This is a genomic window from Deltaproteobacteria bacterium (genome assembly GCA_040223695.1).
GTDB lineage: Bacteria > Desulfobacterota_D > UBA1144 > Nemesobacterales > UBA2774 > JAVKFU01.
On record JAVKFU010000012.1, the window covers coordinates 1 to 57,671 of the forward strand.

A 57,671-nucleotide genomic window follows, 5' to 3' on the forward strand; every position below is an offset into this window, starting at 1 on the left:
CTTCTCTATCAGTACGTTCCTCCCTCTTGGCCCCAACGTCGCCTTCACCGCGTTCGCAAGAGTGTTTACTCCCTTTAGTACGGCGTCCTGCGCCGCCCTGCTGAATTTTATTTCCTTCGCTGCCATGCTTCTGTTACCTCCTCAATATTTTCTGTATTTGCTCTCTACTCAGTCAATTACGGCTAAGATTTCTTCTTCTCTAAGAATGAGGTAATCCTCACCTTCTATATTTATCTCCGTTCCCCCGTATTTGCTGAATAAAATTTTATTACCCTTTTTGACGTCAAGCGGTTTCACCTTACCGTCCGGAAGAATTATGCCGTTTCCAGTCGCAACGACTTTCCCTTCCTGTGGTTTCTCTTTAGCGGTTTCGGGAATGATGATTCCGCCCTTTGTGGTTTCTTCCGTATTGAGTCTCTGGACTAAAACTCTGTCGTATAGTGGCCTTACCTTCATTACAAACGTCCTCCTTATAATTTAATTGTCTGTATTATATTACTGGCTGGAGTTTCGGTGCTGATTGTATAAGTCAAATTTTCTGCATTAACATAACCATCAAGGTCGCCTTGTCAAGTTTAACTGAGTTATTGTACCAAAATAAATCAGTCTGCGAAAGGAGTATTAAAAATAATTGAAAAATCTATACTATGGAATATACGCTTTGTCTCCTGGCCAAAAACAGGAATAATTGTAGTTATAACCCTGATCTCGGAAATGGGGCAGAGGAGCGAAAAGTCTTCATGACGAGTGTTGCGTCGATTTGCTGATAGCTTGAAAATGCTCATACCATCGGGTGTTCCGGTTGCCACCGGGACAAACTGAAGGGGTTGACGGAGAAGCAGAGCATTGTGCGTCAGCTTGATTCTCGCAATACTAATGACTTGATATTAAAGAGCAATATGTAAAAGAATTCTGCTAGCAACTGACATAAAGATAGGATATTAGGGAAAAAGTGGTAAAGACAAAGGGTATTGGTATTAGGGGCAAAACTTCGGCAAAAATAATAAAAGCGTGCGATCCCGAATCCCCGGAGACAGCGGCCTCCATACTGAACGGCGGCGGGGTTATCGTTTATCCAACGGAAACTCTTTACGGAATAGGCGCGCTTGCTTCATTCAGGGAGTCCGTTGAAAAAATATTTGAAATCAAGGGAAGGCCCCACGGAAAAGCAATACCTTTACTCCTAAAAGATACCGATATGCTGGAAAGAATCGCGGAGATGAATGACAGGATATCATCCCTTTCGGACAGGTTTTGGCCGGGACCGCTTACGCTTGTGGTTAAGGAAATATCTGGGCTGCCCGAACTTATTACATCAGGGGCGGGGAAGGTTGCGGTGAGAGTCTCCGACGGTGAATTTGTGAAACGTTTGTTTAAATATATAGATCAACCGCTTTGCTCGACCAGCGCGAACTTAAGCGGGGCTGAAAACATTCTCGAATGTGACTACATTGTCGAGACATTCGAAGACAAAGTTGACCTTATAGTAGACTCTGGTAATCTTCCGCCCTCGAAAGGATCGACTATCCTGGATATCACGGTCAGTCCCCCCGAAATACTGAGAGAGGGAGACGTAAGTGCCCAAGATTTAAAGGAGTTTTTTTGATGCCTGCTATAAAAGGATTTAAGGGTATTAGATACAATCCCGAGAAGATAGATGATTTCAGCAAGGTGCTGGCACCCCCCTACGATGTGATTAACCCCGAGGAGCAGGAAGAGCTGCTTGAAAGACACCCCCATAACGTCGTTCGCCTGATACTTCCCAGCGGCGAAAGCGACATAAAATACGAGAGGGCGGCCAAGACCTTCAGGGACTGGTACGTAGAGGACATTCTGCTTCAGGACCCCGAGCCTTCCATCTACCCATACTATCAGGAATTCGAGGAGCAGGGGAAAAAACTGACACGTAAAGGGTTCATAGCCACGGTGAAGATAGAAGACTTCTCTTCGAAAAAAATTCTCCCCCACGAGAGAACCTTCCCGAAGCACAAACAAGACAGAATGAAGCTCAATACCGCGTGCAAAGCAAATATGAGTCCGGTATTTTCGGTATATTCCGACCCCGAAGGGACTATTGAAAAAGCGGTAGATGATACATTGAACGAAAAACCTCTATTCGATATAACAAATAAGGACGGCGTCAGAAACATCCTGTGGAGGATTTCAAACCCCTGGCTTCTTTCCTTTATCAAAGACAGATTGATGGACAAGAGCTTTCTTATCGCAGACGGCCACCACCGTTACGAAACGGCGCTTGAGATGAGAAATATTCAACGTGAAAAGACGAAAGACAGCTCCGGGAATAAGCCATTCGATTACGTGATGATGTACCTCTCAAGGGCTGAATGCGAAGGGCTCATAATAAATCCCACTCACAGGATAATAAAAAATCTGGGCCAATACGAGATCGAGAGTTTTATGGAAAAACTGAGAACAGACTTCAAAGTCGAGAAAATGCCTTATAAAGAAGGCATCACCGATATAGGTCATGAAGAATTCACCGTAATCACGAAAGACCCGGATTACGTATACAGGGTGTCATCTATTAATAACTTTCCAGAGTCCTATGCCAATCAGGGGGTAATGCTTCTCCATAATGTCGTGTTCAAAAAAATCCTGGATGAAGGGCAATCGGGCATTCTTTATACGAAATTTCTCGACGAGGCGGTTGAGCTGGTAAGAGGGGGTGAATACGAGCTCGGTTTCATTCTCCCCGAACTGAGGGCAAATGATATTTTCGAAGTCGTCCTGGCCGGCGAAAGAATGCCCCATAAAACAACCTACTTTTACCCCAAGATACTGTCCGGCCTGACATTCAATCCACTCTGGTAGAAATGCGGTCACAGGAAGTCTTGCCCGGTTTTCAAGTCCTCCCGCAAAAATTCTCTTATACGTCATAATGTTATTATAAAACCCTTCTTATCGGGCGGCTGATTGATTTATAATCTATTTTGCATTATTAATTTACACATATTATCTGCAAACAAAACACGCGAATTAAAGGGAGAACGTTATGTCGGCATTCTTGATATTAATCGTCATTCTGGCGGTGCTGATTTTCGTATCGGTCGGGATCTACAACGGACTTGTGAAACTCAGAAACTCGTCAGAGCAGGCCTGGTCCGATGTCGATGTACAGCTTAAAAGAAGATACGATCTCGTGCCGAATCTCGTCGAGACAGTTAAAGGCTACGCCTCGCACGAAAAAGAGACATTTGAAAAAGTAGTACAGGCACGAAATCAGGCCATGAATGCCACATCCCCGGAGGACAAAGCCCAGGCGGAGAATTTTCTTCAATCGACCCTCAAGAGTCTCTTCGCTCTCGCCGAGGCTTATCCCGAGCTCAAAGCCAATCAGAACTTCATCGAGCTACAGACTGAGCTCTCGAATATTGAAGAGCAGATACAGCTCGCGCGCCGCTACTACAATGCCGTCGTGAGGGATTTAAACACCCGGATAGAATCCGTGCCGAGCAATATTGTCGCGAACATCTTCAATTTTCAAAAAAGAGAGTACTTCGAACTTGATTCCGCAGAGGAGAGAAAGGCTCCTCAAGTAAGCTTCAACTAGGATTACCGGAGTCCGAGTGAAACTTTTCTCCTCATGATGTCAAAAAACTCAATAAAAATAATATTCTTTTTTATATGCTTCTTAAGCATTTTCTATCCCTTTAACGTGAATTCCGAGGAGATAAAAAGCTTTTTCTCGGAGATACATGTAAATAGAGACAGTACGATTTTTGTCCGGGAAGACATCCAGTACGATTTTCAGTATGCCCACAGACACGGAATATTCAGGGACATACCCTACAAGTACGATTACGGATATAAGCAGTACGGTATCAAAATTGATGTAGAGGATGTAACCGACTCGGAAGGACAATCCTATAATTACAGCGTCAGCCGTTCAGGCAACAGGGTAAATATTAAGATAGGCGATCCCGATAAAACAATCACCGGGACCCATGATTACAGAATCGATTACTCCGTCAGGGGAGCTATAGCCTTTTTCGAAGACCATGACGAACTTTACTGGAATGTGACCGGCACAGAGTGGAGAGTCCCGATTAAAAAAGCGGGCGCCAAGGTTTATCTTGAGGGAGAAACAATAGACGGTGTCAAAGCAAAATGCTTTACAGGGGCGGCGGGCTCCCAAGCCCGGGATTGTGATTACAGTATGACACACGGCACCGTTGAGTTCACGGTCTCAGACGCCCTCCGGGCAGGTCAGGGGCTCACAATAGTTATCTGGCTCCCTAAAGGAACGATAGAAGAACCCTCTTCTTCTACTAAAGCAGCCTGGTTTCTCTCGGATAACTGGTACTTCGGATTGCCGTTTTTAACCCTTATCCTGTTTACTTACATCTGGCATACCCGCGGCAGAGACCCCGAAGGCAGGGGCGTAATTGCAGTCAGGTACGAACCCCCTGAGGAGATAACCCCGGCGGAAGCCGGAACGCTTGTGGATGAAAGTATCAATATACTAGACATAACCTCGACTATAATAGACCTTGCTGTGAGGGGTTACTTAAAAATCGAGGAAACCGAGAGCACAAAATTCTTCTTCTTTAATGATAGAGACTACAAGCTTGTTAAAATCAAAGAACCCGGCGCCCATGAGCTGAAACAGCACGAGGAAAAGGTGTTTTCGGGGATATTCAAGGGCGGTGATGACATTATGGTTTCAGACTTAAGGAACAAATTTTATAAAGAGCTGCCTCCGATTAAAAAAGCCCTGTACAAGGAGCTCATCGACAAGAATTACTTTCCGGCGAATCCGGAAAAAATTAAAAGTATTTATAAATGGGTGGGAATTATTATTATAATCCTGTCTTTCTTTCTGTTCAGCAGCTTGCTGCTTAAAATTTCATTAGCTTTGTCGGGACTTATAATTCTCATTTTTTCAAGATTTATGCCCCGAAAGACAAAACGCGGGGCTCTCGTGAACGAAGAGCTGCTGGGTTTCAGGGAATTCATCGAGCGAGCCGAAAAAGACAGGATTGAAAAACTGGCAAAGGACGACCCGACTTTATTCGACAGAGTGCTGCCTTTTGCGCTCGTTTTCGGACTGGAAGACAGGTGGGCGGACTCCTTCAAGGACATGTACAGGGAGCCTCCGTCCTGGTACAGCTCGCCCCATTACACGGGCGGCTTCACTCCCAGAATATTCGTATCGGACATAGGCCGCAGTCTGAGCGTTATGAACAGCACATTATCGTCTACGCCCAAAAGGTCCGGAAGTAGCGGTTTCAGCGGAGGCGGATCAAGCGGGGGAGGCTTCGGAGGAGGCGGGGGAGGGTCGTGGTAATCACTCTTCACCGAGCAGGTCTCTTATCTTTTTCTCGATTGTCAAAAAGGCGAGATTCGCGTCAGAATTATCATCATTCCTGTAGAACTCCCCGCCGTCATGTACAAATCTTATGACCCCTTTCCTGTCGATGAGAAAACTCGATGAGGTAAAGGAGCGCCTTTTATCTCCAAGCCAATAGTCGTTTATCACCTTCCAGTCGCTGTCATGCGCAATGGGGAAATCAAATCCGAATACCTTTGCCGCTTTGATAACCGTATCCGTATTCATAGATCTCGCTGATTTCGGATGATGTATCCCGATGACCAAAAACCCCCGATCTCTGTATCTCTTATATAACTCGACCAGGGATGGGGCCGTGCGTTCGCAATACGGACAGGCGATAAGCCAAAAGCGCACCAGAACTACCTTACCGCGCAAGTCCTCATCCTTAAGCGGTTTGGTATTCAGCCACTCAAGCCCGGACAACGATGGCGCTCTGGTTCCAATAAGCTCCGAGCCCTCTCGGGGCTCCCACGTATTACTCTCCGCCGACTTCACCGGGGCGGATAAACCAAAAAAATTAAGACAAAACAGTAAACCAATCATCAATATCGTAAACATATAATATCTTCCGATTGGGTTTCCGGAAGTTTGAATCATACGAGTAATTAATTGTACATAAAAAAGTGAAAAAACTCATAAATTATGAGAGACGCCTTATCTATGACTGCGTTCTTATTTAATCGTTGATAAAAAAACAAAGTGGTCTTACAATTAAAAATAAGAGACAACTAAAAGTGCGTGATGGAAATTATAAATCGCTTGTTTTAAAGCCCGGAGTCGTTTAATCGGGATTATTCAGAATAATTGCATGTTCCATGACTATTGTTCTTCTTTCTCTGCCGTATGTGAACATTTTATCTAAATAATCCCTTGCGAAATCATAACTTGGGTCGGCGCATTAAATGAAAGATATATATAAAACAAAAAAGCAACTGATTGAAGAAGTAGGGGAATTAAAAAAGCTTAATAAAAAGCTGGAGAATGATAAAAATCATAGAATCACAGATTCCAATCACGCGTCTGAAGAAAATTTCCCTAATAAATCCTTTTATGAATTGAGCCCGTTAATGTACTTTACGGTTGACCGGGAGGGCATTGTAAGAGGAGTCAATCGCCTGGGAGCCCGGCATTTGGGCTATTCACGAAAAGAACTCGAAGGGTCACCCGTGATTAACGTTTTTTACCCCGACGACAGAAAAGATGCTGAAAATCTCCTCAAAAATTGCTTCAAGAATCCGGACAAAGTGCATCGCTGGGAATTGAGAAAGGTAAAAAAAGACGGAAGCGTGATATGGGTTAAAGAGCATATCAGAATCGAATATCTCAATAAGGGAAGTGATTTGGCAATTATCGTATGTGAAGACATAACGGAACATAAACTGGCGCAATTTTTACTTGATACGGACAAAATGATGTTTGAGCTGATGGCCCGTAATGCAACCCTACCCGAAATTCTGAGTTCCCTGTGCCTGGCAATTGAGAAACATTCGAACGGGATGCTGTGTTCTTTCCTTATTCTGGACGAGAATGGAAAGAGGCTGAAACACGGTGCCGCCCCAAGCCTGCCCGAGGATTACGTAAAATCAATAGACGGTGTTGAAATAGGTCCTTTTGTCGGTTCATGCGGTACGGCCGCATATACAAAAAAATCTGTGGTCGTGGCCGACATAGAGACCGACCCTCTCTGGGCCGATTATAAAGACCTTGCTTTAAAATATGATCTTAGAGCCTGCTGGTCAACCCCTATAGTTAACTCCAAAAATAAGGTATTAGGCACATTCGCGATGTACTATGGCCGTGAACGCGCTCCAAGCCCACAGGAAAAAAGACTCATAGATGCCGCTACGCATTTGGCCAGAATCGCTATTGAGCAAATCAACACCCAGGAATTAGCGATGCGCCTCGGTGAAATTTTAGAAGAATCCCCAAACGAGATATATATATTTAACGCTGAAACCTACCGTTTTCTGAACGTAAACAAAGGAGCAAGAATTAACCTTGGATATACCAAGGATGAACTGCTTAACATGACCCCATACGACCTAAAACCGGAGATAAAACCAGGATTTTTCGAGCAATTTAAACCCCTCATTACCGGTGAAAAAGAAAAAATGAGCTTTTCCACAATACATCAACGTAAGGACGGCTCACAGTATCCGGTCGACGTCTATCTTCACGGATCAAGCTTCAACGGGAAAAAGATATTCGTCGCTAATGTGATTGATATTACAGGTCAGAACAAGACAGAGAAAGAATTAAAAGAAAAAGTGGAGCAGTTATCAAAAAAGAACAGGTATGAATCAATAATCCGAGCGGTGACGGAAAGTCTTCATCAATCTCTGGATTTGGAGGAGGTCTTTGATAACGCGGTTGATGCCCTTAACAAGAATGTGGAAGGGGCGGAGAATGTTGTAATTTTCATGGTAGAAGACAACGAAGCCGTCATGAAAGCAAGCAGGGGGCACTCGGCCCGGTACATCAAAAAACTGAAAAGGATACCTTACCCGAAAGGGGCGACCTGGAAAACCATAATAGAGGGGAAAGCCAGGTATGTGCCGGATACGGATACCGACGATGCATTGGGACCCGCCGGAAAAGAGTTCGGCACCAAGAGCTACCTTTCGATGCCTATTCGCTCGGAAGAGAAAACAATCGGCTGCATACACGTCCATTCGCCTGAAAAAAATACATTTTGCGAGGAAGACCTTAACCTGCTTGAGATTGTGGCCAGGCAGCTCGGGTCGGCTATTAAAAATGCCGAGCAGGCAGAGGAATTAAAAAGGTCTCAGGAAAATATAAAACAAAGATTAAACGAACTGTCAAAAAAGAAAAGGTATGAGGAGATTATAAATACGGTCACGAGAAGTGTGCATAGCTCAATTGAACTCCAGCAAGTGCTGGATAATGCCGTAGGGGCTATGGCGAGTAACGTCAGTGGAGCTGACAATGTCTCCATTTACTTTATAGAGGGGAGCGATGCGGTTATTCAAGCCCACCGCGGCTATCCCGGCTGGTTTATCGAAAAAGTAACACGGATCCCCTATCCGAAAGGTTTTACATGGAAGACAATGACCGAGGGAAAACTACAATATTGTCCAGACGTGGAAAAAGACAATGTAATCGGACCCGCGGGTAAAAAAGTCGGAACAAAGAGCTACGCAGCCATGCCTATCAAGTATGAAGGGAATACGATCGGGTGTATTAATATCAATTCTTATTCGAAAAACTTTTTTGACAAAGAAGATATTAATCTGCTTGAATTAATAGTGGCGCAAATAGAAATCGCTGTGAACAACGCGCGCCAGGCAGAAGCCCTGAGGGAATCCGAGGAGAGGTATAGAATACTATTTGAACAGACGCCTATGGGAGTTTTTATCTTCGATCGAAACCTGACAATCACACATACTAACCAGCGTCATGCGGAAATTTTACAATCCTCCATTAAAAAGATAATCGGAATGGAGTTAAGAAAGCTTAAGGACCAGACCTTTACCCCGATAATGGAAAAAGCCCTCGAAGGACACACGAGCCGTCAGGAAGGATGGTACAAAGCTACAACCGGCAAAGCCGATATAAATTTGCTTGTATCGGCGTCGCCGCTCAGGGATGCATCCGGAAAGATTATCGGCGGCATGTCGCTCATCGAGGACATCACCGAGCGAAAAAAAGCGGAAGCGGCTCTCCTGGAGTCTCAAAAGAACTACGAAGTATTGGTGAATACCATCGATGGGATCGTATGGGAGGCAGACCCCGAGACGCTCAGATTTACCTTCGCGAGCCGTCAGGCAGAGAGTATACTAGGCTATCCTGCTGAAGAGTGGACAAAAAAACATGATTTCTGGAAAGAGAAATTACATCCCGAGGACAGGAAAAGGGTATGTGATTTTTGTATGAAAGCGACGTCAGAAAAAAGAGACCACGTTATTGAATACAGAATGATCGCCGCCGACGGAAGAAATGTCTGGGTAAGGGACCTAGTAACAGTCGTAGTTGAAAATGATGAAGTGGTCGGATTAAGGGGCATCATTATAGATATCACCGATCTGAAAAAAGCAGAGGACCTGATTGCGGAAAGCGCCAACAAATACCGCGCGCTCGTCGAGAATATATATGATCTTGTGGCTGAAGCCAGCTTCGACGGCAAGTTTCTTTACCTTAGTCCCAGCTACATAGACGCTCTCGGGTACGAACCCGAGGAGCTTGTGGGAAGAAATATTTTCGAGAATATTCACCCGGACGACCTGAATACTGTAACAGAAGAATTCCAGAGAGTAATTATTTCCAGGACATCGGGAAAAGCGGTATTCAAGTACAGGCATAAAAACGGAAACTGGAGATGGTTCGATAGTACCGGCAGAACCTATGAAACAGCAAAGGGTGAGCTCAGATGCGTCATAGTATCCCGCGACATCACCGAAAGAAAGAGGCTGGAGGATGAATTATTCAAATCACAAAAGCTCGAATCGCTGGGGGTTCTTGCAGGCGGAATCGCACACGATTTCAATAATCTTCTGACAGTTATTTTAGGGAATATATCTATCTCGAAAATGAAAATGAACGAGCAAGATAAGATATACCAAAGGCTAATGGAAGCGGAAAATGCGTCTTTGAGGGCGAGGGATTTAACGTCACAGCTTCTCACCTTTTCCAAAGGCGGCGCGCCTGTAAAGGAATACGTACAATCTCTTGATGAGCACATAATTGACACCGCTAATTTCGCGGTTAGCGGATCAAAAGTAAAATGTAAATTCCATATTGAAGACAGTCTCTGGCCGGTTGAAGTTGATGGAGGACAGATAAGCCAGGTCATACACAACCTGATAATCAACGCGGATCAGGCAATGCCGAACGGGGGAATTATAAGCATCAATGCCTGCAACCTAGCGGTGGAAGAAAGTAGCGAAACCGGTATAAAGGACGGGAAATATGTAAAAATATCAATTGAGGACAAAGGGATCGGAATGACCGAAGAATTAATGGAAAAGATATTCGACCCGTATTTTACAACCAAGCATAAGGGGAGCGGACTCGGTCTCGCAACCGTGTATTCGATAGTTAAAAATCACGACGGGCATATCGATGTAATCTCCGAAATCGGTGTGGGAACGAGGTTCGATGTCTGTCTTCCTGCGGCCAAAAATAAACCTAAGGAAAATATTCATTACCCGAATTTATATGCCGGAGACGGGAATATACTGATCATGGATGATGAACAGGCGGTAAGAGAGGTCGCGGGTGAAATGATAACCCAGCTCGGTTACTGCGTTGAATACGCATCGGACGGCGCCGAGGCGATTGAGAAATATATTAAGGCCAGGGAAAAAGGAAGCCCGTTCGATGCTGTAATGATTGATCTGACTGTGCCGGGCGGTATGGGCGGGAAAGAGGCTCATAAAATACTGCTGGAAATAGACGCCGATGCCAAAGTAATCGTATCGAGCGGATATTCTAACGATCCCGTGATGTCCAGGTACGATGAGTACGGCTTTAAGGGAGTAGTGTCCAAGCCCTATAACGTAGAGGAACTGAGCAAAACGCTTTATTCTGTAATAAACGGAATATCATAAACAATTTTAAACTTATGGTATTGAAAAGCGGGTACGAACAGCATCTCACGGGATTCAAACAAAACGAGACGGTCCGCAAGCCGAATTTGTCCGGCAAGTTGAATTCACTCCCTTTTCCTTTATAATACGTTCTTTCTTAATATCTGGGAAAGTATATAAATTCAGCTCAACTATATGGAATCCAGGCACATCAGGAATTTCTCTATAATTGCTCACGTGGACCATGGCAAATCCACGCTCGCGGACCGTATTCTGGAATTTACCGGAACCCTTACCGAGAGGGAGAAAACCGAGCAGTTTCTGGATCAGATGGAGATAGAGAGAGAAAGGGGAATCACCATTAAAGCCCAGGCCGTGAGACTGTATTATACGGCCGATGACGGTATCAAGTACGAATTCAACCTGATTGACACTCCCGGGCATGTGGACTTCAGCTACGAGGTTTCGAGAAGCCTGATGGCATGCGAAGGTGCTCTTCTGGTTGTAGACGCTTCCCAGGGTGTTGAAGCCCAGACTGTGGCAAACGCCTATCTGGCATCGGATTCGGGCCTCGAACTTATTCCGGTCATTAACAAGATCGACCTCCCGGCGGCAGAGCCCGAAAGGGTCAAGGAAGAAATCGAGGACGTAATCGGCATTAGCGCCGAGGGTGCGATACTCGCAAGCGCCAAAGAGGGTACCGGGACAAAAGAGATACTGGAAGCGGTTGTAAAAAACATACCTCCCCCCGCCGACAAGTCGGAAGCACCGCTCAAAGCGCTAATATTCGACAGCTGGTTCGACTCCTACCAGGGAGTGGTAATGCTGATAAGGGTATTTGAGGGGAAAGTTGAGCTTGGCAAGAATATCAAGTTCATGTCTACCGGCAAATCGTACGAACTAAAAAAACTGGGCGTCTTTTCTCCGAGAGCAATAGAGGTAAAGGAGCTCGGAACCGGGGAAGTAGGGTTCGTATCGGCATCGATCAAGGAGATAAACGAAGCGAAAGTAGGAGATACGATTACCAGCCCGGAAAGACCGACTGAAAAACCGCTTGCCGGATTCAGGGAAATGAAGCCTATGGTCTTCAGCGGTCTTTATCCTATAGAGCCGGGAGATTATGACAAATTAAGGGAAGCCCTTGAAAAACTGAGATTGAATGATTCGTCCCTTGTGTACGAGCCCGAGACATCCGTAGCTCTCGGATTCGGTTTCAGATGCGGATTCCTGGGGCTTCTGCACATGGAAATCGTCAAGGAAAGGCTGGAGAGGGAATTCGAACTCGAGCTCATAACGACAGCTCCGACTGTGGTCTACCGCGCAACCGACAAGAAGGACCAGGTGCTTTACGTAGATAATCCGAGCGAGCTTCCGACCCCTGACCAGATAGAGCTCATTGAAGAGCCGTATGTACTTGTATCCGTCCATACCCCGAGCACCTATCTGGGAGCTATATTCGACCTCTGCATAAAAAAGAGGGGCACACAGCGCGATATAAAATACGTGACAACCGAAAGGGTAATAGTGGAATATGAAATACCGCTCTCGGAAATTGTTTTTGACTTCTATGACAAGCTTAAATCCGTTTCACGCGGATACGCATCGATGGACTATGACCCCATCGGCTACCGGGGCTCCGACCTGATTAAAATGGACGTTCTCGTAAACGGAGAGCCGGTTGACGCGCTTTCGATAATCGTGCATAAGGAAAAGTCGTACGAAAGGGGAAGAGACCTTATCGCCAAGCTCAGGTCCCTGATTCCCCGGCAGCTTTACGAAGTCGTGATACAGGCCTCTATCGGTACCCGGATAATAGCGCGTGAATCCGTGAAGCCTGTAAGAAAGGACGTAACGGCGAAATGTTACGGAGGAGACGTAACCAGAAAGAGAAAACTCCTTGAAAAACAGAAAGAGGGGAAGAAACGCCTGAAACAGATAGGCAAGATAGAAATACCGCAAGAGGCTTTCCTAGCCGTATTAAAAACTTAATATAAAATCAACAAATCTCTCTGCTCAGACATAATCCTACTTTTTATTAACCGACATCATCATCTCGGTAATCGCATAGGTCGCGCCGCTCACAGCGTCCGGGTCCGTCGAAACGTCGATCAAGGCCGGGGCGCCTGAAGAAAAGGCACGCTCGAGCGCCCCCGCAAGCTCTTTGGGGTCGTTCACGGATTCTCCGTACCCTCCCATCACCTTTACGATCTCATGAAAGGAGGTGAGACCGAGATCGACACCCGGCACCTCCCGGTTTTTGCCGTATGTAATCTCCAATTGATGCTTTGTCATACCCCATGACCGGTCGTTGCAGACTATTGCAACAAATGGAATTTTGTGCCTTATGGCAGTATCGAATTCCATAAAGTTCATCCCTATTGCGCCGTCTCCGCTAATGAGCGCGACCCGCTTGTCAGGACAGGCAACCTTTGCCCCTATCGCAAAGGGCACACCCACGCCCATACACCCGAGCGGCCCGCCCTTGACGTAATGACCCGGCTTTCTGACCCTGTAATGCCCGTCGGCCCACGCCTGCGTGTCGCCGCCATCGATGACGAGAATCCCTTCCTCCCCCAGAAATTCTTCTACCGCCCTTGCCACCCTAACCGGATGAATCGGGATTTTATCCGAACCCCTGATCTCCTCGCCTTTCTCCCGTTTTTCCGCCCGCAACGAACCCGCTCTTTCCAGCCAGGGTTTAAAATCGATCTCTATCGAGTTTTCTTCGATGTAATCCGTAACCTGCGACAGAACGCTGCCCAGATCACCCACAATACCCAAATCGGCAGGCCTGTTTCTTCCGATCTCCCCGGGGTCAATGTCAACCTGAATAATCTTCGCCTCCGGGCCAAAAGTCTTCCCGAAGCCTATGTAGATACTGAGTCTTACCCCGAGAAGAAGTATGAGGTCGGCCTCTCCCGTAATTTCCCTGAACCCGTTCGGCGCCGAAGGGCTCGCGGGTCCGAAGCAAAGCGGATGGTCGTCGGATACAATCCCGCGGCCGAAGTTTAACGTAAACACAGGAAGATTAGCACGCTCTATAAATCTCAGTATTTCCCTGTCCGCGGCCGAATACCAGGCTCCGCTTCCGGCGACCGCCACGGGTCTCCTGGCGGCTCTGAGCATTTCCACAGCTTTAATCACAATACTTTCCTCAGCCTTTATCCTGTTAGACGGAACATTAGTGTTATATGGATAGATATCATTTTCACCGAGCTCCGGGTAGAGAACCTCGTAGGACATGCCGAGATAAACAGGCCCGGGCCTTCCCGATATTGCCCTCTTATATGCCGTTGTAACGTATTCAGGTATGCGTCCAGGGTCATAGACAGTCCTGGCCCATTTCGCAACCGGCGCGGCCATACCCTGCTGATCTATCTCCTGAAGTGATAACCTGTCGTTCTCCTCCACCCCCGATCTTCCTGAAATAAGCATGAATGGGGAATTCGCGAGATGCGCTCCGGCCATGCCCGTAATAGCGTTGGTGAAACCCGGCCCTGCCGTCACAATGCATACCCCCGGCTTTCTCTTGAGCCTCCCATAGGCGTCGGCTGCCATTGAAGCTCCCTGCTCGTGATGCGTATCTATAATTCTGATCCCGAAATCGACACAGGCGTTATATATAGGGTTTATGTGACCGCCTCCGAGAGAAAATATCTCTCTCACACCGAGTTCATGGAGCGTCTTTGCAACAAGCCATCCGCCCTCTACCTTTGCCATTTCGGATCCTCCCTTCTCGTTATACCTATTACTTTGACAGTTTTCATATTTCAAATCAACCGGATATTAAAAGAATCCTTAATCGCGGCGGCTTGATACCGGCGTGTCGGCTTTAAATCTATAATGTGTTAGAATAAATCTTTAAATTATAGGAGGTACGAATATGACAGACCAAGAGCAACCTCAAGGTCAGGAAGAACAGTCCGAGCTTGGTAATATCGCCAATTCTATCTTATCGGCATTTAATCTGGGTGTTTCTTACAACCAGCAGTCGGGCGGCGTTAAAAGCATAACGGAAGTTACACAAGAACTGGGGCATACTATATACACAAATCTTTCACAGGCTTACGGTACACGTTTTCAGGAAGATTTTCTCAGGGCTAATACCGAGTATTTTCTGCAGGTGGCATTACTCGGATATATAATTCCCTCGGTTTGCGCTTATGAAGAAGATTTCAAGAACAAGCTTTTAAGTCTGATCGAGCAGAGGGCAGTTAAAACGCAGCAGGAGGCCTCTCAGGAAGGCGGAAGCGGGGGTGGTATAATCACGCCCTGATTTCAAACATACCGAAAATGAGAAAAAAAATACTCGGCGGAAGAGATAAGGTAAAAGTCGCTGTGGTCCAGGCGTCTCCTGTGTTTATGGACAAGGAAAGGACCATAGAAAAGGCGTGTGCGCTCATTAAGGAAGCCGGCAGAAACAATGCGGAGCTTATAGCATTCTCCGAGTCCTTTATTCCGGCTTATCCCGCCTATTACACCCTCGGCTACGAAACTCCGCCGCACGAATGGACGGATTACATGATAGCTCTTCAGGAAAATTCCGTGATCATTCCGAGCGAAGACACAGAGATTTTAGGCGGGGCCGCGAAGGAGGCCGGTGCCTACGTCGTGATAGGCTGCTGCGAGCTGGACGACAGGGCCGGAAGCCAGACTGTCTATAATACGCTTCTCTTCATAGACAAGGACGGCCAGGTACTGGGCCGTCACAGGAAAACCATGCCCACCTACACTGAGAGAATCTATTGGGGCATGGGAGATGCAAGCGACATAAGGGTATTCGACACCGACATAGGACGCATCGGAGGGCTTATATGCTGGGAAAACCATATGACCCTTATAAGGGCCGCAATGATTCACAGGGGTGTCGAGTTTCACGTCGCCGTATGGCCGGGGAACTGGAAAAGGGGAGAGGAAAAACTGCTGGACGCGGATACGAGCCCCGGGGGGGCGCTCTGCAATCTGCAGTCACTCATAAAGGTACACGCTTTTGAGGCGGGCGCATTCGTTTTGAGCGGATGCGGGTATCTGGATTCCGGGGATTTTCCGGAAAAATGGCATTATATCAGGGACGGGAATCATATTAACTACGACTGGGCCTGCGGGGGAAGCTCGATCGTAAACCCGGCGGGCAGATACCTGGCCGAACCCAGCTTCGAGAAAGACGCGGTCCTTTACGCGGAATGCCACGCAAACCAGATAAAGGCCGTAAAAGCGGTATTCGATTCACTTGGTCACTATTCCCGGTGGGATATCGCCCGGCTCGCACTCAGAGAAGAACCCTGGGGGCCGGAAATCTCAACAAATGAAACACATTCCAGCCGTATTCCGGATCTGCCCGAAAGCGAGCTTAAGAGGATTTCCGATCAATACGAGATCAGCATCAAAGATCTGGAATCTATCATTAAAGAAGTCGGACACATAAAAAACTAGCCCTGCGGTTTGAAACGGCTCGAATTACAAATCCAGCAATAACTATATAAACTTATACAGGCATAAAGAGAGCAAAAAAATTGCCGCCCTGGGTATAACTCGAAGAACCGGAAACCGATTAACCACTTGACATAATTACGAGAAAGTTATATAAAGCAAGGGGTGTCAGGGTAAGCTCTTGCGAGGGTTAGTGTTTTAAAGGAGGCACGGACGATGAAGTTCAGGAAGGAGTATGGAGAGTACTCCGCTCAGGAGGCCGTGGACGCCATATTGGTAATCCTGAGGAAAAAAGGAATCGAGATAGACGAAAAGAGCTTCACCTGGACACTTGTCGGTGCCCTGTTCAAGGAAGGTGTAATACCCCGGCCGGAATTCGAGCGTATATACTTTTCACTTAAAAACCACGAAAACAACCCTGACGATATAAGTGACAATATGATATGAACACCGCAATCAGGCGGATAATTCATTCATAGCCGTTCTCAGCTCATTCTCGATAATATTACGTATTTCCTTGAGACGTCCCTCTGTCTGCGCCTCGAACCTGAGAACGAGAGCCGGCTGAGTGTTGGAAGCCCTGATTAGACCCCACCCGTCCGGAAATTCTATTCTCACACCGTCTGTATCCACCACCTTATGATCCTTCATCAGCTCCTCTTTAACCTTCTCAACCACCTCGAACTTTATAGATTCAGGGCAATCGACCCGAATTTCCGGGGTTGAGACTGCCGGGGGTACATCTTCCAAAAGCTCTGATACGCTTTTTCCGGTCTTTGAAATAATTTCCAGCAGGCGAAGCGCGGCATAAAGCGCGTCATCGTAGCCGAAGAATTTATCTGCAAAGAATATATGTCCGCTCATCTCCCCGGCAAGAGAGGCGTTCTCTACTTTCATTTTATCCTTGATCAGGGAATGCCCGGTTTTCCACATTATCGACTCCCCGCCCGCCTCGTTGATAGAGTTAAAAAGCCGGTTGGAACACTTGACGTCTCCTATTATTTTCGCACCGGGAATTCGCGAAATCACGTCCATCGCGTAAATCAGCACCAGCATGTCGCCCCATATTATCCGGCCCTTCTCATCGACGACTCCTATCCTGTCACCGTCGCCGTCAAAACCGATTCCGAGCTCAAGCTCGTTATCTTTCACGGTCCTTATTAACTCATTCAGGTTTTCCACTACTGTCGGGTCAGGGTGATGGTTTGGAAACGTGCCGTCGGGCTTCACATAAAGCTCGGTCAATTCACATCCGAACTCCCTGAACACTCTCGGCCCGATAATACCCACCATGCCGTTTCCGTAATCCACTCCTACCCTTATCCCGGGTTTGATATCCAGATTCTCCTTCAAAAATTCGACGTATTTCTCCTCGACACTCGTATCACTGTATGAGCCCGAGCCTGAAGCGAATTCTCCCCTTTCGGCAATCTCCCTTATCTTCTGTATCTCTTTACCGAACACCGAGTCCCTGCCGCGGGAGAGCTTTATCCCGTTGTACTCACCGGGATTATGGCTTGCCGTGATCATTACCCCTCCGCCGACATCCAAGTTGTAGAGTGAGAAGTACAGCATGGGTGTGCTTACCATGCCAATGTCTATCACGTTTATTCCGGTCGAATTGATGCCCCTTGTCATTGCCTTAGCGTATTCGGGCGAGCTCAGCCTGCAGTCTCTGCCTACGGACACAGTGCTTGCGCCGTAATTTTTTATATAAGTGCCGTAGGCCCTGCCTATCCTTTCCAGCACGTCCTCGTTCAGGTCTTCGTCCACTATCCCCCTTATATCGTATTCCCTGAAAATCTGCGAATTTATATGCGGCATCAGTTTAACCTCCGATCATTTTATAAATTGAGGGCTTGCCAATTAGCCCGGTCCTGACGGAATATCAAAGCTCCGAATGTATCTTGAGAAAATTCCGATATAGAGAATACACTATCGGCGTATCTCTTAAAGGACAAGCTTGACTTTAATTTTACGGCTTTTATTCTTTCTTGCCATGATTTTCCCTTCCCTCGGTGAGTTTAAAAAGAAGTTAAAAAAGGGGAATCTTATCCCTGTCTGGAAAGAGGTTTTAGCGGATTTCGATACCCCTGTATCGGCCTTCAGGAAGATCGAGACAGGGGATTACGCCTTTCTTCTCGAAAGTGTGGAGGGAGGAGAGAAATGGGGAAGATACAGCTTCCTCGGAACCGAGCCGTCCATCATATTCAGGTCGAAGGGTACCGATATTGAAATAATCGAGGACGGGAAATTAACGAATAGGAAGGGAGACCCGTTTGATTGCATGAGAGAGCTTCTCTCGAGGTATAAGCCCGTTACGACCGATGAGCTGCCGAGATTTCACGGAGGCGCCGTAGGATATTTCGGCTACGATATAGTAAGGTTCGTAGAAGACCTGCCCGACGAAAATGAAGATGAGCTCAAGCTCTGGGATTCTCTTTTTATGATTACCGACTCGGTGCTCGTATTCGATAACGTCAACCACAAAATCAAGATTATTTACAACGCTTATGTCTCACACCCCGAAAGGGCCGAGGAAGCCTACGGCTACGCGGTAGAAAAGATAGAGAACATTATTACGAAACTGCGAACGGCGGTTTCCCCCTACCGGAAAGAGAACGAAAATTCAAAGAAAATTAACACGACGGAGCTTGAATCCAATTTCACACCAGAGGACTTCAGAGAGGCGGTTAAGAAGACCAAGGAATATATCAAAGCGGGGGACATAATCCAGGCCGTTATTTCGCAGCGCTGGAAGACCGGGCTCGATGTCGATCAGTTCGACCTCTACAGAGCGCTCAGGGTGCTGAACCCCTCTCCTTATATGTTCTACCTGAAAACGGACACTGAAACGCTCGTAGGCTCCTCACCCGAGGTCATGGTACGGGTGGAGGACGACGAGGTCGTAAGCCGCCCGATTGCCGGAACCAGGCCGAGGGGCGGAACGGAGACCGAAGACAGGAAACTTGAGAAAGAGCTTCTTGCAGACCCTAAAGAACGGGCGGAGCACATCATGCTCGTCGATCTTGCGAGAAACGATCTGGGGAGAATATCGATAACGGGAAGTGTCGAAGTGGATGAGCTCATGACGATTGAGAGATATTCCCACGTTATACATATCGTCTCCAACGTCGTGTCCAGGCTCCGTCCGGACAAGGACGCCTTCGATGTGATTAAAGCTACTTTTCCCGCAGGTACTCTATCAGGCGCTCCCAAGGTAAGGGCAATGGAGATAATAGAGGAACTCGAGCCGAGCAGACGGGGGGCTTACGGAGGGGCCGTCGGTTATTTCAGTTTTTCAGGCAACATGGACACTTGTATAACAATAAGAACCTTCGTAATAAAGGATGGTGTAATCTTTATACAGGCGGGCGCGGGCATAGTAGCGGACTCGGACCCGGAAAGGGAATATCAGGAAACCGTCAACAAGGTGAAAGCCCTCGTAAAGGCGGTCGAAGCGGCAAAGACGGGCTTGTGATACCGGAAGGATTTTCGGAGATAAAAGATGATATTAATGATAGACAATTACGATTCATTTACCTACAACCTCGTTCACTACCTGGCCGAGCTGGGCGAAGAAGTGACGGTGAACCGTAACGACAAAATAAGCCTTGAGGAAGTGGGCGAGCTTAATCCCGATATGATAGTCATCTCTCCCGGACCGTGCACGCCTAAAGAGGCCGGTATTTCGGTTGATGTGATAAGGGAATTCGCGGGTCGCCTGCCCATTCTCGGAGTCTGCCTCGGTCATCAGTCTATCGCCTATGCTTACGGGGCGGAAATTATACGCGCCGGGAGACTCCTTCACGGGAAAACCTCTCAAATACACCATGACGGCAAGGGGATATTCAGAGATATACCCGATCCGTTTGAAGCCACAAGATACCACTCCCTTCTGGTCGGTAAAGACACCATACCAGAGACATTTGAAATTTCCGCATGGACCGAGGAGGGAGAAATTATGGGACTAAGGCACAAGGAGCACCTGCTCGAAGGGGTGCAGTTCCATCCCGAATCCATACTCACGAAGCACGGAAAAGATATACTCCGCAATTTTATTTCGATTGCCGGAGAGAAGAAGCAACAAGGGTAAATTATTAATCCAGACGGATAGGTTATGACGCAATAATCAAGCCTCAACACCGAAGTCCGGGTTGACAAATAATCTTGGCACCCTATATTCCTAAATTCATTCGAGTTAAAGCAAGGGGTGGGAATTTATGCTTTTATTATTCAAGCCGCGTGATAAAAAATATATCGGGGAGGGGACCCTCCCGTTCGGCACTTTCGACGACACTGGCAAATGGAAGCCTATAACCAGGTACCTTGAAAAAGGCGCCGAAATGTTCCCGGACAAAACTATGTTCAGGGTAGCCGACAGGGACGGAAATCTGGTTGAAGACTATACCTATAAAGAGACAAACAACCGGGCCAATCAGGTTGCCAACGGACTGATAAATGATTACCAAATTATCAAAGGCGATAGAGTAGGCATATACATGCTTAATTCCTCCGAGTATATCGTATCTATTATCGCAATACACAAGGCGGGCGCTGTGCAGGTACCCATAAATAAGGACGAAAAAGGGGAAAGGCTCGGATACATAATCAATTACTCCGAGATGAAATCGTTAGTGGTCGATAAGGAGAGCCTCCCGATAGTCGAGCAGATCGCAGGCGATCTGAACCACCTGAAGAACATATTCGTAACAGGAGACGGTAAGGACCTTCCGGAAGAGACTGCCGGCATTGAGGTATTGCCTTTCAACACATTTAGTCAATTTTCCGACGAGAATCCGGGTGTGGACATAAAAACATCCGACGTCGAGCGGTGTATGTTCACCTCTGGCACTACCGGCATGCCCAAAGGCGTTTCCAGAAACCACGGCGGGGTCGTACTCACAGTACGGGGATACCTCCAGCAACAAGGGGTAAGGAGTGAAGACGTATTGATGAGTGTTTTAACCCTGGGCCATGCCAACGCTCAGGTGATGTGTCTCTTCACCGCGATAGGCGCCGGAGCTACTGCGGTTTTCTATCCCCGTTTTTCGGCATCGAATTTCTGGAAGTGGGCGGCCGAGTGCGGGGCCACATGCATTAATATGCTCGGAGCGGTTGCCGAGTACCTATGGGCTGCGGAGCCCACGGAGTGGGACAAGAAGCATAAAATAAGGATGGTGCTGTCAGGGCCCGCGCCGCGAAACTTAAATGAGTTCCAGGAGCGTTTCAACACACGCACCATAGACGGATACGGCTCGACCGAAATGGGAATGGTGCTCTGGAAAGACCCCGAAGACACGCGTCCCGGCTCGTCCGGCTATCCTATGGAAGGGTATTACGTGGAGCTGAGAGACCCGGAAGACACGAGCAAAGTCTTGCGTCCGTTCTGGGACCCGGAGGAACATCCGAAGCCGCCCGATGAAACCAAAGGTCTTCTATTTATAAAACCCTTTATACCGCATACCACGTTAAACGAGTACTTCAAGGATGAAAGGCGCACCAGGGAAGCCTTTGATGACGACGGTTTTTTCAATTCGGATGACCTGTTCGCCAGGGGAATTGACGGCAGGTATTACTTTCAGGGCAGATTCAGCAGAATACGCGTCTCGGGCGAAAACGTTGACCCTATCGCAGTACAGGATGTCGCAAACCAGTACGAGCCGATACAGGAGGCGATTGCTGTCGGTATCAGACTGCCCGACGTATCGGACGACGAAATCAAGCTCAATGTAACGCTTAAAAAGGGAGCGGAATTCGATCCTGTGGAATTCTCCAAATGGATGGCCGAAAGAGCCCCTGTTTTCATGGTTCCTAGATTCATCGAGGTCTACGAGGACGGATTCCCGGTAACTGCGACGCAAAAAATCAGGGTCGCCGAAATTAAAGAAATAACGGAAAAAACCTGGGACAGGAATAAAACCGGCCTCAAATTCCGCGCGCGATGAACTGTGAGCTATCTGAACAGCATAAAAATAAAGGCCGAGTAAAATATCAGAAGCAACGCCCCCTCGATCCTGCTTACTCTATGCCCTGTTCTCATAATAGGGAAGACCAGTATCGTCATAAATATCATTACCGGGAACTCGAATTTTAAGAGCCCGGGACTTACGCTTATCGGATGTATAACCGACACAAGTCCAAGTATTCCCATGTTGAATATATTGCTGCCTATGATATTGCCGACCACGATATCATGCTCCTTCTTCAGAGCGGCAACGATGGATGTAGAAAGTTCGGGGAGGGATGTCCCTATTGCGACAGCGGTTATGCTGATCATTAGTTCGCTCACCCCGAATACCCTCGCCATTGAAATTGCGGAGTCTACAACAAAACGGGCGCCTATGACGAGCCCCGCCAATCCGATAATCAAAAAAAGCACCTGTTTCCCTATGCCGTTTTTTGCCCCCAGAAACTCTTCATACTCACGCTCTACCTTGTATGGTTCCCTAGTGGCATCGTAATAACTATAAACGCCGAAGCCTATCAATGTGATAAAAAGGGCCGCTCCTCCGATTCGTCCGATTCCGAGACTCCACGCCATCCCGTAAAACACGAGAGAAATGACGATCATCACCGGAACCTCGACCTTTACCAGCTTAATCTGAATTAATAAAGGGCTTATTAATGCCGCTAACCCCAGGATAAGACCTATATTCGAAATGTTGCTTCCCACTATATTGCCCAGCACTATATCGCTCGACCCCTTTAAGGCGGCTATCAGACACACAACGAACTCGGGAGCGGAGGTGCCGAACGCGACAATAGTAAGCCCTATGACGACAGGATTAATCCCGAGGATGCGCGCCAGACGAGACGCTCCCCTCACCAAACCCTCGCCCCCCAGAAAAAGGGCCACCAGTCCCACTATGAATAAAGTGACGTCGGTTGTTATATTCAATATGAATCCTTGAGATGTTTCAGGATAAGAAAGCAGCTTAGAATGATAACCTAATACCCGCGCTACTCAAATACATTCTTATATTTTCAGAGATTTAGACCAGTACCGATTTTTAAACAGATTATCCTAAAATACAGATAAAATCCTTTATTATCTTTGATCCCTACTACTCCCCATAGGATTATGAGGTTGACAAATTTATTCTACAATTTTATTGTAATAAATTGAATCTTTTATACTGCTAAAAACCTATTAAAACTCTAAGGAGGCTTTTATGCGTTTATTATTTAAACCTCGCGACGCAAAATACCTGGGTGATGGAAATCTTCCGTTCGGGACATTTGAGGACACAACAGAATGGCAGCCTATTACAAAGTGCCTTGAGATGGGGGCGGAACAATTCCCCGACAAAACCATGTTCAGAGTGGGAAATGGTGATGGGGAAATAGTTGAAAGCTATTCGTACAAGGAAACCAACGAATGGGCAAACAGGGTAGCAAACGGATTAAAAGACGAATTCGGCATCAAGAAGGGCGATAAAGTAGGTATGTACATGCTGAATTGCTCGGAATACGTTGCCTCGATCATTGCCATCCACAAAATAGGAGCCGTGCAGGTCCCTATCAATAAGGACGAAAAAGGTGAAAGGCTGGCATACGTGATCAACTATTCTGAAACGGTCGCGCTCGTTGTGGACCCGGGCAGTGTGCCTTTTCTTGAGGAGATCGCCAAGGATTTAAAAGAGCTTAAGGTGATATTCATGACAGGTGATCCCGGAAGCGTCCCGGCTGATATCGGGGGTATAAAAACTCTCCCATTCTCAACCTTCGATAACTTTTCAAATGCGAATCCCGGAGTCGACGTGTCAACCGACGATATGGAGAGATGCATGTTTACGTCCGGTACCACCGGAATGCCCAAGGGTGTGGCGAGAGACCACGGAGGAGTCGTTATGACCGTGCGTTCATATCTCCAGCAGCAAGGGGTAAGAAGCGAGGACGTATTGATGAGTATACTTTCCCTGGGGCATGCGAACGCTCAGGTTATGTGTCTATTCAGCGCAATGGGAGCGGGTGCGACGGCGGTGTTTTTCCCCAGATTCTCGGCGTCGAGCTTCTGGAAATGGGCCGCCGGGTGCGACGCGACCTGTGTTAACATGCTGGGAGCCGTAGCCGAGTATCTCTGGGCGGCGGAACCCGGTGATTGGGACAAAAAGCACAAGATCAGAATAATGCTGGGCTCGCCTGCGCCGAGAAACCTGCAGGAGTTTCAGGAGAGATTCGGAGTGAGGGTTATAGACGGGTACGGCTCGACCGAGATGGGAATGGTGCTCTGGAAAGACCCGGAGGATCACCGTCCGGGATCGTCCGGTTTCCCGATGGAGGGTTACTATGTGGAATTGAGGGACCCTCAGGACCAGAGCAAGGTGCTGAGGCCGTTCTGGGATCCGTATGAAGACCCCACACCGCCTGAAGAGGCAAAAGGTCTGGTATATATCAAACCTCTTGTACCGCATACGACTCTTAACGAATACTTCAAGGACGAGAGGAGAACGAGAGAGGCCTTTGACGACGACGGATTCTTCAATTCCGACGACCTTTTCGCGCGCGGAATAGACGGCAGATATTACTTTGTCGGAAGGTTCAGCAGAATAAGGGTGTCCGGGGAAAACGTTGACCCCATAGCTGTACAGGACGTGGCGATGCAATATGAAGCCATACAGGAAGCTGTGGCTGTCGGTATAAGGCTCCCCAATGTCTCGGATGACGAAATAAAACTGAACGTTACCTTGAAACAGGGAGCAGAATTCGATCCTGTGGAGTTCAGTAAGTGGATGGCCGAAAAGGTCATGGTAGCTATGGTTCCTAGGTTCATTGAGGTCTACGAAGACGGATTCCCTGTAACCGCCACACAGAAAATCAAGGTTGCGGAGATAAAAGAGATTACCGATAAGACATGGGATAGAAACAAAGCCGGGATCAAGTTCAGCGCTAGGAAGTAACAGTTTTTAATCTCCGGACCGGCATCTTTATTTGATGACACACGCCGATGACGAAAAATACATGCGCCTGGCTATCGAACAAGCCGAGATAGCCGGGCGTATCGGTGAAGTTCCTATCGGCGCCGTCATAGTAGACAAGTCTCAAAGAGTAGTCTCCCGAGCGCATAATTTGCGGGAGAGCACCAACGATCCCACCGCGCATGCTGAAATAATCGCGATAAAGAAGGCTGGAGAAAAGCTCGGCAGCTGGCGGCTCGACGGAACCACAATCTACGTGACAGTCGAGCCCTGCGTAATGTGCATAGGGGCTATAGTGCTCGCCAGGACAAGCCGCCTTGTATTCGGAACGAGGGACCCGAAGGCGGGCGCGGTTGTCTCCGTGTACAAAATAGGCAGCGACGGTAAATTAAATCATAAGATTGAATATACCGAAGGCGTCTCTATGAGCGACTGCTCAAACCTTCTTAAGGATTTTTTTAAATCTCTCAGGTAATAAATTCCCGGTGTTTATTTCTTTCCAGCGAATAAACCTATGATATCCCCGATTACGCTTTTATCCTCTTCTCCGGCCAATTTTTCAAGCTCCCCGTTATCGAGCCACACACCGCTGCACACGCTGCACCGGTCGATGCTTATACCCCTGAAGACAACCTCATTTAGATCCCCGCCGCATTTGGGGCATTTCATATAGCATATCCCTTTAATCCTCTCCCTTTCCTCAAGAGCGGCCTCTTGGCTTACCTTTTCTTTCAGTCTTTTGGCTTTTTCCGCCTCTTCCCTGACGAAATATTCGTCTTCTGTTTTAGTAGGCTTATCCTTGCTCATTTATGTCCTCCCGGTAAAGATTCTTTTCCTGTGACGACTCTAAAACCGCTAAATATCAATCTTGAATCCCGAATTTACTGCCCTTTAGTTACGGGAGTTATAATAATTCTTTTTTGATCCTTATCCATTTTGGTCTCATAGCTTACGCCGCGTTCTCTTTTTAGCGCGATGTACGCTATTCTCCGTTCCGAAGCGGACATAGGCTCTAGCGATACGGGCTTTTTCATCTTTCGTACCTTCTTGGCCGTTTCCTTAACAAGCCTGGTGACCTTATCGTCTCTCCTTCTTTTATAACCGTCCACATCTATCGACACCCTTTTTTCCCTACCGTCACTGCACGACCGAGCCGCAATCTTGCCGACAACGTATTCGAGCGCTTTTATCATGTCGCCCCTTTTCCCTATGAGGAGACCCTTATCATTCGTATCCCTGATATCGAGTTTGATCTTATCAGGATTTTCTCTGATGCTGACTGAATAAGTCGGCACTAAATATTCCAGAATATCTTCGAGCGCTTTTTTCGACCTGAGCCCTTTTTCGCTCAGGTTTTCATTCTTTACAGTAACCCTGACTTTTGCCTTTCTACCCCCTATTCCCAAAACACCTTTGGAACCCTCCTCCAGAACCTCGACATCAATTTCACTTCTGGCTACCCCTAATTCCTCACACGCGCTTATGGTGGCTTCGGAAACCGTTTTCCCTTCTTTTTCTATTGCTAATCCCATGATTATCCTCCTTTTGGAGCAATAACACGACGGTTTACATAGATTTGCTGACCAATCGAAAGTATATTACTCACAGTCCAGTAGAGTATTAAACCCGATGGCAATCCCCAAAACATCACAGTAAAGATTATAGGCATAAATTGCATCAGTTTCATCTGCAGCTGCATATTTTCACCGCCGGCGGCAGGCGTCATAGGGGTCATCTTCTGAGAAATAAACCACGAAACGCCCATAAGTAGCGGCAGTATTCTAAATGGAATGCCGATGCCCGGAATATCAAACAGCGTCTCAGGCTCCGATAGGTCGTTTATCCATAAAAAAGAGCTGTGCCTGAGTTCTATCGAATGCAACAGTACATCGTAAAGGGCAACGAAAACGGGAAGCTGCAACAGAAGCGGAAAGCAGCCGCCCAGACTGCTTAAGGGGTTTATACCGTGACTGCTGTACAGTTTCATAAGCTCTGAATTCTGCTTTGCCTTATCGTCTTTGTATTTCTCTTTCAGCGCTTCCATCTTGGGCTTTACTTTTTCCATCTTTACCTGCATCTGTTTCATGGAAACCATGCTTCTGATTGTAAGAGGAAGGAAAACCAGCCTGATGAGAACCGTTATCACGATGATGGATATGCCGTAATTATGAAAAAATTCGTTTAGCCATTTCAGAAATTCCAGAAGCGGCCTTGCCAAAAACCCGACCCACCCGTAATTGATTGCCTCCTCCAGATTGTAGCCGGCCACATTGACATCTTCGGATTCGAGAGGGCCTAGATAAACCTCCCAGTTCTTTATAGAGGTTTTCCCCGCGGGTATGGTATCTGCGGGATAACTATATAGAGCCCTGACGAGCCCCTCCTGATCGAGAGGGCTAAGGCTGATCGTTGTCTCCGCTCCTGTTTCCGGAAGAAAAGTGGACATGAAATATTTTTCAGAGTATCCGAACCATTCTATTACACCCCTGTAATTGCGAGTTTCATCAGGCTGCTTCTCCACTCTTTCCACATCACTTGAGACAAGGGTAATGAAGCTCTTTGTGTTTCCGCCCCTTCCATGCTGCTCGACTTTGCCGTACCATCTGATATCGAGTTTTTCCTGAACGGGCGTGTCGCCCGGATTGGTGACTTCAAACCTCTGCTTTAAAACGTAGTTTGAAGAATCGATCTCGTAGAACTTCTTTACTGTTATTCCCCCGGGAGAACTCCATTCAAATACAAGCTCCTTGCTGCCGTCTTCTACACTAACATTTCTATCCCCACTGTACTTAAAGGGAATCAGCTCGGGAACCTCGTACCCCTGGAGTCTTAGTAATGTGCTGAAACCGGGAGGTGAATCAAAGAATAGATTGATCGGAGCCGAGCCGTTCGTGTTCTGTTTATATTTTTTAAGCTCCCATTTAAATATCCTTCCGCCCGCCGTATCCAGAACTCCGTGGTAAAGAGGGGTGTCTATACTTACTAGTTCACCTTCGGGAGAAGAATGAATGGTGTTGTTATTCGAGGCCGGGCTTTCATTAAAATCATTTGTGAAGGCGGGAGAGGTTGTTGCCGGGGCCGGTGTGGACTGCTCCGCCGCCTGCCGCCCGTTTTGCTTTTGCTGCTGATTGGCAGGTTTTGAAAAAAAGTATGTATAACCGAAAATTATAGCAAACGATAGTACCAGGAAAATAATGTAATTTAACTTGTTGTTCGACATCCCCTCGACCTTTTAACGCACCGGATCATATCCGCCGGAACTGAGCGGGTGGCACCTTGCGATTCTTTTCACCGCGAGCCATAGACCCTTAACGAATCCGTATTTTTTTAAAGCGTCCAGCGCATACTCCGAACAGCTGGGATAGAATCTGCAAGAAGACGGCAAAATAGGGGAAATCAAATATTTATAGGCCTTTATTAATAAAGCAGCAAGGTATACTAAAGAACTTGATATCATGACAATTCAGACCTGATTATTTCTTCGATCTCTTTCTTTGCCAGACAGTAATCAAGCGTTTCGCTGCCCTTCTTCGCCACAAACAATACATCCAGGGAATCAAAAAGGGATTTGTTTTGTCTGAAAACCTCTCTAAGTACCCTCTTGACACGATTTCGCCCTACTGCACCAGGCACGTTCTTTTTGGCAACCACAAAACCGGCTCTGGAGTATCCCAAAGTGTTGGGCATGTACATAATATTAAAATGCTCTGTATGGAGCTTCTTGCTCTTCCCAAATATCTTTTCGTATTCAGAGCTCTTTCGGATTTTTAATTCTTTTGGGAAAGAAGAACTCACAACAAAGCTCATTTCTTCCAGCGCTGCACCGTGAGACTGTGCCTGCCTTTTGCTATTCGCCTCTTCAACGTCCGTCTTCCGCCCTTGGTGCTCATTCTCTCGCGGAACCCGTGTACCCGTAATCTTTTTTTAACGTGAGGTTGAAATGTTCTTTTCATAATTCGCCCTAAAAACTAACACGAAAAGATTTGACGGTCAAGAAGGCCGTCCCGAAAGTCTCCGCGCTCTTTTAGGACGCCGAGCGCGACTGGAAAACGCTTCCCCGCTTACCTGGCATTTAAATCAGTAAAAATAGAAAATACAGAGATAGAAGCAATCCTGTACATAACGTTTACACAGAGATTAATTTGTAAGCTATTGCGGAAAGTAATAAGTGTTACAATGAGTTTTACTCTGTCAATAGGGGCATCGCGCATATTGCGTTTGCGAACAACACCCCTTGACAAGATTCTCTCACCACTTATAGTATTACCCGAAGAGCTCAAAATCAATAGATATTTGGAAGTATTACGGGAATAATTAAAGTGGGTGGAAAAAAACAACTTTTAGAATATACTGTAAACGATCATACCGACGAACCGGCGAAAATCGTAAAACTTGTAAAAGAAAATTACATATCTGATTTTGAGCGGTTCAAATCGGTAAATAAGAATAGTTATAACTTCAAGAGGTCGGATAACACCCCCAAGTCTAAAGAACATAAATAAACTAATCTAATATCCTCAGCCGAGCTTAGTTTCCCCATACATTCGAATGGAGTAACGAATATGATCAAAACAGCTTATGATTTTGTTATGCTTACCCTCCTGGGTTTTGTTAAATTGTCTCTCTTTTCCTTGTTCTTTTTTTTCTCGATCTTTTTCTTTGTTAAATCAAAAAATCCTGTAATGGAAGAAAAACCCGCTTATGCAGGGCTACTCGCCGAGCCTCATAGACCGGAACATTCCAATTCTCTTAAACCGCATGAAGTGATAATCGCGGAGAATAACGAAGCGGATGAAGCGGATATAGAGGATATGACACCTGAAGAAGCCGAGGTATTTTTATTCATACTCAGGTTTTCAGATAAAATTACATCGGCCAACGCCAGAAAGCTCTCTAAACTGATCGTCGAGGAATGTGATAATTACAAGGATCTCGACCCCTATCTCATACTTGCGGTCATACAAGTCGAGAGCGAATTCGCGCCCCGCGCCGTATCAAACCGAGGGGCTATCGGACTCATGCAGGTAATGCCGACAACAGGAGAATACGTAGCAAAGGAGAACGGGATTTCGTATAACGGGAGGAAATCATTATACGACCCGCTGGTAAATGTAAAACTGGGCATACGGTACCTGTCTTTCCTTGCGGAACGCTACGACAATACCGAGAACGCGCTTGCGGCCTACAATTACGGTCCGTCAAATTTCGAGAAGGCGCTCAGCGCCAACAGGAAAACGTTCGGATATGTGAAAAAGGTGCTCAGCTTTAAAAATTACCTTGAGAAAGAAAGCATATTGCTTGCCAAGAATAGTTAATTTTGAGTCATACCGAAAACCGCACAGCTTTTCGGAGCGCATCAACACCGATAGTTAGTTATAATTCCAGGATGAAATTCGGCATTTCTCTTCCAAATTTCGGGAAGTACGCCTCAAGGGAAAATATCCTTAAAACTGCCGTTTTAGCCGAGGACCTGGGATACGATTCACTCTGGGTGAGCGATCATATCGTAATACCCGATTCCCACGAAGGCTTCGGCCACGTTTTCTTGGACCCCATAACCACGCTCGGTTTCGTTGCCGCGAAAACAAAGAATATATCCCTCGGCACGAGCGTTTTAATACTTCCCTACAGAAACCCCGTCGTGCTCGCAAAGATGATATCCACTCTTGACACGCTTTCCGGGGGGAGAATCATAGTGGGGGCGGGAACAGGCTGGATGAGGGATGAATTCGACGCGCTCGGTATCCCTTTTGAAAAACGCGGCGCTACCACCGATGAGTATATCGAAGTCCTGAAAGAACTCTGGACAAGGGACAGCCCCGTCTATAAGGGGAACTATATTTCGTTCTCGGATATAAAATTTTTACCCAAACCGCTCCAGGAGCCGCACCCGCCGATCTGGATAGGGGGCGGGAGCGAGAGGGCGATTGAGCGTGCAGCGAGGTACGGGGACGGATGGCAGCCTGTGGGACTCACACCCGAAGGGATCAAGGAAAAACTTGGGTATTTGAATAAACTCCTCGATGAAGAGAAAAAAGATAATTTCGTTGTATCTCTCAGAAGAAACCTCGAAATTAACGAGGATAAGCGATTTCCGGAAGAAGAGACTCTCAGGGGAGGGCCCGAGAAAATAATCACCGGAATAAGGGACTATATCGAAGCCAGTGTATCACACTTTATACTTCATATACTGAGCGGCGACTTCAAGGACGTCTTAAAAACAATGGAGACTTTCTCAACAAAGATAAGGCCCGCCATTTAAAACCGCTAAGCCCGTAATATTATACTCGCCACAAAAACCGATCCCCTTCTAAAGATTCCAGTATACTAAAAGAGGAGCCGGGGCTGCACTTAAGTCATTAAGTAGCTTCCGGGGACAATATGTCGCATATACGACGTTGACACAGGCTCAATGTTCATGGGATAATGGCATTACTAAAGTTGATAGATACACAATAGCTTTGCGGGGAGGTACACAAGTTGGAAAATGAAACCGGAAAATTTACGGCAGCAGCCGTACAGACAGCCCCCGTTTTCCTAAACAAGGCAGAGACAGTCGGGAAGATTGTAAGCCTGATCGAGGAGGCGGCCGCTGGAGGCGCGAGCCTGATCGTATTTCCCGAAGCCATCATCCCCGCATACCCGTACTGGCCCAAGGATCTGGGCTCAATAGAGGGAAGGAAGCTCGTTCTGGACGCTTACACCGAGCTTTACAAGAACTCTGTCGAGATACCGGATGAAGACACCGACAAACTCTGTAGGGCAGCGGCAAAGGCGGGCGCTTATGTAGTGCTGGGTGTAAACGAAAGGGAAGGCGGAACTCTGTATAATACGATACTCTATATAGACAAGAACGGCACCATGCTGGGAAAGCACAGGAAGCTCATGTCGATAGACAGCGAGAAGTGCATCTGGGGAATGGGGGGCGAAGAAGATTTGAATGTCTTCGATACCGAAGTAGGTAAAATAGGCGGGTTCTTCTGCTACGAGCACCACATGACTCTCGCGAAATACGCGATGTACCAAAAGGGGGAGCAGATACACGCCGGTCTCTGGGCCGGGCACGGCTTCGTTAAGCCGACGATGGATTTCGCGAGCCGCCAGTACGCCTTTGAAGGACAGGTGTTTGTCATCGCTTCTTCAGGTCACATCACGGATAAAATGATTCCCGACAGCTTCCCTCTCAAGAAGCAGACGCTCTGGGATTACCCCGGCGGAAGCGGGATCATAAATCCGAGAGGGGATTACCTCGCCGGACCCGTATACGGAAAAGAGGAAATAATCTACGCAGATATAGACAGGGATATGATCATCCGGGCAAAGGCCGTCATCGACGGCGCCGGGCATTTCTCGAGACCGGATATTCTGAGGCTGGACATAGGTGGTTATAAAAACGGAAAGGATCAATATACAGACTCTGAACACGAGATACAGGGCCTCAGAAACAAGGTGGAGGAGCTGTCGGCCCGACAGCGGGAGCTTCATGAAAAACTGGACAGCATTGCCGCAAAATTATCCGGCCGGGAAAAATAAAACAAACAATCTGCGACGCCGATTTCTTTACCCGCCCCGATTGGCGATAAATTATATGCCAACAACGTGTTCATGCCCAAAGCCCGGAAGAAAATGACTGCTGTCACTTACTTAATTCGAGTTATTAAAATGCTATTCTAAACGGGGCAAACAAACTCATCCGCTCTTGTTCTCGATAGATTGAATTACATTCTGCTTGAGATTCCAGAGCTTCTCCGAGAGTGAGACATGATAAATATGCGGATTCACTAAACGCCTTACACCCGGGTCGAGATGTTCCGTATCATACTCTCTCTTCTTCCTGAGCTCCTCAATCGATGGGAAATCATAAACTATCTTTCCTCGATCCCTGACCTTCACCAGGAGGGGCTCTGTCTTGCTGACTTCGTCTCTTCCCATTACTCTCTGTTTTGTATGGTCTGAGGGATGCCGCATCTGGATAAGGTTCATCCCTTTCGGGTCTTCTCCGTCGATCGCAAGAAGATCGGCTGTGGCATTCCCCCTTTTATCGTAAATACGCCACGGCTTTTTATTGCCGGGATTCAGGGTTTTCTGCGGAGTCTCGGACAGCTTTATCGCGGGCACCCATCCCCCGCTTTCCATAACCGCCACGAGTTTATAAACACCGTCCAGCGCTGAATCACCTTTAGATGTTATAAGCCTTGTTCCCACTCCATATACGAGCCTCTTGATCAAGCGGTCCGGATCGACTCCGTAGCGGGGCGCTTCGTCTTCAATCTGGGTTATTATCTGCCAGATAACAAGCTCGTCGAGCTGATTCGAAAGCACTATTTTGGCGTCGGAAAAACCTGCGTCATCGAGCATCCTCGCAGACTGAATGGAGAGAAACGCGAGATCACCCGAATCGAGCCTGATTCCGAGCGGTTTATGGCCCTTTCTTCTTAATTCCTCGAAAACCTTTATAGCATTCGGGACGCCGCTCTCCAGAGTGTTAACCGTATCTACAAGGAGAACGCAGTCATCAGGATACACATCTGCATACGCCCTGAAAGCCCCGAGCTCCCCTTCGCCTAGAGCCATAAATACCTGAACCATGCTATGGGCGTGGGTTCCCTTGGGACGGAAGCCTAAAATGTGCGAAATCCCCACGTTCGACGAAAAATCCGCCCCGCCTACGAGCGCGGCCCTGACTCCGGCATTGACCCCTTTATCATGTCCACGGCGCATCCCGAATTCCAGAATGGGCTGTCCGCGCGCCGCTTCTTTTATACGAGCCGCCTTCGTGGCTATCAATATCTGATAATTAATCTTATTCAGGAGGGGGGATTCCAGAATCTGCGACATCGCCAGAGGGCCCTGTATTACCGTCACCGGAACGTTGGGATGAACAACCCTTCCTTCGGGGATCGAATACATGGTAATGTCTCCGAAAGTGCCGTTTTTCCTTAACCAATCGAGAAAATCGTCTCTGAAAATCCTGGATCCGGCCTGGCCGCTTTGTTCTCTCAAATAGCCGATTTCCTCATCGCCGAACCGGGTATTTTCCATCCACTCCGTAAGTGATTCCAAACCCGCGTTTATACAGTACCCTGCTTTATGCGAGCCGTAATCCGGGTAATGCCTGAAAAAATGATCGAACTGTGCATGATTTTCATGCAGCCCGAAGCTGTAATAAAGCTGGGCCATGGTTAGCTGGTATTGATCTGTAAAGAGAGCGCCTTCCGATATGTTATCCATTTTATATTATCGGTTTTATCAAGATCTGAATTTCACATAGAGAAACCGGGAGATATTTACTATATACTTGTTATTATATCTCTATTTTATATACAAAGGAATTGTTGCCGGAGATTCGACAATTATCAATTATATGAAATTACGAGCAGCATTGAGAGATAATAATTAATAAAAAAACTAGGAGCATAATAATACCACCTTTTAAAAGTCGGAAGATTATTTGTGTTGACAAAATATGAAACAGATTGTAAAATTTTGTCAGTATAGACAATTATGGGTATTTGTTTTGAAATATAGTCATTCTCAGAACAAAAGGTTAAATCAACTCCAACGGACCCGCGCGCACCAAAAGGTCTCAACCACAATTTGAAAGATCTCTTTCGACCTATGGCAAGAAAAGGAAAATTGCAATAAGCACAGCAAGTTGCAGACATTCAGGTTGTTAATTATCACTCCTTCGGCTTAGAGCCAAGTCTCCGGGACTCAGCACAAGGAGAAGGTTAAGACAAGATGGAAACCATCGGTAAGATTTTGAGCATAACCCTCTTAACCATTTTCGGATCGGCCGCAGCTACTGTATATGTAGTCGACTCGAGCTACTTTAAGTCGTTTCTCGGAACCTCCACAGTCACGTATACATCGGACGAGGTTATTTACAGCGGCGCTCAGGATTTCAGTGATTCCAGAGAATACAGAGAGAAGCAGGAAAAGAAATATGTAGCGGTGGAAAAAAACAGTGACAGCGCTTCCTACAATCCTGAAAAAAACACTATATGGGGACAAAAATACAGCGCGGGCCCCAATGATATGGAATACGAAAACCGGAGAGCATCCAGCCTGGCCCGGAATAACTCGCTCGAATCGCTGAGGGAGAATATGGAATACTGGAGCGCGCAGTATAAACGGGCTGCGGAAGCCGGAGAATCACGGAGCGCTAATCTCGCCTATAAAAACTATGAAGACTATAGGGAAGCACTTGAGATTAGGCAATCGAAGGGCGACTAACATAAGCCGTGCATACCGCCGCCGTCCATATACCTATCAGGTAATTTGTTTTTCTTAACCCTACGGCAGGCTGCGTCTTTTTGTTCCTTTACAGTATAAGAAAGAGCTTTGTCAGAAGGAAGTCCCCGATAATAATAAGCAGAAGTGATACTACTACCGTGGCGGTAGTAGCTCGTCCTACGCCTTGTGTTCCGCCTTCCGCCTTCATCCCTATAAAACATCCGGTAATGGCGACTATTATTCCGAAGAAAAAGGTTTTCGATATTCCGCTCACAAAGTCATCGATTGTAACCCATTCGAGAATGCTTGAAACGAAGAGCCTGGGCTTAACGTCGAGGTCTATGTTCGACATGATCATGGCGCCTAAAATGCCCGTGAAATCGGCGATGATAGCAAGGAACGGGAAAGAAATTATCGCCGCCACAAGCCTAGGCACAACCAGCTTTCTTATGGGGTCCGCACCAAGTGTCCTGATTGCATCTATCTGCTCGGTTACCTTCATTGACCCTATTTCGGCGGTAATACCCGAACCTACCCTTCCTCCGACCAGCAGCGAGGTTACAACAGGCCCCAGCTCCCGGACAAAGGACAGCGATACAACAGGCCCCACAACCCCCTTGGCACCGAACCACGCGAATCCCCAGGCGAGCTGAACCACCATAACCATACCAATCGCCATCGCAGAAGCTATTACTATCGGAACCGACTTAAAGCCTATTTCATCTATCTGCTCAAGCACGAGACGGAAGTTAAAGGGCCGCGTGACGGAGGCGAATATCGTCCTGTAGAAAAATATTCCTACCTCTCCCAGCTGCTCAATTAACGAAATGCAGTATGATCCGAGCCTGGCGATATAGTTTGCTAACATTGCTAGAGAACCCTGAATTGAGATATAAATTCTTCAAACACAGCTTCACCGTCGTCAAAACTATCAGGGGGAGAAGCGTATGTAAAATCATATATGCATTCACCCTTTCGAAACACGACCGTTTCTATCTTTACGGGCGCACCGTTTATGCTTCCGGTATATATGCTGCTAAGCGCTTTTTGTCCGTCAACCGAAGTCTCTTCTCTTTTTACAGCTTTTTTATCCTTAATACCTATCAGCAGCGATTCGGAAAGGGCTTTCAGGCTGTAGTTTTTCTTTTTCGGATCACAGGTAGAATTAACGGTAATAGTCGAATCGCTCAACAAGCTGTTATAGGCCAGATCCCCTCCCTCGATGTCGAGTCTTTTCCAATCCCCCGGTAGGGCGCCGATCCTGTAGGTGGTGTCATCGGAGGTGTAGACAAGCCCGTCAAGTTTTCCGTCGTTCCCGGAATCGGCGGATCTATAATACCCGATAAACTTGACGACCGAACAGGAATTCAAAAATATAACCGATAAGCAGATAATTATTATTCTTTTTGTCATGCGATGATTAATCTTGATTTAGATTTAAATCCAAAACACCTGAACGTGGCGATCCTGTTGCTTATGAGCTGACGGGATTTGAATAATACTTGAATCTCTACAAAAACCAAGCATATTAAATCCTTAAGCATTATCATCACTCAACAGGAGCAAAGATTGTCCAGGGTAACTATATATACAAATATCTACTGTGTATATTGCAATGCCGCAAAAGCGCTTCTCGGCAAGAAGGGTCTCGAGTACAGGGAGGTTGATTTAAGCTCAGAGCCCGACCTGAGACTGAGACTGGTGGAGAAATACAGGTGGAGGACGATTCCCCTAATACTGATAGGCGATAAAGTGATAGGCGGATTCGCCGAGCTGTACGAACTCGAGAACACCGGTGAGCTTGACCGGCTCCTGGAAAACGAGCTGCTTGATTAGGAACTGTGTTTTTAACGCCTCCTGAATTTGACTCACTCACAACTCTAAATTAACATTTTAGCCCCATGACCGTAAGAACCAGATTCGCGCCTAGCCCCACCGGGTCCCTCCACATAGGAGGGGCCAGGACGGCTATATTTAACTGGCTCTACGCCAGGCACTACGGCGGGAATTTCATTCTTCGTATTGAGGATACGGACCGCTCGCGCTCGACGGAGGAATCGATCGAGGAAATAATTGACGCCATGAAATGGCTCGGGCTCGATTGGGATGAGGGGCCTTTCAGGCAGTCGGACAGACTGGCGGCTTACGGGGATTATGCAGAAAGACTCCTTAACTCGGGGCACGCTTACAAATGCTACGTAACCCCCGAAGAGCTCAATAAAAAAAGAGAAGAGGCTCAGGGGAAAGGAGAGGTTTTCCGTTATAAACGCCAGTGGGCGGAAAAAAATGCCGCTCCCGGAAAGCCCTTCGCCATCAGGCTGCTAACACCTGATGAGGGAATTATCGAGGTGCGGGATCTCCTGAGAGGGACCGTTAGATTCGATGCGAGGGAAATAGACGATTTTGTTATCCTGAAAATGGATGGTTTCCCGACATACAATTTCGCAGTTGTGACGGACGACGCCGCGATGGGTATTACCCATGTAATCAGAGGAGATGACCACCTGATAAATACACCTCGTCAAACCCTAATATACGAAGCCCTCTCATTGGACATACCCCAAATCGCGCATGTTTCGATGATTTTGGGCCCGGACAATAAGAGACTGAGCAAGAGGCACGGCGCGACTTCCGTAGTGGCTTACAGAGAAGAAGGGTATCTGCCCGAAGCTATCGTGAACTATCTGACGCGCCTCGGATGGTCTCACGGAGACCAGGAGATATTCTCGAGGGATGAGCTGATCGAGAAATTCACTCTGGATAACGTCGGAAGATCAGCGGCGGTGTTCAATCCCGAGAAACTGGAGTGGTTAAACGGCTGGTACATCAGAAACAAGCCGGCTGAAGAAATCGCCCGGCTTCTGGCACCTTTTCTAAAGGAAAAGGGTCTGGATATCGAGGCGGACAAAAAACTGGTAATGATTGTAAAGGAGCTCAGCCAGAGGGCGAAGACACTCAGGGATATAGCGAACTCACTCGGCTACTTTTATGCCGAGCAAGTCAATTACGATGAAAAAGCGGCTGATAAATTTTTAAAACCCGAAATACTGGATGTGCTCAGGGACCTCTGCGAGAAACTCTCCTCGCTCGAAGATTTTACAATCGACGATATGCACGGGGTTTTCGAGCAGGTTATGGAGGAGAGAGATTTAAAGCTGGGCAAAATCGCCCAGCCCGTAAGGGTCGCGCTCACGGGCGGAACCGTAAGCCCCGGAATTTTTGAAGTTATGAACATAATAGGGAAGGATATGGTACTCGAAAGGCTTAACAAAGCCGCTCAATATATCGAAACAAAATAGTATTAGCATGTACTGTCCCTCAATCTCGACCGTATCCTTTCATTGAGATTCCCTTAATAAAAATAAATACATACAATCAACCTTGCCTGCGCTGCAAGAAAGCAATTATCAATATCCGTCTGTCTCTCTCAGTATCAATAATCGTAGAAGCCCTTCCCGGATTTCCTTCCAAGCCAGCCGGCGCGGACCATTTGACGCAGAAGCGGCGCGGCGCGGTATTTCGAGTCCTGAAACTCTTTATAAAACACGTCCATTACGTCGATGGTGACGTCGAGTCCGATAAGGTCAATCAGCGCCAGAGGACCTATGGGCTGGTTTGTCCCGAGCTTCATGGCTTTGTCTATATCCTCCGGAGTTCCGACCCCGTCCTGATATGCGAACACAGCTTCGTTCAGCATGGGTATTAAAATCCTGTTCACTATAAAACCTGGCACGTCCTTGGTCCTGACGGGCTCCTTGCCGAGAGCGGTTGCAAAATCGTAAGCGAACTGCGCGGTTTCCTCCGAAGTGGTGAGCGCTTTTATGATCTCCACAAGCTTCATTACCGGGGCGGGATTAAAAAAGTGCATGCCCACTATCTTGTCAGCCCTGCCCGTGTTCACAGCAATCTCCACGATAGGAAGCGACGACGTGTTTGTAGCGAGAACGACATCGGGCGCCGTAGCCTCATCAAGCTTCTTGTATATATCCTTTTTTACTTTCATGTCCTCAAAGACTGCCTCAATTACCAGGTCTACGTCTTTTAAATCCTCAAATTTCGTCGTGGTTTTCACCCTTGATAGTACGGACTTGCTGTCTTCCTCGCTTATGGTCTCTTTTTTAACGAGCCTTCCGAGACTTTTTTCAATTCCCTTTATACCCCTTTCCAAAGCCGCATCCGAAACATCTATAAGAACAACTTCCCTTTCGCTCGAAGCCACAACCTGAGCAATTCCCGACCCCATAGTGCCTGCTCCTACAACTCCGACCTTCTTGACATCCTCTACCTTTCTGGACATGTCTTCCTCCTTTTCTTTTCGCACTTGCGAAGTTTGAGGACTTATTATACCCAAATCACGATTTTATCAAGCCCGCGATTACAGGACTTACAGACCGCATTATCCGCATCAATGATTTGAAACCCAAATCTAAAAGAATTAAAATGAGTCCGATGAGGATTATAGGACTAACCGGAAATATAGCCTGCGGTAAAAGCACTGTCGCCCGTATGCTCAAAGGCCTTGGCGCCCGCGTAATAGACGCGGACGAAATAGCCCGCTCGGTCGTGGAGCCGGGGGAACGCGCCTGGGGTGATATTGTAGAAAAATTCGGGGAAGAAGTCCTCAACGATGACAGAACGCTAAACAGGGAGAAGCTGGGAGAAATCATATTCAACGACGACGCAAAGAGAAATTTGCTCAACGAGATTACTCACCCCAGAATAATCGGAAGGATCAGAGAGCTTGTCAAGTCCTACGGTAGAGAAAACGCCCCGGTAGTCATAATCGAGGCCGCGCTCATCGTTGAAAAAGGCGGCATGAAAGACCTCATCGACAAGCTGATCGTTGTAACTTCCGACGAAAAGTCCCAGATGGAGAGACTTACCGCGCGAAACGGATATTCCAGAGAGGAAGCGCTATCCAGGATAAAAGCTCAGATGCCTCTCTCCGATAAGGTAAAGCACGCAGACTATGTGATAGAGAACTCGGCCACCCTGGAGAATCTGCGGATTCAGGTGGAATCCCTTTGGGAAAGGATAAACGCCGAAGACTAGACACTCAGTATTGCCTGTCAAACTCGAAGTCTCCCGGCAACTCTTTTTGCAAACCAATTATAACAAATCTTAATAATCGGCGGGTAATTCAGTCTATGCGGCCCCGGCTCACCTGACTTGCATAATATATATTTACATAGTAGATTTTTGGATTCTCAAGAACCTTCAAAGGAGCTTATAATGAAGGATAAAATAGCAGTTTTGGAACAAAAGGAAAAGGAGGCCGAGGCAGGGGGTGGTGAAGCAAGGGTAAAGAAGCAGCATGAAACCGGAAAACTCACAGCCCGAGAAAGAATAGACCTTCTTCTCGACAAAAACACATTTGTCGAGCTTGATAAGTTCGTAGTTCACAGATGCACCGACTTCGGCATGGAGAATAAAAAATTCCTGGGAGACGGGGTAGTCACCGGGTACGGGAAAGTGGAGGGACGTCAGGTGTTCGTCTACGCCCAGGACTTCACGGTTTTCGGCGGTTCACTCGGGATGGTGCACGGAAAGAAAATATGCAAGGTTATGGACCTTGCGATGCAGGTGGGCGCTCCGATAATCGGCCTTAATGATTCCGGAGGAGCAAGGATACAGGAGGGTGTTGAGAGTCTCGGCGGATACGGGGAAATATTTTGCAGAAACGTACTCGCTTCAGGGGTTGTCCCTCAAATATCTGCGATTATGGGTCCCTGCGCCGGAGGAGCTGTCTATTCTCCCGCGATAACCGATTTTACTATAATGGTTGAAAATACGAGCTATATGTTTATAACCGGTCCCGACGTGATAAAAGCCGTAACCCATGAAGAGGTGAACTCGGAGGAGCTGGGCGGCGCTATGGTTCATAACTCCAAGAGCGGTGTCGCCCATTTTGCCGTCGAGGACGACAAGGAATGCATATTACTGATCAAGGAGCTACTGAGTTTTCTGCCGTCAAACAACATGGAAGACCCGCCTAAATCAAGCACAGATGACCCGTCGGACAGAAGAGCTTCTTCACTGAGGGCGATAGTGCCGGAGAACCCCAATAAACCCTACGATATCAAGGATGTGATTTGCGAGGTTGTCGACGGAGGATACTTCTTTGAGGTTCAGGAGCACTACGCGCAGAACATCGTCATAGGTTTTGCCAGAATGGGGGGACGCGTAATAGGAATAGTAGGTAACCAGCCAAATGTCCTCGCGGGCTGTCTCGACATAGACGCTTCGGTGAAGGGCGGCAGATTCGTCAGATTCTGCGACTGCTTCAATATACCTATCCTGACCTTTGAGGACGTGCCCGGATTCCTGCCCGGCACTTCACAGGAGTGGGGAGGAATCATCAAGCACGGCGCTAAGCTGTTATATGCCTACAGTGAGGCCACAGTTCCGAGAGTGACTGTTATAACGAGGAAAGCCTACGGAGGCGCCTACGATGTTATGTCGTCCAGGCATGTGAGGGGTGACATCATAATGGCATACCCTACGGCGGAAATCGCCGTTATGGGATCGGACGGAGCCGTCAATATTATCTCCCGGGCGCAGATTCAGCAATCAGATGACCCCGAGGCCAAAAGGGCCAAACTGATCGAAGAGTACAAAGAAAGGTTTGCCAACCCCTACAGGGCGGCGGATCTCGGATTCGTGGATGAGGTAATCAGACCCGAAGATACGAGACCGCGCGTAATCTCCGCCTTTGAAATGCTGGACGGGAAAAGACAGACGAACCCGCCCAAAAAACACGGGAACATACCACTTTAATACCGAAGGAATTATAAAATGTTCAATAAAATTCTTATAGCCAACCGAGGGGAAATAGCGGTAAGAATCATAAGGGCCTGCAGGGAACTGGGCGTGAAAACCGTAGCTGTGTACTCTGATGCGGATCGCCGCTCACTCCATGTAGCGCTGGCGGATGAGGCCTATCACATCGGGGGTTCCGCCCCCGGAGAGAGCTATCTCGTAAAAGAGAAAATACTGGAAGTTGCAAAAAACTCAGGAGCCGAAGCGATACATCCCGGATTCGGGTTTCTCTCCGAAAATGAAGCCTTTGCGGATATGTGCGAGAAGGCGGGGATCGTATTTATCGGCCCCTCCTCCGAAGCAATACGCTTAATGGGAGATAAAATCACGGCCCGGAAGATCGCACAGGATTCCAAAGTCCCCCTCGTACCGGGATCGGAAGGCGCTGTCAGCGATGTCGAAGCTTCGGTTATAGCCGAGGAAATAGGATATCCGGTAATGATTAAAGCCTCGGCGGGCGGGGGCGGAAAAGGCATGAGGCTCGTCAGGAACAAAGAGGATTTTGCAAGCTCACTCCGCATGGCCAGAAGCGAAGCCCGCTCCGCGTTCGGCGATGAATCGGTTTTTGTGGAAAGATTTATAGAACAACCGAGGCATGTAGAAATTCAGATCATAGCGGACTCCAAAGGCAATACCCTTCATCTCTTCGAGCGCGAATGCTCGATACAGAGACGTCATCAAAAAGTAATAGAAGAAGCGCCCTCTTCCGCAATCAGCGCGAGAACGAGAAAGAAAATGGGTGACGTCGCAATAAAAATAGCAAAGGCGGTAAAGTACAGAGGCGCGGGCACTGTAGAATTCATAATGGACCAGAATCAGAATTTTTACTTCCTGGAGATGAACACTCGTGTGCAGGTCGAGCACCCGGTTACCGAAATGATAACCGGCTTCGATATTGTAAAATGGATGATACGAATTGCAGCCGGTGAGGAACTCCCATTTAAGCAAAAGGACATAGTGATGAAAGGCCATGCCCTTGAGTGCAGGGTCTATGCGGAGGACCCGGAGATGAATTTCCTTCCTTCCCCCGGCGTAATAAAATACGTAAAAGCCCCAAGCGGTCCGGGCATAAGGGATGATTCCGCGATTTACTCCGGGTGTGAGATAACCTCATTCTATGATCCGATGCTTTCGAAACTCGTTGTGTGGGCCGACACCCGGGAGGCCGCGATACATAAAATGGCATCGGCTTTGAAGGAATATATCGTGCTCGGCGTGAGAACCAACATAGGATTTCTGAGGCGCGTAATGTCCGACAAGGAGTTTCAGCAGGGAAAAATCGACACCGGTTTTATCGAGCGTCACCCTGAGCTTCTAAAGCCCGGAACGGTTGAGATCGAACCCGCGTTGATAGCCGCGGCACTGGCAATGAATAGCTCCGGAAACTCCGAACAGGCAGCTCAAAAGCCTGTATCCAACTGGAAATCATTCAGCAGAAGATTAGGCGTATCCAGGAGTCCGCTCGCATGACATATACATTCAAGATTCAGGACCAAATCTACAGAATAAACCTGGAAGAGGATGAAAACCAGATTCAGGTTGAAATTGACGGTGAAATAATTCCGGTCGAGTTCGAAAAAATAGAGGAGAACCTTTTCTCTATAATATTAAACGGAGAATCTCGAAGCATCGGGGTCTTTAAGAAAGGCAACAAAGTTCAGGTTTTCCTCGACGGCGACCTCTACGAGCTCGAATCGATTTCGGAAAGGGAGCAGCGAAAAGCTCATCACATAACAAGCGGGGTCCAGGAAATAAAGTCCCCCATGCCGAGCAGAGTTGTTAAGATCCTGAAGGGTGAAGGGGACGCAGTGGAAGCGGATGAGGGTATGATAGTCGTAGAGGCGATGAAGATGGAAAGCGAGTTAAAATCTCCAATCGAAGGTACGGTAAAAACCCTAATGGTTAAAGAAGGGGACGCGGTGGAAGCGGGGACGGTTCTTCTTGTGGTATCCTCCGAGGAACAGAGCTGATTTTCTCCTCGATGCAATTCACCCCCAGTACGCGACAGATATACGTGATACCACCAGCCGATTAATAGGCTAATACGGGCTATCAAATTTGATGACCTCTTCCGTTAAGGCCCCGAATTCCTCGACGCTTAAAGTCTCCGCCCGTCTAGACTTATCTATCCCGGAAGACTGAAGAACACTCTCGACAATCTCCTTTGACAGTATTGAGCGAAGGGAATTTCCCAGCATCTTTCTCCTTGACGAAAATGCGGCGCGAACCACCTTTTCATAAAGCTTGTCGTCGGAAACAGGCACTCTCGGCGCGGGAAGCGGAATTAACTTCAGCACAACGGAATCGACTTTGGGTTTTGGCCAGAAAGCCGAAGGTGAAACTCTGAATTCGAGATTTACATCCATATAGGTCTGGAGAAGAACCGAGATAGAGCCGTATAGCTTGCCTCCGGGTTTTGCCGTAATCCGCTCACCGACCTCACGCTGGAGCATCAATATAAAACATGAAAATATGTCACGATCCTCGAGAAGCTTAAAAAGAACGGGGGAGGATATGCTGTACGGGAGATTTGAAATCACCTTCATCTTACGCCCTCTGTAGAAATCCCTGAAATCTATCTTGAGACCGTCCCCCGGTATTAGTTCCACATTCCTATATTCACTGCATAACCCGCTCAAACGGCTTACAAGCCGTTTGTCTTTCTCGATTGCGATAACCTTTCCCGCTTTTCCGGCCAACGCAAACGTAAGCGCCCCCAGCCCGGGCCCTATCTCGATAACCCGGTCTTCTTCCGACAGCTCCGCGGTCTCGACTATGCGCTCGATTACCCTCAGGTCTTTAATAAAATTCTGTCCCAGCCTTTTACTCGGATAAGCTTTTTCATTAAAGAAAAATTCTCTGGGATTAAATTCTTTTTTGGATTTGCTTGTCATTTTATAATCAGGATATCAAGAGGAGATAAGAATTCCGGATTATTGCGGAATCACCCTGATTAAAAAAGCTAATCGGGTGGAGGAATTACCCCGTCACATGAACGGCCCGCCTCAGGTTCCGAGTTCCTCAAGCGACATGTCGTCGTAATGCGTTATTTTATTCTTTCCCTCACGCTTTGATTCGTAAAGAGCGCGGTCGGCCTTTTCAATCAAAGCGCTTTTCTCGGTCGCACTCTGAGGGTAAGTCGAAATACCCATACTCAAAGAAATCTCTATTAACTCACCATCTGACTTGAAAGGGATACCTTTTAATTTGTTTCGTATTTTTTGAGCCGCTGCTATTGAGCCGTCCTTATTCGTGCTGGGAAGAACTACTGCGAACTCATCCCCGCCGTACCTGGAGGGTATATCGACTTTCCTCAGCGATTCGCTCAATAATTTGCCTATAGAGGATATTACCGCGTCTCCCGCCTGATGGCCGTATGTATCGTTAATAACCTTTAAATCGTCTACATCAACAAGAATAAGGGAGGCCTGCTCTGAAAACCTTTCGGCATGGGCTATTGAGTAGGAGAGCATCTCCTGGAAATGCCTGTGATTATAAAGGCCGGTTAGCCCGTCCCTGATTGCAAGCTCTTTTACCTTTTGGAAATTAAGCGAGGCGGTTATCGATTTTGCGGATTCGTGACAAATAATCTTAGCAAGGCTCACCTCTCCTTCATTGAAAGGATTCTTGGTTTTTCTGCCCATGACCACGCACCCGAACACCTCGTGCTCTTCCTCGTCAACATCGGGAAAAGTTTCGTACAAAGGATGAATCAAGATCGATTTTATATTTTTAATGCCCAGCGCAAAATCAACTTCCTTTCCGAACACGCTCCTGTACTTAGCCCTGGTGGTAAGATCTTCGAAGTGAAAATATTTGCCGCTTTCGGATACAAGCCCCGTCAGGCTATCCTCGTGTGAAATTTCCTTATCCTCCAGATGCTCTTTGATGCCTCCGCTCACTCTCTTCAGATAGCTGAACTCCTTTTCCCTGTCCATGAGGGAAATACCCACAAAATCGGCCTCGAACAATCTTTCCAGCGTATCCAGTATATGATCAAGTATTAACTCTATGTCGCCCGTGGAATTAAGCTTCTGTGTAAACTCGTAAAACGAGTGAAGCTCCTGTGAACTCAAATTTACCTTTTCGGAGAGCTGGAATCTGTCTATAATTTCGACTATCCTGTCGGATATGAGTGAAACTATCAGCTTCTCCCTCTCACCGAAAGCGTCCCTTTCGAGACTGTCCACAACCATCATGCCGAATACGCTCTGCTCGTCTTCCGGTAATTTCTTCTCCCCCTTGAGAAACAGGGGGGTCGCCAGTAATGACTTTACAGGCACATGCTTATTGTAGTACACGAGGTTTTTCCTTACATTCTTAATACTGGTTATCAAAACCTGGGTTTTGGTCTTGAGAACCCATCCGAGATAACCGCCCCGGAAACTAAGCCTCTGGCCCCTGTCAATAAAATCCCTGCTCTCGGATATGAAATCGGTTATCGCATAGAGTCCGTCATCCATCTTCATGTAAAGAACGATGCTGTGGTTGGGAACAAGCTCGTTCAAAATTTTAAGCGAAGTCCTTATGTCATCCTTAAGCGCTTTAACATTCTGAGACTCGTCCTTTTCATTGCTTTCGGCATTTCCCGACAATATATTCGGAAGTATTACTTGCTGTACCTTGTTCCTTCGAAATATATAAGAGCTGAGGCGTTCTTTATTGCCTTTGAGCAAAAATCCGAAAATTCCGGTTGAGAGAATGAGCAGGAAGATCTGAACAGGCAAACCGTCCCCTCTGTATTGAGTCACCTGCAGAATTGCTACAATGAAAAATGCGACGACGCCCCCGAGCCAGCCGAAGTAAAGGGCCAAAAGCGGGACCATAATGTAAGACAGAGGAAAAAGCTCATAGCCGAAAATTTCGACTACTATTTCAAAAATAAGCGTGAACAGGAGAGGGAATTCCAGACTGTCTACTAAAGAGAGGCTCTTCTGCCCGGCGATCGCGAAATTATATGATTTGTAGAAAACCGTGGACAAAAGAAACAAGAGGGCCAGTACGGAGTAAAAATTAAAAGAGTGAAAACTATTCTTGTATATAAGTACGAATATCAGTACGGAGAGTAAAAGGACAAAAACCTTGCCGAGTAAATAATTCGAGTACGTAATTTTATTCTTTAAATCTGTAGATTTTTTCACCTGTTTTGATCATCCCGAGCTCTTCTCTTATTACCTTCTCCATATAATTCTTATCGGTTTTTATCAATTCAATTCTTTCCCTTAGCTCTTCGTTAGCCATTTCCAATTGCTTGCCCTCTAATTTTACTTTTTCATTTTCCTGATGGAGCGCATATACATGGGATATTTCCCTGGCGAAAAGATATACCAGAAAAGAGACTACCGCCAGTATTAACACAACCCTGATTATTAGCTTTTCCATTTCACAGAATAATCAAGTCGCCCGCAATAAAAGGATTGGATCTTCTTTCTATTCCTATCTTGGTCGCGGGTCCGTGGCCCGGGTGTACGTCATACGAGTCAGGCAGGCCCATGAGCTTTGACTTAATAGAGCCCACGAGCTCTCGCATAGAGGTGCCGCCTGTGAGATCAACCCTTCCTACGCTTCCCGCAAACAGCGTGTCGCCCGAAATAACCTGATCTTCGATAACGAGACAGATGCTTCCCCATGTGTGCCCGGGCGTATGCAATACCTTTGCTTTCAGGCGGCCAATCTCAATCTCGTCCCCCTCTTCTATAAACCCGTCAATCTCCGGCACCTCAACTTCACCGAACATGGGGAACCTCATTGCGGATTCGGGTAGAGCCTCGAGGACAGGTTCCTCTTCAGGGTGCAGATAAAACCCCACACCAAGGGCTTTCTTGGCCTTTTCGACCCCCGCCACGTGATCAATGTGTGTATGTGTATTAACGATTTTGGTAATCTTTAGTCCGGATTTTTCGACCTCGCTTAATATCTCGTCTATCTGCTCGCCGGGATCAATAAGAATCCCCTCATTAGTATCCTCGTCTCCGATTATATAACAATTGGTAAGAAAAACCCCGCCCGGTATGCATTTAATTATCATTTTTATTTAACTTCCCCTTATATATACTCAATTGTAAATTCGTCAAATTGATCTGAATAAGACCCCCAATTAATTACTACATGATTAACCGTGGAATGCCTCGGGCCTTGATGACACCAGCCGGTAAACTTTTGGAGATCCGCCCGCTCCCCCTCGGCAATTATCTCGACCGATCCGTCAGAGTTGTTTCTGACCCAGCCTTTGAGTCCTAGTTCATCTGCCTTGTCTCTTGCGGATGCTCTGAAGAATACGCCCTGAACCTTTCCATGGACTATAAGATGTACTCTCTCTTTAGGCATACCACAAGCTCAGATTACCAAAACGGTGTTTTGCTGTCAACAAAAACGAAGTTAAAAGGTAAAAATCTCCAAAGAGTTAGGAGGTAATCATTAAGCATTCCTTTAAAAAACACAGTACCTCATTTTTCAAAAATTTACCAGTTAAAAATCATTCAACCGCTTCATCCGACCGGTTTATTAAGACCGCAATTTGGGGTTGCCCGGAACTCGAAGCCCGAATGTTTGACACTCAAAACCCGAAGGTGTATTTTTTTTACCCATGAGTGAATACAAGGCCTGGTTCAGCTGTATAGACGAAGAATGCGGTGAGACATACGAGCTTGACGAAATAATATACAGGTGCAGAAAATGCGGAAACCTTCTTGAAGTTACTCACGACCTTGAAGAACTTAAAGAAAAATCCCCTCAGGAGTGGAAAGATCTGTTCGATAATCGTTACCGGAGACAGTCCTGGCCCTACGGAAGCTCTGTCTGGGGAAAGAAAGAATGGGTTTGCCCGTACGTGGAAGACGACAACATCGTTTCAATGTATGAGGGAGCGACGAATCTCTTTTGGGCGGAGAGATTCGGAAAGCAGATCGGCATGGGAGACATGTGGCTGAAGATGTGCGGCAACAGCCATACGGGATCGTTCAAGGACCTGGGTATGACCGTTCTAGTGTCGGTTGTAAAACAGATGATTTCCGACGGGAAAGATGTGCCCGCCGTGGCGTGCGCGTCCACAGGTGATACGTCGGCTGCGCTTGCGGCATATTGCGCTTCGGCAGGCATACCGGCAATTGTTTTTCTTCCGAAGGACAAGGTCTCGGTCGCACAGCTCGTGCAGCCTATATCCAACGGAGCACTGGTTTTATCCCTGGACACGGACTTCGACGGCTGTATGGAAATGGTGCAGAAGGTATGCACCGAAAATAATATATATCTCGCGAATTCGATAAATTCTCTCAGGATAGAGGGGCAGAAGACCATAAGCATAGAACTCTGCCAGCAGTTTGATTGGGAGGTTCCGGACTGGATCGTCATTCCCGGAGGTAACTTGGGAAACATCTCCGCCCTCGGAAAAGGTTTTATCATGATGAAGGAGATAGGCTTAATAGACAAATTACCCCGGCTGGTCTGCGCTCAGGCAGAGCACGCGAACCCCTTGTATTTAAGCTATCTGAAGGATTTCGAGGAATTTCATCCCGTAAAGGCTCAAAAAACGCTGGCCAATGCGATTCAAATAGGCAACCCAGTCAGCATTAACAAGGCAATCAGAACTCTCAGGGATTTTGACGGAATCGTCGAGCAGGCGAGCGAAGAGGAGCTTTCCGACGCCGCGGCAATGGTCGATAGAACCGGGACCTTTAACTGCCCTCACACGGGAGTGGCCCTTGCGGCTTTCCTGAAGCTCAAAGAGAAGAACGTCTTTAAACCCAGCGACAGAATCGTGATAATATCTACGGCACACGGCCTGAAGTTCGTAGAGTTCAAGATCGGATACCACAAAGGGGAACTTGAAGGCGTATTCTCAAAATACGCAAACAAGCCGATAGAGCTCCCCGCCGATTACAATGCCGTCACTGACGCTATATTCAAAGCCATACGTAACTAGAGAAAATCCATAACCAATAACCGCATAAAAAAGGACTGTGGCAACCTCCTGCCACAGCCCTTAACCTTGATACTGCAATCGTTTCATCAGATAAAGAATTCTTCAGCTTCCAAATCTTACAATCATATCGACAAGAAAATCAACGTTCCCGAAATCGTTTATTTCGTCGCTTCCGAACGGAACCTGTACGCCCGCTCCTACGCTGAATACCTGCCCTCCGAACCTGACCCCCGGAGTCACATAGGCGCCTGTGACATTCTTGTCGAACGAAGTGGAAGAGGCCAGAAGCAGCTCAAGAAGGAAGGAGGTGGAGAATGGAAGGTTGAAATGAGGGGTAATGCTGCCGGTCGCTCCGTATTTAATTATAAGCTCGGTACCATCGCCGCCCGTATCGAAAGGGCTTTCATCGGCGTCTTCGGCATTCGTCATAATATCGAAATCAAGGTTTGCCTGAAATGCGAATATATCGCCTGTTATAGCGAATACCCCGTAGGGGACAAGGGTGTACGCGTCGTCCGTGAAGTAGGCGAAATCCCTGAAATAAGAGCGCGCTCCGAGCGTCCCGTTATTGTTCCCGGTTGTGGGCAGCAATAATTCAAATCCCAATGTCAAAACTGAATTATTCATATTCAGAAGTGCGTATTTGGTTCCGAGTCCGATATTTCCGAAGTCGTAATCCCCGTTGCCGAATACCCCGTTTGTTACCCCGGCGAATGGAAACTTCGCGTAAACACCGAACAGGTTTTCGGATAGATTCACATCCGCACGGAGCTGATTCATTATTAGCGCCCCGCCGCCGTCAACAGAGACAATCTCGAGGTTCCCCCTGACCCCCGTTATGCTGTAGGGATGCTCGAGGAAAAAGGAGTAAGGTATTTGACCGCCCGCCGCTCGGGCTTCATTCCCGGGCGCAGCCGCAAATGAAAATAAAAAAATCAGCGTCAAGAATAATAGTTTTATGTACTTAACACACTCAGCCGCTCCCTTTTTTAGCATCATCTGGCCTGGACCTCCCTTAAATTTAAAAAGATTGTATCTCATCTGAAAAAATGTTTCAAGTAGTTTCTATTATATTATTCTAACCTCCTGTAATTTATAAATATTATAAGATTTATTCGTAATATAATATGTCTTTCAAGCATATACCAGGGAGTTTCCATAAAGATTGAATATACGCCTTTGAAAAGATATATTTCCACCACTATGAAAGCCGGGCTAAAAGGGTTATACGTGATTACGGATAAAAAACTGATCCCGGGCGATCGGTTCGCGGAAAAGGTCGAACAAGCCATAAAAGGCGGAGCAAGCATCGTACAGTTGAGAGAAAAGGACACGTCCCTAGAACAAATAATAAGTCGCGGAAAAGAGCTTATGAAATTGACCCGAAAGTACGGAGTTCCATTAATTATCAACGATCTGCCGGAGCTGGCAGCGGAAATAGGGGCCGACGGTGTTCACCTCGGTGAAAATGATCTATCCGTTAGTCACGCCCGTACTATCCTGGGCGAGGAATCGATTATAGGTGTATCCTGCTACGGGAATCTCGAAAGAGGGCTCCGCGCAGAGAGGGAAGGGGCGAATTACGCCGCGTTCGGCACTCCGTTCTTCACACCCACCAAACCGGAAAGGGCTCCCACGTCGTTCGACATCCTAAAGGAAGCTGTGAACAGAATACGGCTGCCGATTTTCGCTATCGGGGGTATCACGGCTGATAATGCGGAATCCGTTCTCGACACCGGCGTAGAAGGGATTGCGGTTATAACGAGCGTGTTCGGATCATCCGATCCGGAAAAAGCATCACATGAACTTACCTCAATAATTGAGACTCATTCTCATAAGAGAAGATAAGTTTTATGTCTTAAATATTCCGGAGAATCTCTTCCCTTTTCTTTTCGACTTCACCCTTTCGGCAAGCGCGTGAGAGACAATGGGCAACGCGATAGTGGCGTCACAGTAACACTGTACGAGCTTACCCTCGGGGTCCTCTTTTCCCCAGGACACGGCCTCCTCAAATGTACATCCGGAAAGCCCCCCCCACTGCGGGGAATCGGTCGTTATCTGTATAGCGTATTTATGGGGATAATATGTCTCATCATTTCCCAGGCCCTTGCGGTTTAAACCGCCTTCCCTGTTCGGGACTTCCCTTTCTTCATACATGAGATCGGCAGTCACGGCGAAGAGCTGTATAAAATCCTTCGGGACACCCCCGCCTATGTATATTACGGCGGTATCAGTCACACTCTCGCCCAGCTTCATAAATTCGACGTAATCCTTAATTGCGTCTATCGTGAGGCTGAAGCCCTTTGATTTCGCTATCAGCGCCGCGTCTCCGTAGGGACTGTCCGCTATGGCCGGGCAAAATACCGGAACGTCGTTTTCGGCGGCCACGTTTACAATGCTCCCAATATTTTTCTCTCCCAGCCAATTTCCGCATAACGAGAGAAATTCCCTCGATGAATAAGCGTAGTCTTCATCAAGCGTCATAATAAACTCCGCCAGCAGCTCGGTCATCTTGAGGTAGTCGGACTCCTTGCCGTAAACGTCGTAATACCTGTTCAAGCCGTCTTCAAATAACGCTTCGTTATCGGCCAGATGAGTACCCTGCCAGTAATCGAACCCCATGGCGTCCACTATGTCTTCGGAGATATTAGCGCCGGTGGGAACGAGTATGTCTATATAGTTGTTTTCGATTAGCCAATTGATTATTTTCCACTGCCCTGTTGTGGATAACGAGCCCGTATAACCGAGCAGGATCGTTACGTCCTCATCTCTGATCACTGCTTCGAATACATCGACAACGCGCGCCAGACTCTTACCCTGAAATCCCGTCCGGGCCATTTCGGCGAGAAGCTCGGACACGGTCCTGGGAGCATCCACCTCTATCGCTTTTACTCTTTTGTTCAAATAACTTTCCTTTCTTATTTCAGAAATGTTCTTTGCCATCCGTATTTATACCTCCGTGTTTTGTTACCGGACAAATAGAGAAAACGCATCCCGAAATCGAATGTTATATAGAGCCGGTTCTAAATCGAAATTTTATAATTGATCGGTTGATACCGCTGTTTATTGTAAATCCGTTTTTGAACTTTTACGAATCATAGTCTGAATAGCTCGATCATTCACGGTTAAAGAATTGAAAATACCAGAGAGAAGTCAAAATTCAATGACGCTGGCCGGGAACGACCCGCGCTAAAGAACGATATTGACCAGCTTGCCGGGTACCACTATCACTTTCCTCGGCTCCTTTCCCCCGAGATAACTCTTCACTTTTTCATCCGCGAATGCCGCTTCTTTCATCTGCTCGCTGTCGGGATCGGGATTCATCGTAATCTGGCTCCTTACCTTTCCGTTTACCTGCAGAACTACGGTTATGGAAGCGCTTGAGACAAGCTCCCTGTCCCACTCGATCCAGGGTTTATCGACGAGTGAATCGGTATGGCCCAGCTCATGCCATAGCTCTTCCGTTACATGCGGGGCCATCGGGTAAAGGAGTCTGACCATTGCTTCAATCGCCTGTTTTAAAACTGCTCTGTCAGTCCCGCCCTCAGCCTCAAAACGCGATGTGTCGTTTAGCAGCTCCATTACGGCCGCGATTGCGGTGTTGAACTGAAACCTTTCCAAATCGTCGGTCACCTTTTTGATGGTCTTGTGCACCTTGATGAGGAGTTCCTTTGCTGTGCCCGATAATTTCTTAGGGTCCGCTGCTTTATCCGTTAGACCCTCTATCTCGGAGAGCCTGTCGGATACGAGCCGCCACAGACGGTTTAAAAATCTGTAAGCACCCTCTACCCCCTCGTCGCTCCAGTCTAGATCCTTCTGCATGGGAGCGGCGAAGAGCATAAAAAGCCTCACCGTGTCGGCGCCGTATTTCTTTATCATATCGTCGGGGTCCACGATGTTTCCGATGGATTTGGACATCTTGGCCCCATCCTTTATTACCATCCCCTGCGTCATGAGGTTCATAAAGGGCTCGTCAAGATCGCACATACCTAGATCCCTGAGCGCCTTGGTAAAAAACCTCGCGTAGAGAAGATGAAGTATTGCGTGCTCAATTCCTCCGATGTACTGATCGACCGGGAGCCAGTAGTGGACATCATCCCTATCGAATATCCCGCTCTCGAAGTGAGGTGATGCGTACCTGAGGAAATACCACGAGGACTCGACAAACGTATCCATCGTATCCGTTTCGCGCCTGGCCTCTCCTCCGCATTCGGGACAGACCGTATTCACGAAATCACGGTCGTTTGCGAGCGGTGAGCCTCCCTTGCCGGTGAACTCAATATCGAGCGGGAGCTCTACAGGAAGCTCATCGTCGGGAACCGGAACCGCCCCGCACTTCTCGCAATATACCACGGGTATCGGAGCTCCCCAGTACCTCTGACGCGATATACCCCAGTCCCTCAGCCTGTAATTGATCTGCCTTCTGCCGAAGCCCTCTCTCTCGATGAACTCGATAACCTTATCTTTTCCCTCTTCGGACGGAGTCCCGGAAAATTCTCCCGAGTTCGCCATCACTCCCGCCTCAACGTACGCTTCGCTCATATTCTCCGGTTTTATTTCCTCTCCCTCAGGATGAATTACGGGAACTATCGGCAGACCGTACTCTGTAGCGAATTCAAAATCTCTCTGGTCGTGCGCCGGCACGCACATGATTATTCCGGTTCCGTACTCTATGAGCACGAAGTTCGCTATATAAATCGGAATCCTTTCTCCATTAAAGGGATTTACGCAGTATGCGCCTGTAAAAATCCCCTCTTTGGTTGCCCCTTCGGCTATTCTGTCTATGCTGCTCTGCTTTTCCACTCTTTTTATAAACTCAAGCGCTTCCCTTTCCTCCGGTTTCCCCCTGATTAACTCAACCGCGAGCGGATGCTCGGGAGCGATGCTCATGTACGTGACGCCGAATACTGTATCGGGACGGGTCGTAAATATCTTGAGATGTTTTTCCCCTCCGATCTCAGACTCGAGCGGAAACTCTATTTCAGCTCCCGTGCTCTTTCCTATCCAGTTTTTCTGCATCGACAGCACCCTTTCGGGCCACCCGTCTTTTAGCTTTTCCGCCCATTCCAGGAGCTCGTCCGCGTACTCTGTGGTCTTGAAAAACCATCCTTCCATTTCTTTCAGCACCACCTCCGAGCCGCACCGCCAGCAAAGTCCGTCCTCAACCTGCTCGTTGGCAAGAACCGTCCCGCACGAAGGGCACCAGTTAACCGTGGTTGTTTTTTGATAGGCAAGCCCGCGCTTGAGCATACGCGTAAAAACCATCTGCTCCCACTTGTAATACTCGGGGTCGCAGGTGGCAATTTCCCTCGTCCAGTCGTAACTGAACCCGAGCATTTTGAGCTGCCCTCTCATCTGAGAAATATTCTCATAAGTCCACTTGGCGGGATGCACGCCGCGCTCAATCGCGGCGTTCTCGGCGGGAAGCCCGAAAGCATCCCACCCTATCGGATGCAGCACATTGAACCCTCTCGTTCTCTTATACCGCGCAACGACGTCTCCTATCGTATAGTTTCTTACGTGACCCATATGAATACGTCCCGAAGGATAGGGAAACATCTCGAGTACATAGTATTTCGTTTGTCCCTCTTCCGGGCGCACTTCGTAAACTTTGTTTTCTTCCCAGTACTCCCGCCACCTTTTCTCTATTTCCCTCGGCTTATAGCTCTCTTTCATTCCAGGCCCTTTCACTCCGAATATTTTTATTTAGGATAGAATTATTTACCATAATCACAAGCATAGGACAAAGATTTCGAGCGATTTCCCCGGCTGGGACTTTTATAAAGACAGCGTGTTGTATAATATTACGGGAATTAAAGATATGAACGCGGAAGCAGAGCTAAAAGGGATAATAGAGGATCTGAAAAATTATTTCGAGTTTCAGAAATCCATGGGAATTGAGAGAATACTCGTGGAAAACGGAGCAGAGGAAAAACCCCGGCAAATTCCCGAGAAACAACCGACGAGGGTAGAAAAAAAAGTGGCGGCACGGAAAACAGACAGAGAAGACATAATAAAAATAGAAGACAAGACGGACCTGTTCGATGCGGCTTCCAAAAGTATGACGCTTGAGGAAATAAGGGAAGAGATAGGGGACTGCACGAGGTGCAAGCTTCACGAGGGAAGAACCAAGCTCGTCTACGGCGAGGGTAACCCCGAGGCAAGGCTCGTTTTCGTGGGCGAGGGTCCGGGCAGGGACGAGGACCAGCAGGGAAGGCCGTTTGTCGGAAGGGCGGGCAAACTGCTTACGAAAATCATCGAGGCTATGGGTCTTGGAAGAGAGGACGTCTATATATGCAATGTTGTAAAGTGCCGCCCCCCCGGAAACAGGACTCCCGAGCCCGACGAGATGGCTACCTGCGAACAGTTCCTATTCAAGCAGATAAGGGCGGTAAAGCCCGAAGTGATTGTATGCCTGGGAACGACAGCGGCCCAGTCCATTCTAAAATCAAAGATGAGTCTCGGGAACCTGAGGGGCAGGTTTCATTTATACGGAAACACCAAGCTTATGGTTACGTATCATCCTGCGGCGCTCCTGCGGAATCCGAATTTCAAGAAGCCGCTCTGGGATGATATGCAGGTCGTGATGAAGGAACTCGGTATTTCAAAACCGGGCGGTTAGCTCAGCGGATAGAGCGCAGGCCTCCGAAGCCTGAGGTCGGGGGTTCGAATCCCCCATCGCCCGCCATTATTAGCCAAGAATCATTAATCCTGAAGCTTCTTACGTGCGGCTTTTATGTTGTCAGTATGAGCACTTAGATTGGAAAGTATTTCGTTGTCGTCTGATATCAGTTTTCCAGATTAGCGTCCATCGTGATCTCCGCGTTAAGCACTTTTGATACGGGGCAACCTTTCTTGGCGTTATCCGCAGCCCTCTTGAACGACTCCGTATCCGCCCCCGGCATCTTAACGGTTACGTCCAGATGAACGGAAGTAATAGCGAACCCCTGGTCTGTTTTTTCCAGTTGAACCGACGCCGTCGTCCTGATGCTTTCCGCTGTCATGTCCAGCTTGCCCAATTCAGAAGACAAAGCCATCGAGAAACACCCTGCGTGAGCGGCAGCTATCAACTCTTCAGGATTAGTGCCTTTACCATCTTCGAATCGGGTTTTAAATGAATACTGAGTATCGGATAGGACTCCGCTCTCGGTCGATACCGTACCTTCCCCACTCTTTAAATCTCCTTTCCAGACCGCAGAACCATTACGTTTCATTGCTCCTCCTATTATTAGACTAAATTTATTTAGCTACATGCTAGTTTACATATACACTTTTAAGTGACCTCAGTTTATATTTACAGAAAATACTATCATAAGACTTTCTGCGGTCTAGGAATATTTTTTCAACAGGAAAAAGCCGATGAACAGAACACCGTTCACAAATATCGTAAAGAGATTCACAAAAGAAGTAGATTTATACCGGCGTGTAATCGCGCATCCCCGCTG

52 protein-coding genes and 1 tRNA gene (1 of these 53 running past the window's edge) are annotated in these 57,671 nt (G+C 47.4%); 29 read left to right on the forward strand and 24 right to left on the reverse strand.

Annotated features, from left to right (window positions below; all coding sequences use genetic code 11):
* Nucleotides 1-168: 168 nt before the first annotated feature.
* Nucleotides 169-456: a co-chaperone GroES gene (gene groES / locus RIG61_02705; GenBank protein MEQ9618066.1), complete on the reverse strand. Its 288-nt coding sequence runs from the start codon at nt 454-456 to the stop codon at nt 169-171.
* A gap of 496 nt (nt 457-952) precedes the next feature.
* Between groES and RIG61_02710 the strand changes: the two genes are divergently transcribed.
* The 4 genes from RIG61_02710 (at nt 953) to RIG61_02725 (ending at nt 5,308) form a co-directional block, all read left to right on the forward strand.
* Nucleotides 953-1,606, forward strand: a complete 654-nt coding sequence (locus tag RIG61_02710; protein ID MEQ9618067.1) for an L-threonylcarbamoyladenylate synthase — start codon at nt 953-955, stop codon at nt 1,604-1,606.
* Entirely contained in the window at nt 1,606-2,832 is a 1,227-nt protein-coding gene (locus RIG61_02715; protein MEQ9618068.1) for a DUF1015 domain-containing protein, read from the forward strand. Before RIG61_02710 ends, RIG61_02715 begins: the two co-directional genes overlap by 1 nt.
* A gap of 181 nt (nt 2,833-3,013) precedes the next feature.
* The gene (locus tag RIG61_02720; protein ID MEQ9618069.1) at nt 3,014-3,571 is read left to right on the forward strand and encodes a LemA family protein; all 558 of its coding nucleotides are present in this window, start codon (nt 3,014-3,016) and stop codon (nt 3,569-3,571) included.
* Between the two features lie 33 nt (nt 3,572-3,604).
* A complete protein-coding gene (locus RIG61_02725) occupies nt 3,605-5,308 on the forward strand; it encodes a DUF2207 domain-containing protein (GenBank protein MEQ9618070.1) in 1,704 nt (567 codons plus the stop codon).
* Here RIG61_02725 and RIG61_02730 read toward each other — a convergent pair whose 3' ends face one another.
* Nucleotides 5,309-5,911 (reverse strand): redoxin domain-containing protein, encoded by a 603-nt coding sequence (locus RIG61_02730; protein ID MEQ9618071.1) that lies wholly within the window; start codon nt 5,909-5,911, stop codon nt 5,309-5,311. It lies immediately after the preceding gene.
* A gap of 344 nt (nt 5,912-6,255) precedes the next feature.
* On the opposite strand from RIG61_02730, the gene RIG61_02735 reads away from it, so the two are divergent.
* Together RIG61_02735 and lepA are read left to right on the forward strand one after the other, a co-directional pair.
* Nucleotides 6,256-10,920, forward strand: a complete 4,665-nt coding sequence (locus RIG61_02735) for a PAS domain S-box protein (GenBank protein MEQ9618072.1) — start codon at nt 6,256-6,258, stop codon at nt 10,918-10,920.
* Between the two features lie 174 nt (nt 10,921-11,094).
* Nucleotides 11,095-12,888 carry a translation elongation factor 4 gene (lepA, locus tag RIG61_02740; GenBank protein ID MEQ9618073.1) on the forward strand — a complete coding sequence of 598 codons (1,794 nt, stop codon included), beginning with the start codon at nt 11,095-11,097 and terminating at the stop codon, nt 12,886-12,888.
* Nucleotides 12,889-12,924: 36 nt separating this feature from the next.
* Here the strand turns inward: lepA and RIG61_02745 are convergent, their stop codons facing one another.
* The gene (locus RIG61_02745; protein ID MEQ9618074.1) at nt 12,925-14,619 is read right to left on the reverse strand and encodes a thiamine pyrophosphate-binding protein; all 1,695 of its coding nucleotides are present in this window, start codon (nt 14,617-14,619) and stop codon (nt 12,925-12,927) included.
* A 163-nt stretch (nt 14,620-14,782) separates the two neighbouring features.
* On the opposite strand from RIG61_02745, the gene RIG61_02750 reads away from it, so the two are divergent.
* The 3 genes from RIG61_02750 (at nt 14,783) to RIG61_02760 (ending at nt 16,776) form a co-directional block, all read left to right on the forward strand.
* Nucleotides 14,783-15,175 (forward strand): hypothetical protein, encoded by a 393-nt coding sequence (locus tag RIG61_02750; protein MEQ9618075.1) that lies wholly within the window; start codon nt 14,783-14,785, stop codon nt 15,173-15,175.
* A gap of 17 nt (nt 15,176-15,192) precedes the next feature.
* Nucleotides 15,193-16,332: a carbon-nitrogen hydrolase family protein gene (locus RIG61_02755; protein MEQ9618076.1), complete on the forward strand. Its 1,140-nt coding sequence runs from the start codon at nt 15,193-15,195 to the stop codon at nt 16,330-16,332.
* 213 nt (nt 16,333-16,545) lie between these two features.
* Complete coding sequence (locus RIG61_02760; protein MEQ9618077.1) at nt 16,546-16,776, forward strand: hypothetical protein; 231 nt, start codon at nt 16,546-16,548, stop codon at nt 16,774-16,776.
* Between the two features lie 9 nt (nt 16,777-16,785).
* On the opposite strand, the gene RIG61_02765 is transcribed toward RIG61_02760, so the two are convergent.
* The gene (locus RIG61_02765; protein MEQ9618078.1) at nt 16,786-18,153 is read right to left on the reverse strand and encodes a phosphomannomutase/phosphoglucomutase; all 1,368 of its coding nucleotides are present in this window, start codon (nt 18,151-18,153) and stop codon (nt 16,786-16,788) included.
* Between the two features lie 175 nt (nt 18,154-18,328).
* Here RIG61_02765 and trpE point away from each other — a divergent pair, with 175 nt between their 5' ends.
* The 3 genes from trpE (at nt 18,329) to RIG61_02780 (ending at nt 22,277) form a co-directional block, all read left to right on the forward strand.
* A complete protein-coding gene (trpE, locus tag RIG61_02770) occupies nt 18,329-19,810 on the forward strand; it encodes an anthranilate synthase component I (GenBank protein ID MEQ9618079.1) in 1,482 nt (493 codons plus the stop codon).
* 27 nt (nt 19,811-19,837) lie between these two features.
* On the forward strand, nt 19,838-20,425 hold the full coding sequence (locus RIG61_02775; GenBank protein MEQ9618080.1) for an aminodeoxychorismate/anthranilate synthase component II: 588 nt from the start codon (nt 19,838-19,840) through the stop codon (nt 20,423-20,425).
* A 127-nt stretch (nt 20,426-20,552) separates the two neighbouring features.
* Nucleotides 20,553-22,277 (forward strand): AMP-binding protein, encoded by a 1,725-nt coding sequence (locus tag RIG61_02780; protein MEQ9618081.1) that lies wholly within the window; start codon nt 20,553-20,555, stop codon nt 22,275-22,277.
* A gap of 8 nt (nt 22,278-22,285) precedes the next feature.
* Here RIG61_02780 and RIG61_02785 read toward each other — a convergent pair whose 3' ends face one another.
* Nucleotides 22,286-23,230: a calcium/sodium antiporter gene (locus RIG61_02785; protein ID MEQ9618082.1), complete on the reverse strand. Its 945-nt coding sequence runs from the start codon at nt 23,228-23,230 to the stop codon at nt 22,286-22,288.
* A 274-nt stretch (nt 23,231-23,504) separates the two neighbouring features.
* Between RIG61_02785 and RIG61_02790 the strand changes: the two genes are divergently transcribed.
* Nucleotides 23,505-25,232 carry an AMP-binding protein gene (locus tag RIG61_02790; GenBank protein ID MEQ9618083.1) on the forward strand — a complete coding sequence of 576 codons (1,728 nt, stop codon included), beginning with the start codon at nt 23,505-23,507 and terminating at the stop codon, nt 25,230-25,232.
* A 34-nt stretch (nt 25,233-25,266) separates the two neighbouring features.
* Nucleotides 25,267-25,725, forward strand: a complete 459-nt coding sequence (gene tadA, locus RIG61_02795) for a tRNA adenosine(34) deaminase TadA (GenBank protein ID MEQ9618084.1) — start codon at nt 25,267-25,269, stop codon at nt 25,723-25,725.
* A gap of 14 nt (nt 25,726-25,739) precedes the next feature.
* Here the strand turns inward: tadA and RIG61_02800 are convergent, their stop codons facing one another.
* The 6 genes from RIG61_02800 to rpmH form a co-directional block, all read right to left on the reverse strand.
* A complete protein-coding gene (locus RIG61_02800) occupies nt 25,740-26,057 on the reverse strand; it encodes a zf-TFIIB domain-containing protein (GenBank protein MEQ9618085.1) in 318 nt (105 codons plus the stop codon).
* A gap of 74 nt (nt 26,058-26,131) precedes the next feature.
* A complete protein-coding gene (gene jag, locus RIG61_02805) occupies nt 26,132-26,782 on the reverse strand; it encodes an RNA-binding cell elongation regulator Jag/EloR (GenBank protein MEQ9618086.1) in 651 nt (216 codons plus the stop codon).
* A gap of 2 nt (nt 26,783-26,784) precedes the next feature.
* Nucleotides 26,785-28,470 (reverse strand): membrane protein insertase YidC, encoded by a 1,686-nt coding sequence (gene yidC, locus RIG61_02810; GenBank protein ID MEQ9618087.1) that lies wholly within the window; start codon nt 28,468-28,470, stop codon nt 26,785-26,787.
* Nucleotides 28,471-28,482: 12 nt separating this feature from the next.
* On the reverse strand, nt 28,483-28,707 hold the full coding sequence (gene yidD, locus RIG61_02815) for a membrane protein insertion efficiency factor YidD (GenBank protein MEQ9618088.1): 225 nt from the start codon (nt 28,705-28,707) through the stop codon (nt 28,483-28,485).
* Complete coding sequence (gene rnpA, locus RIG61_02820) at nt 28,704-29,045, reverse strand: ribonuclease P protein component (protein ID MEQ9618089.1); 342 nt, start codon at nt 29,043-29,045, stop codon at nt 28,704-28,706. Before rnpA ends, yidD begins: the two co-directional genes overlap by 4 nt.
* 8 nt (nt 29,046-29,053) lie before the next feature.
* Nucleotides 29,054-29,203, reverse strand: coding sequence for a 50S ribosomal protein L34 (gene rpmH / locus RIG61_02825; GenBank protein MEQ9618090.1), 150 nt, complete (start codon nt 29,201-29,203; stop codon nt 29,054-29,056).
* Between the two features lie 609 nt (nt 29,204-29,812).
* Here rpmH and RIG61_02830 point away from each other — a divergent pair.
* The 3 genes from RIG61_02830 (at nt 29,813) to RIG61_02840 (ending at nt 32,783) form a co-directional block, all read left to right on the forward strand.
* Nucleotides 29,813-30,565, forward strand: coding sequence for a lytic transglycosylase domain-containing protein (locus RIG61_02830; protein MEQ9618091.1), 753 nt, complete (start codon nt 29,813-29,815; stop codon nt 30,563-30,565).
* 71 nt (nt 30,566-30,636) lie between these two features.
* A complete protein-coding gene (locus RIG61_02835; GenBank protein ID MEQ9618092.1) occupies nt 30,637-31,512 on the forward strand; it encodes an LLM class F420-dependent oxidoreductase in 876 nt (291 codons plus the stop codon).
* A gap of 218 nt (nt 31,513-31,730) precedes the next feature.
* Nucleotides 31,731-32,783 carry a carbon-nitrogen hydrolase family protein gene (locus RIG61_02840; protein ID MEQ9618093.1) on the forward strand — a complete coding sequence of 351 codons (1,053 nt, stop codon included), beginning with the start codon at nt 31,731-31,733 and terminating at the stop codon, nt 32,781-32,783.
* A gap of 156 nt (nt 32,784-32,939) precedes the next feature.
* Here RIG61_02840 and RIG61_02845 read toward each other — a convergent pair whose 3' ends face one another.
* Nucleotides 32,940-34,481 carry a nicotinate phosphoribosyltransferase gene (locus RIG61_02845; GenBank protein ID MEQ9618094.1) on the reverse strand — a complete coding sequence of 514 codons (1,542 nt, stop codon included), beginning with the start codon at nt 34,479-34,481 and terminating at the stop codon, nt 32,940-32,942.
* 510 nt (nt 34,482-34,991) lie between these two features.
* On the opposite strand from RIG61_02845, the gene RIG61_02850 reads away from it, so the two are divergent.
* On the forward strand, nt 34,992-35,486 hold the full coding sequence (locus tag RIG61_02850; GenBank protein ID MEQ9618095.1) for a hypothetical protein: 495 nt from the start codon (nt 34,992-34,994) through the stop codon (nt 35,484-35,486).
* A gap of 88 nt (nt 35,487-35,574) precedes the next feature.
* Here the strand turns inward: RIG61_02850 and RIG61_02855 are convergent, their stop codons facing one another.
* Entirely contained in the window at nt 35,575-36,354 is a 780-nt protein-coding gene (locus RIG61_02855) for an ABC transporter permease (GenBank protein MEQ9618096.1), read from the reverse strand.
* A gap of 2 nt (nt 36,355-36,356) precedes the next feature.
* Complete coding sequence (locus RIG61_02860; protein MEQ9618097.1) at nt 36,357-36,857, reverse strand: hypothetical protein; 501 nt, start codon at nt 36,855-36,857, stop codon at nt 36,357-36,359.
* A 198-nt stretch (nt 36,858-37,055) separates the two neighbouring features.
* Here RIG61_02860 and RIG61_02865 point away from each other — a divergent pair, with 198 nt between their 5' ends.
* Together RIG61_02865 and gltX are read left to right on the forward strand one after the other, a co-directional pair.
* Nucleotides 37,056-37,322 carry a glutaredoxin domain-containing protein gene (locus RIG61_02865; protein MEQ9618098.1) on the forward strand — a complete coding sequence of 89 codons (267 nt, stop codon included), beginning with the start codon at nt 37,056-37,058 and terminating at the stop codon, nt 37,320-37,322.
* Between the two features lie 65 nt (nt 37,323-37,387).
* The gene (gene gltX / locus RIG61_02870; protein ID MEQ9618099.1) at nt 37,388-38,785 is read left to right on the forward strand and encodes a glutamate--tRNA ligase; all 1,398 of its coding nucleotides are present in this window, start codon (nt 37,388-37,390) and stop codon (nt 38,783-38,785) included.
* Between the two features lie 134 nt (nt 38,786-38,919).
* Here the strand turns inward: gltX and RIG61_02875 are convergent, their stop codons facing one another.
* Nucleotides 38,920-39,783, reverse strand: coding sequence for a 3-hydroxybutyryl-CoA dehydrogenase (locus RIG61_02875; protein ID MEQ9618100.1), 864 nt, complete (start codon nt 39,781-39,783; stop codon nt 38,920-38,922).
* A 143-nt stretch (nt 39,784-39,926) separates the two neighbouring features.
* On the opposite strand from RIG61_02875, the gene coaE reads away from it, so the two are divergent.
* From coaE to RIG61_02895, 4 genes are all read left to right on the forward strand, one after another.
* Entirely contained in the window at nt 39,927-40,538 is a 612-nt protein-coding gene (gene coaE / locus RIG61_02880) for a dephospho-CoA kinase (GenBank protein MEQ9618101.1), read from the forward strand.
* 180 nt (nt 40,539-40,718) lie between these two features.
* A complete protein-coding gene (locus tag RIG61_02885) occupies nt 40,719-42,263 on the forward strand; it encodes an acyl-CoA carboxylase subunit beta (protein MEQ9618102.1) in 1,545 nt (514 codons plus the stop codon).
* An 18-nt stretch (nt 42,264-42,281) separates the two neighbouring features.
* Nucleotides 42,282-43,775, forward strand: coding sequence for an acetyl-CoA carboxylase biotin carboxylase subunit (accC, locus tag RIG61_02890; protein ID MEQ9618103.1), 1,494 nt, complete (start codon nt 42,282-42,284; stop codon nt 43,773-43,775).
* Nucleotides 43,772-44,275 carry a biotin/lipoyl-containing protein gene (locus RIG61_02895; protein MEQ9618104.1) on the forward strand — a complete coding sequence of 168 codons (504 nt, stop codon included), beginning with the start codon at nt 43,772-43,774 and terminating at the stop codon, nt 44,273-44,275. Before accC ends, RIG61_02895 begins: the two co-directional genes overlap by 4 nt.
* A gap of 69 nt (nt 44,276-44,344) precedes the next feature.
* Here the strand turns inward: RIG61_02895 and rsmA are convergent, their stop codons facing one another.
* From rsmA to RIG61_02920, 5 genes are all read right to left on the reverse strand, one after another.
* Entirely contained in the window at nt 44,345-45,199 is an 855-nt protein-coding gene (gene rsmA, locus RIG61_02900; protein MEQ9618105.1) for a 16S rRNA (adenine(1518)-N(6)/adenine(1519)-N(6))-dimethyltransferase RsmA, read from the reverse strand.
* A gap of 111 nt (nt 45,200-45,310) precedes the next feature.
* A complete protein-coding gene (locus RIG61_02905) occupies nt 45,311-47,446 on the reverse strand; it encodes a diguanylate cyclase (protein ID MEQ9618106.1) in 2,136 nt (711 codons plus the stop codon).
* Nucleotides 47,418-47,687, reverse strand: coding sequence for a septum formation initiator family protein (locus tag RIG61_02910; protein ID MEQ9618107.1), 270 nt, complete (start codon nt 47,685-47,687; stop codon nt 47,418-47,420). Before RIG61_02910 ends, RIG61_02905 begins: the two co-directional genes overlap by 29 nt.
* Before the next feature lies 1 nt (nt 47,688).
* Nucleotides 47,689-48,333, reverse strand: coding sequence for an MBL fold metallo-hydrolase (locus RIG61_02915; protein MEQ9618108.1), 645 nt, complete (start codon nt 48,331-48,333; stop codon nt 47,689-47,691).
* 17 nt (nt 48,334-48,350) lie between these two features.
* Nucleotides 48,351-48,632: an acylphosphatase gene (locus tag RIG61_02920; GenBank protein ID MEQ9618109.1), complete on the reverse strand. Its 282-nt coding sequence runs from the start codon at nt 48,630-48,632 to the stop codon at nt 48,351-48,353.
* Nucleotides 48,633-48,891: 259 nt separating this feature from the next.
* Between RIG61_02920 and thrC the strand changes: the two genes are divergently transcribed.
* Entirely contained in the window at nt 48,892-50,226 is a 1,335-nt protein-coding gene (thrC, locus tag RIG61_02925; protein ID MEQ9618110.1) for a threonine synthase, read from the forward strand.
* 102 nt (nt 50,227-50,328) lie between these two features.
* On the opposite strand, the gene RIG61_02930 is transcribed toward thrC, so the two are convergent.
* Complete coding sequence (locus RIG61_02930; protein ID MEQ9618111.1) at nt 50,329-51,225, reverse strand: hypothetical protein; 897 nt, start codon at nt 51,223-51,225, stop codon at nt 50,329-50,331.
* 180 nt (nt 51,226-51,405) lie between these two features.
* Here RIG61_02930 and thiE point away from each other — a divergent pair, with 180 nt between their 5' ends.
* Nucleotides 51,406-52,074, forward strand: a complete 669-nt coding sequence (gene thiE, locus RIG61_02935; GenBank protein MEQ9618112.1) for a thiamine phosphate synthase — start codon at nt 51,406-51,408, stop codon at nt 52,072-52,074.
* A gap of 3 nt (nt 52,075-52,077) precedes the next feature.
* Here the strand turns inward: thiE and RIG61_02940 are convergent, their stop codons facing one another.
* Together RIG61_02940 and leuS are read right to left on the reverse strand one after the other, a co-directional pair.
* Nucleotides 52,078-53,169 carry a deoxyhypusine synthase family protein gene (locus tag RIG61_02940; GenBank protein MEQ9618113.1) on the reverse strand — a complete coding sequence of 364 codons (1,092 nt, stop codon included), beginning with the start codon at nt 53,167-53,169 and terminating at the stop codon, nt 52,078-52,080.
* Nucleotides 53,170-53,415: 246 nt separating this feature from the next.
* The gene (leuS, locus tag RIG61_02945) at nt 53,416-55,902 is read right to left on the reverse strand and encodes a leucine--tRNA ligase (GenBank protein ID MEQ9618114.1); all 2,487 of its coding nucleotides are present in this window, start codon (nt 55,900-55,902) and stop codon (nt 53,416-53,418) included.
* Between the two features lie 145 nt (nt 55,903-56,047).
* Between leuS and RIG61_02950 the strand changes: the two genes are divergently transcribed.
* Both RIG61_02950 and RIG61_02955 read left to right on the forward strand, forming a co-directional pair.
* Nucleotides 56,048-56,848, forward strand: a complete 801-nt coding sequence (locus RIG61_02950; GenBank protein ID MEQ9618115.1) for a uracil-DNA glycosylase — start codon at nt 56,048-56,050, stop codon at nt 56,846-56,848.
* Nucleotides 56,839-56,914 (forward strand) — tRNA-Arg (locus RIG61_02955). Before RIG61_02950 ends, RIG61_02955 begins: the two co-directional genes overlap by 10 nt.
* A gap of 100 nt (nt 56,915-57,014) precedes the next feature.
* On the opposite strand, the gene RIG61_02960 is transcribed toward RIG61_02955, so the two are convergent.
* Nucleotides 57,015-57,440: an OsmC family protein gene (locus RIG61_02960; GenBank protein MEQ9618116.1), complete on the reverse strand. Its 426-nt coding sequence runs from the start codon at nt 57,438-57,440 to the stop codon at nt 57,015-57,017.
* 145 nt (nt 57,441-57,585) lie between these two features.
* On the opposite strand from RIG61_02960, the gene RIG61_02965 reads away from it, so the two are divergent.
* A protein-coding gene (locus RIG61_02965; GenBank protein MEQ9618117.1) for a YkvA family protein crosses the window boundary here: on the forward strand, nt 57,586-57,671 show its 5' end (the start). 193 nt of this gene lie beyond the right edge of the window; 86 of the gene's 279 nt are visible here — the first part of the coding sequence; its start codon is at nt 57,586-57,588; its stop codon lies off the right edge, out of view.

Coding starts and splice junctions, on each gene's coding strand:
- thrC (MEQ9618110.1), top strand. CDS start 48,892: ATGAGTGAATACAAGGCCTGGTTCAGCTGTATAGACGAAGAATGCGGT.
- RIG61_02930 (MEQ9618111.1), bottom strand. CDS start 51,225: ATGATGCTAAAAAAGGGAGCGGCTGAGTGTGTTAAGTACATAAAACTA.
- leuS (MEQ9618114.1), bottom strand. CDS start 55,902: ATGAAAGAGAGCTATAAGCCGAGGGAAATAGAGAAAAGGTGGCGGGAG.
- RIG61_02875 (MEQ9618100.1), bottom strand. CDS start 39,783: ATGTCCAGAAAGGTAGAGGATGTCAAGAAGGTCGGAGTTGTAGGAGCA.
- RIG61_02950 (MEQ9618115.1), top strand. CDS start 56,048: ATGAACGCGGAAGCAGAGCTAAAAGGGATAATAGAGGATCTGAAAAAT.
- tadA (MEQ9618084.1), top strand. CDS start 25,267: ATGACACACGCCGATGACGAAAAATACATGCGCCTGGCTATCGAACAA.
- RIG61_02830 (MEQ9618091.1), top strand. CDS start 29,813: ATGATCAAAACAGCTTATGATTTTGTTATGCTTACCCTCCTGGGTTTT.
- RIG61_02850 (MEQ9618095.1), top strand. CDS start 34,992: ATGGAAACCATCGGTAAGATTTTGAGCATAACCCTCTTAACCATTTTC.
- yidC (MEQ9618087.1), bottom strand. CDS start 28,470: ATGTCGAACAACAAGTTAAATTACATTATTTTCCTGGTACTATCGTTT.
- RIG61_02800 (MEQ9618085.1), bottom strand. CDS start 26,057: ATGAGCAAGGATAAGCCTACTAAAACAGAAGACGAATATTTCGTCAGG.
- RIG61_02885 (MEQ9618102.1), top strand. CDS start 40,719: ATGAAGGATAAAATAGCAGTTTTGGAACAAAAGGAAAAGGAGGCCGAG.
- accC (MEQ9618103.1), top strand. CDS start 42,282: ATGTTCAATAAAATTCTTATAGCCAACCGAGGGGAAATAGCGGTAAGA.
- RIG61_02715 (MEQ9618068.1), top strand. CDS start 1,606: ATGCCTGCTATAAAAGGATTTAAGGGTATTAGATACAATCCCGAGAAG.
- lepA (MEQ9618073.1), top strand. CDS start 11,095: ATGGAATCCAGGCACATCAGGAATTTCTCTATAATTGCTCACGTGGAC.
- RIG61_02845 (MEQ9618094.1), bottom strand. CDS start 34,481: ATGGATAACATATCGGAAGGCGCTCTCTTTACAGATCAATACCAGCTA.
- groES (MEQ9618066.1), bottom strand. CDS start 456: ATGAAGGTAAGGCCACTATACGACAGAGTTTTAGTCCAGAGACTCAAT.
- RIG61_02765 (MEQ9618078.1), bottom strand. CDS start 18,153: ATGCCGCATATAAATTCGCAGATTTTCAGGGAATACGATATAAGGGGG.
- RIG61_02960 (MEQ9618116.1), bottom strand. CDS start 57,440: ATGAAACGTAATGGTTCTGCGGTCTGGAAAGGAGATTTAAAGAGTGGG.
- RIG61_02940 (MEQ9618113.1), bottom strand. CDS start 53,169: ATGGCAAAGAACATTTCTGAAATAAGAAAGGAAAGTTATTTGAACAAA.
- RIG61_02915 (MEQ9618108.1), bottom strand. CDS start 48,333: ATGATAATTAAATGCATACCGGGCGGGGTTTTTCTTACCAATTGTTAT.
- RIG61_02835 (MEQ9618092.1), top strand. CDS start 30,637: ATGAAATTCGGCATTTCTCTTCCAAATTTCGGGAAGTACGCCTCAAGG.
- RIG61_02745 (MEQ9618074.1), bottom strand. CDS start 14,619: ATGGCAAAGGTAGAGGGCGGATGGCTTGTTGCAAAGACGCTCCATGAA.
- RIG61_02790 (MEQ9618083.1), top strand. CDS start 23,505: ATGCGTTTATTATTTAAACCTCGCGACGCAAAATACCTGGGTGATGGA.
- RIG61_02780 (MEQ9618081.1), top strand. CDS start 20,553: ATGCTTTTATTATTCAAGCCGCGTGATAAAAAATATATCGGGGAGGGG.
- gltX (MEQ9618099.1), top strand. CDS start 37,388: ATGACCGTAAGAACCAGATTCGCGCCTAGCCCCACCGGGTCCCTCCAC.
- RIG61_02895 (MEQ9618104.1), top strand. CDS start 43,772: ATGACATATACATTCAAGATTCAGGACCAAATCTACAGAATAAACCTG.
- coaE (MEQ9618101.1), top strand. CDS start 39,927: ATGAGTCCGATGAGGATTATAGGACTAACCGGAAATATAGCCTGCGGT.
- RIG61_02730 (MEQ9618071.1), bottom strand. CDS start 5,911: ATGTTTACGATATTGATGATTGGTTTACTGTTTTGTCTTAATTTTTTT.
- jag (MEQ9618086.1), bottom strand. CDS start 26,782: ATGGGATTAGCAATAGAAAAAGAAGGGAAAACGGTTTCCGAAGCCACC.
- RIG61_02755 (MEQ9618076.1), top strand. CDS start 15,193: ATGAGAAAAAAAATACTCGGCGGAAGAGATAAGGTAAAAGTCGCTGTG.
- rsmA (MEQ9618105.1), bottom strand. CDS start 45,199: ATGACAAGCAAATCCAAAAAAGAATTTAATCCCAGAGAATTTTTCTTT.
- RIG61_02775 (MEQ9618080.1), top strand. CDS start 19,838: ATGATATTAATGATAGACAATTACGATTCATTTACCTACAACCTCGTT.
- RIG61_02735 (MEQ9618072.1), top strand. CDS start 6,256: ATGAAAGATATATATAAAACAAAAAAGCAACTGATTGAAGAAGTAGGG.
- RIG61_02855 (MEQ9618096.1), bottom strand. CDS start 36,354: ATGTTAGCAAACTATATCGCCAGGCTCGGATCATACTGCATTTCGTTA.
- trpE (MEQ9618079.1), top strand. CDS start 18,329: ATGATTTTCCCTTCCCTCGGTGAGTTTAAAAAGAAGTTAAAAAAGGGG.
- RIG61_02750 (MEQ9618075.1), top strand. CDS start 14,783: ATGACAGACCAAGAGCAACCTCAAGGTCAGGAAGAACAGTCCGAGCTT.
- RIG61_02725 (MEQ9618070.1), top strand. CDS start 3,605: ATGATGTCAAAAAACTCAATAAAAATAATATTCTTTTTTATATGCTTC.
- rpmH (MEQ9618090.1), bottom strand. CDS start 29,203: ATGAAAAGAACATTTCAACCTCACGTTAAAAAAAGATTACGGGTACAC.
- RIG61_02920 (MEQ9618109.1), bottom strand. CDS start 48,632: ATGCCTAAAGAGAGAGTACATCTTATAGTCCATGGAAAGGTTCAGGGC.
- RIG61_02760 (MEQ9618077.1), top strand. CDS start 16,546: ATGAAGTTCAGGAAGGAGTATGGAGAGTACTCCGCTCAGGAGGCCGTG.
- RIG61_02910 (MEQ9618107.1), bottom strand. CDS start 47,687: ATGGAAAAGCTAATAATCAGGGTTGTGTTAATACTGGCGGTAGTCTCT.
- yidD (MEQ9618088.1), bottom strand. CDS start 28,707: ATGATATCAAGTTCTTTAGTATACCTTGCTGCTTTATTAATAAAGGCC.
- RIG61_02720 (MEQ9618069.1), top strand. CDS start 3,014: ATGTCGGCATTCTTGATATTAATCGTCATTCTGGCGGTGCTGATTTTC.